We start from the raw sequence: 56069 nt of genomic DNA, 5'->3' as shown, positions 1-56069 counted from the left end.
CAAGTCGACGGTGCTCAACATCGTGGCGGGCCTGCTCAAGGCCTCGACCGGCGTCGTGCTCCTCGACGGCAAGGAGGTGTCGAGCCCCGGCCCCGAACGGGCCGTGGTCTTTCAGAACCACTCCCTCCTGCCCTGGCTCACGGTGCGCGAGAACGTGGCGCTCGCCGTCGACAAGGTGCTGGCCCGCAAGAAGTCCAAGGCCGAGCGCGGAGCGTGGATCGAGCACAATCTCGCTCTCGTGAACATGATACACGCCGCCGACAAGCGCCCGAACGAGATCTCGGGCGGCATGAAGCAGCGCGTCGGCATCGCCCGCGCGCTCGCCATGGAGCCGACGGTGCTCCTGATGGACGAGCCCTTCGGCGCCCTCGACGCGCTCACCCGTGCGCATCTCCAGGACCAGCTCATGGAGATCCAGGTGCGGCTCAAGAACACCGTCATCATGATCACGCACGACGTCGACGAGGCAGTGCTCCTGTCCGACCGCATCGTGATGATGACGAACGGCCCCTCGGCCACGATCGGCGAGGTGCTCACCGTGCCGATAGCGCGCCCGCGCAAGCGGCTCGAACTCGTCGAGGACAAGGACTACGTGCATTGCCGGACAGAGGTCCTGGAGTTCCTCTACGCCCGCCACGCGCGGCCGGCGCTCGCGGCCTGATCGCGGGCGCATCCCGCATGTCGATGCGCTCCTTCATCCGAGCCGCCGAGGTCTGGCTGCCCGACCCCGACGGCACGCAACTCGTGTTCGGCGACGGCCTCTACGGCGACCTGACCGCCTTCGCGCAGACGAGCCGTGGCCTCAGCTTCCGCAGGGGCGAGGGGCTGCCGGGAGAGGCCTGGGCCCTCCGGCACCCGGTCGTCATCAAGAGCCTGAAAGATTCGTCGTTCCGGCGCGTCGAGGCGGCGGCGGAGGCCGGACTCACCTCGGGCATCGCCATGCCGATCTTCTCGGGCGACGCCGTCAGGGCGGTCGTCGTGTTCCTCTGCGGTGACGACGCCCGCCACGTCGGCGCGATAGAGGTCTGGAAGCACGATCCCGACGCGGACGCGCAGATCGGCCTCGACGACGGCTATTACGGGGCCGCCGAGCTGTTCGAGACGGTCTCGCGCCTGAAGCGCTTCGGCCGCGGCTTCGGTCTGCCGGGCAGCGTCTGGGCCTCCGACATGCCGATGGTGTTCCGCGAGATCTACCGCTCGGAGCGCTTCCTGCGCCACGAGGAGGCGCTGCAGGTCGGCCTCAGCCTCGGGCTCGGCCTGCCCTGCAATTACGATCCCGGGCGGATCTGGGTGATGCTCTTCCTCTCGGCGCTCGGCACGCCCCTCGCCGGCCGCTTCGAGATCTGGATTCCCGACGCCGACGGCACCGGCCTCGTCTACGAAGCCGGCCTCTCGGAGGAGGACGACAGCCCGCGCCCCCGCCTGATCGGGCCGGAGGCGGGCCTCCTCGGCCGCGTGCTCGCCACGGGCCTGCCCGCGATCACCGCGAATTGCTCGGCGGACGCCCCCTGGCTCGTCGGCCCCGCCGAGCGCGGCGTCGGCCACGCGGCCATCGCGATCCCGACCCTGTCCGGGCACGGCGAATTGAAGGCGGTCACCGCCTGGCGCTTCTGAGGGACGGGCGGCCGCGGCTCCAAAATTGAAAGATCGGGCGCAAGTCACCTCTCCCGAACGGGAGAGGTGGGGGATCTCACGCGCCGAGCGCGCCGTCGAGGTCCTCGATCAGGTCAGCCGGGTCCTCCAGGCCGATCGAGAGGCGAACCACCTCGGGCCCGGCGCCAGCCGCGGTCTTCTGCGCATCGGTCAGCTGGCGGTGGGTCGTCGAGGCCGGGTGGATCACCAGCGAGCGGGTGTCGCCGATATTGGCGAGGTGCGAGAAGAGTTGCAGGTTCGAGACGAGCTTCACGCCGGCCTCGTAGCCGCCCTTCAGCCCGAAGGTGAAGACCGCTCCCGCCCCGTTCGGCGTGTAGCGGCGGGCGAGCTGGTGGTACTTGTCGCTCTCCAGGCCCGGATAGCTGACCCAGGCCACCGCCTCGTGGTTCGCGAGGTGCGTCGCCACCGTCAGCGCGTTGTCCGAGTGGCGCTGCATGCGCAGCGGCAGGGTCTCGATGCCGTTGAGGATCAGGAAGGCGTTGAACGGCGAGAGCGCCGGCCCGAGGTCGCGCAGGCCGAGCACCCGGCAGGCGATGGCGAAGCCGAAATTGCCGAAGGTCTCCGAGAGCACCATGCCGGCATATTCCGGCCGCGGCTCGCTCAACATCGGGTAGCGCGCGTCGCCCGCCCAGTTGAAGCTGCCGCCGTCGACGATGAGGCCGCCGATCGAGTTGCCGTGGCCGCCGAGGAACTTGGTGGCCGAGTGCACGACGATGTCGGCCCCGTGCTCGAAGGGCCGGATCAGGTACGGCGTCGCCATCGTGTTGTCGACGATCAGCGGGATGTTGTGGCGTTTCGCGATGGCCGCGATCGCGGCGATGTCGGTGATGACGCCGCCGGGATTCGCGATGGATTCGCAGAAGATCGCCTTGGTCCGCGGCGTGATCGCCCGCTCGAAGGAGGACGGATCGTCCGTGTCCGCCCAGACCACCGACCAGCCGAAGTTCTTGTACGAGTGGTTGAACTGGTTGATCGAGCCGCCGTAGAGCTTGTTGGCCGCGACGAACTCGTCGCCCGGCTGCATCAGGGCGTGCATGGTCAGGAACTCGGCCGCGTGGCCCGAGGCGACGGCGAGCGCAGCGGTGCCGCCTTCGAGCGCGGCGATCCGCTCCTCCAGCACCGCGTTCGTCGGATTGGTGATGCGCGAGTAGATGTTCCCGAAGGCCTGCAGCCCGAACAGCGAGGCGGCGTGATCCACGTCGTCGAAGACGAAGCTCGTCGTCTGGTAGATCGGTGTCGCCCGCGCGCCCGTCGCCGCGTCGGGGGCCGCGCCCGCGTGGATCGCCAGGGTGTTGAAGCCGGGCAGGCGGTCGGTCATCGGTCTCTCCTCGGGCGTTCGCTGCCCGGTTGCGTTTACGCCCCGGCGCGAGAGCTGCGCAAGGCGGTGACGGATCTGCGCGCGAAGCTCGGCCGCCGCGCGGCGATGCGGCGCGGCGTGCGGCACCGCGCATTCGCCCGGACAAGCTTCCGCCTGGCGGCAGCCGTCCCTAAAAAAGTCGGAACCGCGTGATGAGCCGCGCTGCAAGGCCGCCGGACCGCACGGCCACGGATCGTGATCCTCCATGCTGAAAACCGCTTTCGTTGCCGCGCGCGACCGCCAGCGCCTCTCGGAGATCGCGACGATCCTGATCGGCTTCGGCGTCAACAAGGTCGTGGACCGGCTGGGATTGCGCTACATCCCGCTCCTGCCCAAGCGCGGGCCGCGCGTCGACGTCACGCGCCTGTCGCAGCCCGAGCGGCTCCGCCGCGCCATCGAAGCCCTTGGGCCGACCTTCATCAAGTTCGGTCAGGTGCTGGCGAGCCGCCCGGACCTTCTCGCCCCCGCCTGGACCGAGGAGCTGGAGAAGCTCCATAGCCAAGTCTCGCCGATCTCCTGGGACCTGATCCGCCCCCAGCTCGAGGCCGATCTCGGGGCATCGCCCTTCGAGGTCTTCGCCGAGTTCGACGTGGAGCCCATCGCCTCCGCCTCGATCGCCCAGGTCTATCGCGCCCGCCTGCATTCGGGAGAGGACGTGGTCGTCAAGGTGCTGCGACCGGGTCTGCGCAAGATCATCGAGGCCGACCTCCGGCTGATGGCGCACGGCGCTCGGATCGTCGAGACCGAATGGCCGGACATGGCCCGCTACCAGCCGCGCGAGCAGATGCGGCACCTCGCGACCGGCCTCAACGGCGAGCTCGATCTCCTGAACGAGGCACGCAATTGCGAGCTGCTCGCGGCGATCTTCGATGATCGCGAAGACATCGTCTTCCCGAAAATCTACTGGGAATGGTGCTCCGAGCGTGTTCTCGTGCAGGAGTTCATCCACGGCATCTCGCCGAACGACGAGGCGGGCCTGCGCGCGGCCGGCGTCGACAAGAAGCTCCTCGCCCAGAAGGGCACCGACGCCTTCCTGCGCATGGCGTTGATCGAGGGCGTGTTCCACGCCGACCCGCATCCCGGCAACCTGCTGGCGCTGCCCGGCAACCGCATCGGCTTCATCGATTTCGGCATCGTCGGCCGACTCTCGCAGAAGCGCCGCGCCCAGCTCCTCGTGCTGATCGGCGCCATGCTAAAGCAGGACGCCGACGGGCTGATGGCGGTCCTCCTCGATTGGACGGGAGCCTCCAATCCCGACCTGACGAAGCTGGAAGCTTCCGCCCAGGCTTTCGTGGAGAGCCACTCCGCGATCCCGCTCAACCTCGGCCTCGTGCTGACGGACTTCATGACGATGGCGCGCGAGAACGATCTCGCCATGCCGACCGACCTCGCGATCCTGTTCAAGGGGCTCGTCACGGCCGACGGCGTGATGCGCCATCTCGACCCGAACTTCGACCTCTTCGCGGCCGCGGGGCCCACCGTCCGCTCGACGATGCAGACGCAGTTCTCGATACGGGGCATCAAGCGCAAGGCCGAGGCTCTCGGCGTCGGACTGTTCGGCGCGGCCTCCGAACTGCCGACGCTGATCCACCTGATGCTGGTGCGCCTCAAGCAGGGGCGCGTCACCGTCGAGATCGAGGTGAAGGGGCTCGACAAGGTGACCCGCGGCATCGAGCGGGCGGCCGCCCGCGTCGCGGTGGCGCTGGTGGTGGCGGCCTTCGCGACACAGCTCGCGCCGCGCCTGATCGACCTCGGCACGCCCGTCTTCATCACCATCGGCCTGATGGTCTTCACCCTCGGCGTCGGCTGGCTCGTGCTCCTCGGCCGCAACAAATGACGAATGCATTCAAAACGGGCATAGGCAAGTTTTCGTAGGGCGGATTCCAGTGGGCATTTTTATGGATACTTGCGGATTGTAACTGGGCTCGATACGCTCATTTCACCACCGAATCGCGAGACGTCGAGCTGTCGACGCGGGCGAGAAGCGGGCATACCCGCCGGTTCCCGTCGATGAAATGACGCCCAAGTCGCCACGGCTCGCCGGTCGGCGGGGAGAGACGCCGTGTCCGGCGGCTCACGGGGCGACCTGCGAGCGGCCGGTGCTCGGCGCGGACGGGGAGCGCGACGGTGTATACGAGCACCATTTCCAATTCCGCGTTGAACGAACCGCGCCTGACGGCGCTCGAGGCCGAGAACGCGCGCCTGCGCGCGCTCGTCGGCCAGTACCGTCGCCAGGCCGTGATGCTCGCGCAGCGGCATGAGCGTCTGGGACGCTTCTTCCTCGCCGAGCGCGACGCGAACCGCGCCGTGGCGAGCCGGATCGTCGCCGAGAACGCACGGATCCGCGGCGAGGCCGAGCGCGCCTCGGTCGACTACGAGCACGACCTCTCGGAGTTGCGGCAGAACGAGGCCCGCCAGACCCTGCTGATGCAGGAGCTGGCGCACCGGGTGAAGAACACCCTCGCCATGGTGCAGGCCATCGCCGCCCAGACCTTGCGCAACGCCGAGTCGCTCGACGCGGCGGCCGAGTCGCTCGGGGCGCGTCTGATCGCTCTCGCGCAGGCTCACGACATCCTGATCCAGGGTTCGTGGTCGAGCGTGGATCTCCGCAGCCTCGTCGACGGCGCGCTGGCCCTTCATGCGGACGCCGACCCGGGACGCTTCCGCGTCTCCGGACCAGACCTCACCCTCGGGCCCCGCCCCGGGCTGACCTTCGCGCTGATGTTGCACGAGTTGGCAACGAATGCGGCGAAGTACGGGGCGCTCTCCGCCACGACGGGCCATGTCGCGATCGCGTGGAGCGTCGAGGACGATGAGACCGGGAGCCATCTGAATTTCCGTTGGGAGGAAATCGGCGGCCCGCCGGTCAAACCTCCCACCCGCACGGGTTTCGGATCACGTCTGATCGAGCGCAGCCTCGTGCACAGTTTCGGCGGCTCGGTGAGCCTCGAATACCCGGTCACCGGCGCCGCGCTCACCCTTCGGGCACCGCTCTCGGCGGTGATCGCAGACGCGGGCTGAGCGGTTGCGGGCAATGGCGGGCGCTGCGAGACCGGGCGCATGCTGCGCTGCGATGCGCAGGGCCGGCCGCTTTCCCGGTTCGGTCCTTGACGCAGGAGGGCATGGGGAATAGGCCGCGGGCACCGGTTCAAGGGACAGCCCCAGGCCTGATGACTGACAACCCCGAGCAACCAGTCGTGCTTCTCGTCGAGGATGACGGACTTCTCCTGATGGAAGCCTCCGACACGCTCGCGGATGCCGGTTTCACGGTCCTTGAGGCCACGCACGCCGACAAAGCCTTGAAGGTGCTTGAGAATCGCGACGACGTCGGAGTCCTGATGACCGATGTCGACATGCCTCAGGGCTCGATGGACGGCTTCGCCCTCGCCCGCCTCGTCGCCGACCGCTGGCCCGGGATACCGGTCCTCGTGGTTTCCGGCATGGGCACGCCCGGCCCCAACGACATGCCGGACGGCGCGCGCTTCATTCCCAAGCCCTACGAGCCGACGACCCTGGTGCGGACCTTGCGCGCCTGCGTCCGCCGCGCCGCCTGACCTTCTCGCCCGAGCGAAGCGCGAGTTCCCGAGATGTCCGCCCGTCCCCGTTCTCCCCGTTTCGCCACCCAGGCGATCCATGCCGGCGCCGCGCCCGATCCGGCGACCGGCGCGCGCGCCCAGCCGATCTACTTCACGAACGGCTTCGTCTTCGATTCGACCGAGCAGGCCGCGGACATCTTCGCGATGCGCCGCACGGGCTTCTCCTACTCCCGCGGCTCGAATCCGACGGTCGCCGCGCTGGAGCGCCGGGTCGCGGCGCTGGAGGGCGCGAAGGCTGCGGTCGCCGTGTCGTCGGGCCAGTCGGCGGTGCTCCTCGTGCTGATGACGCTGATGAAGAGCGGGGATGCCTACGTCGCCTCGCCGCGTCTGTTCGGCGGCTCGCTCGGCCTGATGCGTCGCCTCGACGGGCGCTACGACCTGAAGCCGCAATTCGCCGGCGGCTTGAGCCCGGAGGATTTCGAGGCCGCCATCACGCCGGAGACGCGCGCGATCGTCTGCGAGTCGATCGTGAACCCTTGCGCCACCGTGATGGATCTCGAGGGCATCGCGGCCGTGGCGCGCCGGCACGGGCTGCCCCTCGTCGTCGACAACACGCTCGCCTCGCCGGCCCTGATCCGGCCGATCGAGCACGGCGCCGACATCGTCGTCCACTCCACCTCGAAATTCCTCGGTGGCTCAGGCCAGACCATCGGCGGCGTCATCTGCGACGCCGGATCCTTCGACTGGACGAAGGCCGGCCACTACAACCTGATCACAGAGCCCTGGCCGGACTATGACGGGCTCGTCGTCTCCGAGCGGTTCCCCGAGATCAGCTTCGCGGTGGCCTGCCGCCTGTTCGGCCTGCGCGACCTGGGGCCGGGCCTCTCGCCGATGAACGCCTTCCTGACGCTCACCGGCATCGAGACGCTGCCCCTGCGGATGCAGCGGCATTGCGCCAATGCCCGCGCGGTAGCCGCCTACCTGAAGGATCATCCGAAGGTCGCGTGGGTGAGCTATCCTGGTCTTCCGGGACAGGCCGGCGAGGAACTCGCCGCGCGCTACGTGCCGCAGGGCCCGGGCTCGATCTTCACCTTCGCCCTGAAGGCCGGAGAGCCGGCAGCGCTGACCTTCATCACGAGCTTGGAGCTGATCTCGCACCTCGTGAACATCGGCGAGATCAAATCCCTCGCGATCCATCCGGCCACGACGACGCACCGGCAACTCAGCGCGGAGGAGAAGTCCGCCGCCTGCGTCGGCCCGGAGACGGTCCGTCTCTCGGTGGGCCTGGAGAACGTCGAGGATCTGATCGCCGATATCGAGCAGGCGCTCGACCGGGTCGATTAGCCGGCGGCCGCGAGCGGCAGGGGATCATCCTCGGGCGCCGCCCGTGCCAGGATCCATGGGACGCGGCTGCCCGCCACCGGCTTGCCGTAGAGGTACCCTTGCGCGAAGGTGCAGCCGCCCGCCTGCAGGAAGGCGGCTTGCTCCGGCGTCTCGATGCCTTCGGCGGTGACGTCGAGGCCCAGGCTGCGCCCGAGCTGGAGTACGGCCGTCACGATCGCCGCATCGTTCGCGTCGTGCGTGAGGTCGTTGACGAAGCTCCGGTCGATCTTGATCTCATCGACCGGGAAGCGCTTGAGGTGGGTCAGCGAGGCGTAGCCCGTTCCGAAATCATCGAGGGCAACCCGGACTCCCGCCGCGTGCAGGCGCTCCAGCGTCTGCGCGACGCGCTCGCCCTGGCCGCCGATCAGAACCGTCTCCGTCACCTCGACGCCGAAGCGCGCCACCTCGACCTCCGCCTCGGACAGGATCGCGAGCAGGCGGCCCGCCAGATCCTCCTCCGCGAATTGAGCGGTCGACAGGTTCACGAAGATGCGGCCCGGATCGAATCCGCGGCTGACCCAGTTGCGGATGTCCCGAGCGACCTGCTCGGCGATGCTGAAGCCCAGTGCCGCGCCGATCTCGGCGTCGTCGAAGACGGATGCGAAGGCGGCGGGCGAGAGGAGGCCGCGGGTCGGGTGGCGCCAGCGGGCCAGCGCCTCGAAGCCGACGACGGCACCGGTTTTGAGGCTCACCTTCGGCTGGTAGAAGGGCACGATCCAGCCCTCGTCGAGGGCAGCGCGGATCTCGCGCGCGACGGTCACCCGCTCCTCGATGCTCGCGCGCAGGGCTGGCGCGAACACGGTCATGCGATTGCGGCCGGCGGCCTTGGCCGCGTACAGCGCGAGATCCGCGTCCGTGAGAAGGTCTGCGCTGGTGCGGGCGTGCTCGGGGAAGAGCGCGACGCCGAGGCTTGCCCGCGGCGAGACGCTGCGCCCGCCGATCGCGATCGGTAGCATCAGCCCGTCGATGATCGCCTGCGCGACCTCGTGAACGTGCCGGCTCGGCGCGCCGAGATCGTCCTCGCCGCAGGCGATCACGACGAACTCGTCGCCGCCGAGGCGTGCCACAAGGTCGCGCGGACCGACGATGTGGGACAGGCGGCGCCCGACCTCCTTCAGGAGAAGGTCGCCCGCATCGTGACCGAGGGTGTCGTTGACCTCCTTGAAGGCGTCGAGATCGAGGAGGATCAGGCCGACGCGTGATCCGTCGTCTTCGGCACGCCGCAGGGCGTCGTCGAGCGTCGTTTGGAACAAAGCGCGGTTCGGCAGCCCCGTCAGCACGTCGTGATGGGCCGCCTCGCGGATCGTTTCCTCCACAGCCTTGCGGCTGGTGATGTCGACGAGGCTCGCGATCACGCAGGCCCGGCCACCGATCTCGGCCCGGTCGGCAAAAACGAGCGCGTCGTGCGCGACGCCGCCGACCGCGCGTACGGGAACCTCGAGATCGCGGACCGTCCCGTGGCAATCGAGTTCGGCCTGCAAACGCCGCCGCTCGGGTAGACCGAGAAGGTCGCGTGTCGTGAGGGAGGCCGGCCCCCCGGCCACGTCCATGCCGAAGAAGCGCATGGCCGCGTCGTTCATGCTCACGATCTCGCCGTTCGCCAGGTCCGTCACGCTGACCGGGATCGGGACTGCCTTGAACAGGGTCTCGAAGAGCTGGCGGCTCTCGACGAGTCTCTCGTGGGCACTCCGCTCGGCCTGGACCGCCAGCCATTCGAGGCGCCGCAACCGGTTCGAGCGCACCACGACGAGGAGCAGCGCGGCGTTCGCGATCGCGGCGGCAAGGACGAGGCCGAGCGCGGTCTGCGGCAGCGGCGGCGGCAGCATGTAGCTGAGGAGCAGAAGGCCCGATGTGCCGAGGCCGACCGCCACGGTCCAGCGGAAGCTCGTCGGAACGACGAGGAGAAAGATGGCCGGAAGGAGCAGCACGACGAAGAGCGCGATGTCGGACCGCGACGAAACGAGGAGCGCGACGCTGATGGCGGCTGCGGTCTCCCAGGCCAGCATCAGGCGCTGCAGGGCGGGGAAGCTGCGGACGGAGGGTGCAATGCCCAGGCAGAGAATCGACGCGACGACGAGGCCCAGCCGGGCCGGGACAGCCACGACGAAGTGCGGGTCTCCGAAGAAGCGCCAGTCGCTTGCCAGGAAACTGAAGTTGAGAACGATCGACAGACCGAACAGAAGGCGCGCGTGCCGCAGCGTCTCCGGCAGGCGCTCGTGCTGGAATTCAGCCTCGCGCTCCGGTGAGGCGAGCTCGCCGCTGATGGTCTTGAGGGTCGGACGATCCATGATGGACGGATTGTCCGGCCTAAATCTGCAGGCCCCGTTAATGCAGGCGGATCAACCTAGGCGGGAGGCACCGTCGTCGGTCCCGCCGCGGCTGCGCGGTAATATGAGCGCGCGCAGGGCGCCTCGGAGCGTGCGCACGTCCTGCTCGGTCATCGCCATTCGGTGCAGTATGTCGCGCATGTTGCGGGCCATGATCTCCCGCTTGTCGGCGGGAAAGTAGCCCGCCCGGTCGAGCGCCGATTCCAAGCTTTCGAAGAGCGAGATCAGCGCCGCGCGGGTCGCCGGCGGTGAATGCATCTCGCCGGAGAAGGGCAGCCGGGCCCGGCCCGCAGCGCGCCGCCACTCGTAGGCCGTGAGAAGGACGCCCTGAGCGAGGTTGAGCGAGGGGAAGTCGGGCGAGACCGGGAACGTCACGATGGCGTCGGCGAGCGACACCTCGTCGTTCGTGAGGCCCACGCGCTCGCGGCCGAAAAGGATCCCGACGCGCTGATCCGCCCGGGAGGCGACCTCGGTCATGGCCTCGTCCGGTCCCATCACCCGCTTCATCTGCCCGCGCTCGCGCGCCGTGGTGGCCAGAACGTAGTTCAGGTCGGAGATCGCTTCCGGCACGCTGGCAAAGATGCGGGCCGCGTCGAGGACATGCGTTGCGCCGGAGGCCGCCTCGCGGACGCCCTTCTTCGGCCAGCCGTTCTTCGGGTTGACGAGCCTCAATTCGGACAGGCCGAAATTCGCCATTGCGCGGGCCGTCATGCCGATATTCTCGGCGAGTTGCGGCTCGACGAGGATGATGGCGGGGGCGATGCCCGACGGGATCTCTAGGCTCATCGACTTCATGTATGGATTGCGGCGCCGGCCATCGGCGCCTCGGGTGACCTTCTGCGCGTTCCGCATTGCGGAATCCACTGGCGATCAATGATGGCCTCGCCGCCGGATCGGCTGGAGCGGCATCGCTGACAACGCCCTGAGCTTGTCAGCGGAACCTGGGCGGCCGCAACCTTCCACGATGCGCTGCAGCGCGCTATGGACGGCGCCGAGCGCGGCATCCCGCTTGCGAGAGCGCCGCCCGCGGGCTCAAGGCCAGTCTCAGGACCAGGAAGGCGCAGGCGATCATGGACAAGATCAAGGTGGCGAACCCCGTCGTCGAACTCGACGGCGACGAGATGACCCGGATCATCTGGTCCGAGATCAAGAACAAGCTGATCCATCCCTATCTCGATATCGATCTCGACTATTACGACCTCGGCGTCGAGCACCGGGATGCCACCAACGATCAGGTCACGGTCGATGCCGCCAACGCCATCAAGCGCCACGGCGTCGGCGTGAAGTGCGCCACGATCACGCCCGACGAGGCCCGAGTGAAGGAATTCGGTCTCAAGGAGATGTGGAAGTCGCCGAACGGCACGATCCGCAACATCCTGGGCGGCGTCATCTTCCGCGAGCCGATCATCTGCCGGAACGTGCCGCGCCTCGTGCCCGGCTGGACCCAACCGATCGTGGTGGGGCGCCACGCCTTCGGCGACCAGTACCGCGCCACCGACTTCAAGGTACCGGGCAAGGGCCGTCTGACGATCAAGTTCGAGGGCGAGGACGGGACCGTCATCGAGAAGGAGGTCTTCAAGTTCCCCGAGGGCGGCGTCGCGATGGCGATGTACAACCTCGACGACTCGATCCGCGATTTCGCGCGCGCGTCGATGAATTACGGCCTCAACCGGAAGTACCCGGTCTATCTCTCGACCAAGAACACCATCCTCAAGGCCTATGACGGCCGCTTCAAGGACCTGTTCCAGGAAGTCTACGACAACGAGTTCAAGTCGCGCTTCGAGGCGGCCGGCATCCTCTACGAGCACCGCCTGATCGACGACATGGTAGCCTCGGCGCTCAAGTGGTCCGGCGGCTACGTCTGGGCCTGCAAGAACTACGACGGCGACGTGCAATCGGATACGGTGGCGCAAGGATTCGGCTCGCTCGGCCTGATGACCTCCGTGCTGCTCACGCCCGATGGCCAGACGGTGGAGGCGGAGGCCGCCCACGGCACCGTGACCCGCCATTACCGCGAGCACCAGAAGGGCAAGGAGACCTCGACGAACTCAATCGCCTCGATCTTCGCGTGGTCGCGGGGCCTGAGTCACCGGGCGAAGCTCGACGACAACGCCGCGCTCGCGACCTTCGCGACGACACTGGAGACGGTCTGCGTCGACACGGTCGAGGCGGGCTTCATGACGAAGGATCTTGCCCTCCTCGTCGGCCCTGAGCAGCGCTGGCTCTCGACGACGGGCTTCCTCGACAAGATCGACGAGAACCTGCGCACCGCGATGTCGAAGTGAGGCGGCGCGAGAGCGTCTGACACCCCGGACGGCCCCTCCCCCATCCGGAGTGCGGGCCGCTCCGCATCCGGTCGGTCCGCATGGCCGACCCGCCGCCCGCCGGGGTCGATCTTTTCGCCGTTTGCGCTAAACCCGCGCCAACACTCAGATCCCGGCGAGCGTTCGAACAGCGATGATCTCCTCCCCCCTCATGACCGTGATGGTCGATGCCGTGCGCAAGGCTGCGCGTGGCCTGAAGCGCGACTTCGGCGAGGTCGAGAACCTCCAGGTCTCCCGCAAGGGTCCCGGCAATTTCGTCTCGGCGGCCGACCGCAAGGCGGAGGAGGTCCTGCGCGACGCGTTGATGAGGGCTCGCCCCGGCTACGGCTTGGTGCTCGAAGAGAACGGGATCATCGAGGGCCAGGACAAGAGCCACACGTGGCACGTCGACCCTCTCGACGGCACCACCAACTTCCTGCACGGCATCCCGCATTTCGCGATCTCGGTCGGCCTTGAGCGGGACGGCCAGATCGTTGCCGGCGTCATCTACGATCCGATCAAGGACGAATTGTTCGTCGCCGAGCGCGGCAAGGGCGCCTACCTGAACAACCGGCGCCTGCGCGTCTCCGGCCGCGCAGACCTCGCCGATGCGCTGGCCGCCTACGGTACGCCCTATCTCGGGCGCGGCAACCATCCGCGCCTCCTGCGCGAGGTGGCCGCTGTGATGGCGGTGACGGGCGGCACGCGCCGCCTCGGTTCGGCCGCCCTCGACCTCGCCTACGTCGCCTGCGGCCGGCTCGACCTCTACTGGGAGCGCGACCTGCAGACCTACGACATGGCGGCGGGCGTCATCATGGTCCGGGAGGCCGGCGGCTTCGTCACCTCCGCAGACGGCGCCGCCGAACCGCTGGCCGCGCGCTCGGTCGCCAGCGGCAACGAGGTGCTGCACCGGGAACTGGTCGGCATCCTGCGCAAGTGCAGCGCCTGAACGCCCAAAACGGCACGTCCGCTGCCGGGTTGGCCCTGGACACAGGCCCGAGACCGGCGGCGTCCAGGGCCGGCGACACGGCACGGGCCCAGCAGATCCGCATCATCGAGCGCAAGGGCGGGGCGAACGCGCCCGCCGGCTTTGGAACGCATAGCCGAAACAGTCCGGAGCGCGCGGCATGGGCAACGTCCCGGCAGGAGAGCCGGGAGCACACCGAGCACACCGTCCCGGCTAGGATGGCTGGGGCCGCAGATGCACGGCCCGGCCAAGGTGAAGGGCGAGGGCCCGACATCCTCCTCGGGTGGCCTCCGGGGTCAAGCTGGCCAGCGCGCCCGGCTTCTGCCAAAACCCGCGCTGCCGACCTCTGAGAAAGCACCCCGCATGGACGCCCGCCGCCACGTCGCCCTGAAGGAATCGATCCGCTCGATTCCCGACTACCCGAAGCCCGGCATCATCTTCCGCGACATCACCACGCTGCTCAGCGACCCGCGCGCTTTCCGCCGCGCCGTCGACGCGCTGGTTCATCCTTACGCGGGCGGGCGGATCGACCAGGTTGCGGGCATCGAGGCGCGCGGCTTCATCCTCGGCGGCGCGGTGGCCCACCAGCTCTCCTCGGGCTTCGTGCCGATCCGCAAGAAGGGCAAGCTCCCGCACAAGACGGTCTCAATGGCCTATGCGTTGGAATACGGCACCGACGAGATCGAGATCCATGTCGACGCCATAAACCCGGGCGACCGTGTGGTGCTGGTCGATGATCTGATCGCCACGGGCGGCACCGCCATGGCGGCCGTGAGCCTGCTGCGGCAGGCGGGCGCCGAGGTGGTGGCCGCCTGCTTCGTGATCGACCTGCCGGAGATCGGCGGTGCGCAGCGCCTGCGCGACCTCGGCGTTCCGGTCCGCACGCTGATGGAATTCGAGGGGCATTGAGAGCCCGTTCGAGAGGCTCGGAGGGGCGTCTGCCCCCGCGGCGAGCGTTGACTCGGGAAACCCCTTCCGCCATAAGCCGCCTCGTCGCGACGTGGCGCCCCGTTTGGGCGCCCTTCGCGCTTGCAGACAATTTCAGGACGCGAAGGTCCGGCGCGGAACCTGCCGCCCGCGATCGCGCCTCGACCTTTGGAGGCCTTGAGCCATGAAGAGAACCTATCAGCCGAGCAAGCTCGTGCGGAAGCGCCGTCACGGTTTCCGCGCCCGCATGGCGACCGCCGGCGGCCGCAAGGTCATCGCGGCCCGCCGCGCGCACGGCCGCAAGCGCCTCTCGGCGTAATCTGGACCGGCGCGCCGCTCGCGGTGCGCCTGACGGTCCCGCGCCCGTGGCGACGATCGAACGGCTGCGGCGGCGGGCCGATTTCCTGGCGGCGGCGGATGGCCGCCGCTTCCATACCGAGCGAATGACGGCTCAGGGTCGTCTTCGCGAATCGGGTGAGCTGCGCGACGGTGTGCCCGCAACGGGACTGCATCTCGGTTTCACGATCACCAAGCGGGTGGGTCACGCGACCGAGCGCAACCGCATCCGCCGGCGCCTGCGGGAGGCCGTCGATGCCGTGGCCGAGGACGCGCCGGTGATCTCCGCCGACATCGTGCTGATCGCGCGCCGCCCGGCGCTCACGGCGCCTTTCGAGACCTTGAAGGCCGACTTGCGCCGTGCGCTCGCCGCGGTGACGAAGCCGCGCGGGCCGAAGCCCGATCGGGTGCAGGGCCGCGCCCCTGGCGCGGGGAGCGGTGGACCCACACCTCCACGAACGGATGGCTCGCGAACCGATACCCGGCCGCGAGCGACGGAGTCGGACGGCGCTCGCCTCCCCTCCCCCCTCAGACACGCGTGCGACGGATCCAGCGATGGGCAATGACAAGACCAACATGATCGTGGCGATTGTGCTGTCGCTCGTGGTCCTGCTCGGCTGGAACTACTTCGTCGCTGCACCCCGCGTGGACCAGCAGCGGCAGACGGCCGCGCAGAACCAGGCCGCGCAGCAGAGCCCCGGCGTCACGCCGGACGGCATCCCCTCGCCCAGCCCCAAGGAGGGCGGCCCCGCAGCGCCGGCCCCCGGCACCCTGCCGAACCAGGGCGCGCCCGAATCGCGCGAGGCGGCACTCGCCCGCTCGCCCCGCATCCGCATCGAGACCCCGGCTCTGTCCGGTTCGGTCGCCCTGAAGGGTGGACGCATCGACGACGTCTCGCTCAAGAATTACCACGAGACCGTGGACGACAAGAGCCCTCGGATCGTCCTGTTCTCGCCCGCCGGTACGGAGACGCCCTACTACGCCGAGTTCGGCTGGGTGGGACAGAACGCGGGTCCGCTGCCGACGAACGAGACGCTCTGGAAGGCGGACGGCGAGGTGCTCTCCCCGGGCAAGCCCGTGACCTTGAGCTGGGAGAACGGGGCCGGCCTGACGTTCCGCCGCATCCTCGCGGTCGACGACAAGTTCATGTTCACGGTCCGGGACGAGGTCGAGAACAAGGGCGCGAACGCGCTCACCCTCTATCCCTACAGCCTCGTCTCGCGGTGGGGTAAGCCGCACACCCAAGGGTATTACGTGCTGCACGAGGGCCTGATCGGCGTGCTCGGCGCGGACGGCCTGCAGGAATACACCTACGACCATCTCGCCAAGGAACCGGCCTACGGCGGCCCGACCACGAGGGGCAAGGCTTGGCCGAACGTGACCGGCGGCTTCGTCGGCATCACGGACAAGTACTGGGCGGCGGCGGCCATCCCGGACCAGGGATCGGCCTTCACGGGTGCCTTCACGGAGCGCTCCGAGGGCGCGACCAAGGTCTATCAGGCGAGCGTGCGCGCCGATGCGCGCAACGTTGAGCCCGGCGCCAGCGTCGTATCGACTCAGCGTCTTTTCGCAGGCGCCAAGGAGGTCAACACCATCAACGCCTACGAGCGGGACCTGAGCATCAAGCAGTTCGACCTTATGATCGACTGGGGCTGGTTCCACTTCATCACGAAGCCGATGTTCCGGGCGCTGGATTTCTTCTTCCACCTGTTCGGCAACTTCGGCGTCTCGATTCTGGTCGTGACGCTCATCCTGAAAATCTTCTTTCTGCCCATCGCCAACCGCTCCTACGTCTCCATGGCCAAGATGAAGGCCGTTCAGCCGGAGATGCAGTCGATCCGCACGCGCTACGCGGACGACAAGATGAAGCAGCAGCAGGCGATGATGGAGCTGTACAAGAAGGAGAAGATCAATCCGGTCGCGGGTTGTTGGCCCGTCCTGATCCAGATCCCGGTCTTCTTCGCGCTCTACAAAGTGCTCTTCATCACGATCGAGATGCGGCATGCGCCGTTCTTCGGCTGGATCCAGGATCTCGCCGCGCCCGATCCGACGAGCATCCTGAACCTGTTCGGCCTCCTTCCCTTCGCCGCGCCGGACTTCATCCACCTCGGCATCTGGCCCCTGATCATGGGGATCACGATGTTCGTCCAGATGAAGATGAATCCCGCGCCGCCGGACCCGGTCCAGGCGCAGATCTTCACTTTCATGCCGATCATCTTCACCTTCATGCTGGGATCGTTCCCAGCCGGTCTGGTGATCTACTGGGCCTGGAACAACCTGCTCTCGGTGATCCAGCAATACGTCATCATGCGGCGTAACGGGGTGAAGGTGGAACTCTGGGACAATCTCAAGGGCACGTTCCGCCGATCCGCGTCGGAGAAGGCGGCGGCCAAGAGCTGATCGCGAGAACATCGAGGGCTGCGGCGGCAGCCGCGGCCCGGTTCGCACCATGACAGATTCCTCCGACATCGATCCGACCCTCATCGAGGCCGGCCGCCTGCTCTTCGCGGGCTCGGCCGACTTCTTCTCGGCCGCGCCCTCCCTCGGCAGCCTACCGCCAATGAAGGGCGTCGAGATCGCTTTCGCCGGCCGCTCGAACGTCGGCAAGTCGAGCTTGGTCAACGCGCTGACAGGGCGAACCACGCTCGCCCGGACCTCGCACACGCCCGGTCGCACGCAGCAGCTCAATTTTTTCGACATTGGCGGCCGGCTGACCCTCGTCGACATGCCGGGTTACGGCTTCGCGGCGGTCGAGAAGGCCAAGGTCGCGGCGTGGACGGAGTTGATCCACGCCTATCTGCGCGGTCGCGCGAACCTCTCTCGCGTCTTCATGCTGATCGACAGCCGGCACGGCTTCAAGGCGATCGATACCGACATCCTCGACGGTCTCGACAAGGCGGCGGTCAGCTATCAGATCGTCCTGACGAAAGGTGACGAGCTCAAGAAGTCGGAAATCGAGGCCCGCACCCACAATATCGAGGCTGCGATCTCGCGACGCCCAGCCGCCTATCCCGAGGTTCTCCTCACTTCGAGCCGCGATTCCCGCGGTATCCCTGAGCTTCGAGCGAGCATCGCCCGACTGATCGCCGAGCACGGCGGCTGATTGCGCGATGGCGCCCACCCTTCCCGATCGTCTCCTCGTCGCCTTGGCCGCTCTCGCCGGCCTCCTCGGCGTCGCTGGCAGCGCGGCCGCCGCGCACAGGCCAACTGAGAGCGAGTCCCTTCGCATCGCAGCGCAGTTCCTTCTCTTTCACGCGCCAGCCATTCTCGCGATGGTCAGCCTCGGCCGAAGCGGCTTCGTCGGCCCGGTTCTCGCCAAGATCGCCGCTGCGACCCTGCTCCTCGGCCTGACCCTGTTCTGCGGGGATCTCACCCTGCGGGCGCTCGTACAGGTTCCGCTCTTCCCGATGGCGGCACCGAGCGGCGGCGTCCTGTTGATGCTCGGATGGCTCATCGCTCTCCTCGCGCCGCTCCTACCGCGGACCGCGCGCTGAGGCTCAGGCCGCCGAGATCACCTCGGCACGCCTGCCGGATCCCTGTGCCCTCGGCGCCCGGGCAAGGCCGGCCACATCGTCGGCGAGGAATCGGCTTCGATAAATGAACGTGAGCGTCCGACGAGAACGGACGCTCACGCACTAGGCTGCGGCACCTGCTGCGCGAGACTTCTTACGCCCCGCAGCGCCGATTTTAGCCGGGCATGACCGGTGGATGGTAGGTCAATGTGAAGGCGAGCGCCCAGAGCAGGAACAACACCACCGGCAGGTGAATCAGGAGCTGAAGGAAGCTGAACCCGACGATGTCTCGGGCCTTCAGGCCGAGGATCCCGACGAGGGGAAGCATCCAGAACGGGTTGATCAGATTCGGCAGCGCCTCGGCAGCGTTGTAGACCATGACTGCCCAGCCGAGATGGACCTGCAACTCGTTGGCGGCCTGCATCACGTAGGGCGCTTCCAGCAGCCATTTGCCACCGCCGGAGGGCACGAAAAACCCGAGCACCGCCGAGTAGACGCCCATCGCGAGCGGGAAGCTGCCGGTCGTGTTCAGGCTGACGAAGGCGTGCGAGATCACGTCCGAAGCCGAGACTCCGGCACCGTTCTTGGCACCCGTCAGCATGGCGCTGATCGCGGCGTAGAGGGGATATTGGATCAGAATGCCGGCGGTCGCCGGCACCGAGCGCGCCACCGCGACAAGGAAGCGCTTCGGGCGCCAGTGCAACAGGAGGCCGAGCGTCAGGAACAGCAGGTTGTACGTGTTGAGGTTCGAGATCGCGGTGATCCACGATTGGCGCGCGAATTCCTGGACGATCCAGCCCGCCGCGATGGCGACGAGCAGCACCGTGAGAATCGGCGAATGCTCCAGCCACTCGCCTGGCTGTTTCGGGCGACCGAGATCATCGCTCTCCCTGGCAACGTCGACATCGAGATCCTCCGCCGTCACCGCATTCGTCGGCCCGGGTGCCGAGATGTAGGCGATAGCGACCGAGATCACGAAGAGGATCAAGGCGACGAGCATCGACTGCCAGAGGAAGATCGTCTCGCTGAACGGGATCACGCCCGTGATGGCGAGAAGAGCCTTCGGCAGGCTCGCCGGGTTCGCCTGGAGCTGCGCGGCCGAGGAACTGAGGCCCAGGGCCCAGGTGGCGCCGAGGCCGAGATAGGCCGCAGCACCGGCCGCGCGGTAGTCCATGCGCAGGTCCGCGCGACGCGCGAGGGCACGCGCCAGGAGGCCGCCGAAAATCAGGCTCAGGCCCCAGCTGAGGAACGAGGACAGCATGGTGGCGGCGGCGACGAAGCCGACGGCACCGCGTCCGGTCGTCGGTAGGCGTGCGAGACGATCGATCAGGGCCTGGACAGGCGGTGAGGTCGCCACGACGTAGCCGCCGATCGTGACGAAGACCATCTGCATGGTGAAGGGGATCAGGCTCCAGAAGCCGTCGCCGAAACTCTTGGCGACCGCCATCGCCGGAGCGCCGTTCAGGAGGGCGCCGAGCGCCACGATCACGACTGCGATGGCGACGAAAATGAAGGCGTCCGGGAACCAGCGCTCGGCCCAGGCGGTGAAGCGGATTCCGAGTTGTGCCAAGCGGCCTTCCTGGCGCGGTGTCGCCGCCGCGCCGGGAGGCGGAGACGGGTGCTCGCCGGTCATGCGGTTGGTGTCGGTCGGCTGGTTCTGCATCGGCGCCTCGTCCGGGCGCGAGGGAAACTCGGGCCCACGGCACCAGTGTCGCGGAGGCCGGCTCGGGTCTCAAGCGCCGGGACGGCCCGTGGTGGCTGATCCCCTGACATTCCGCGCGCTCATGCGGCACAAGCAGTGCCGGAACCCGCGGCGGCGTCGGAGAATCCGTCCAGAAAGCCGGCGAGATGCTCGATCGGCATCGGCTTGGCGAAGAAGTAGCCCTGCATGGTATCGCAGCCGAGCGCACGCAGGAGCGCCACCTGGGCAGCGCTCTCGACCCCCTCCGCTACGCAGGAAAGGCCGAGGTTACGGCTCATCAAGACCATCGTGCCGACGATGTCCCGACAGACCGGCACCGTCTCCATCTCGCTCGTGAAGGACCGGTCGATCTTCAGCCGGTCGAGGGGCAGCCGATGGACGTAGCTGAGGCTTGAGAATCCGGTCCCGAAATCGTCGAGAGCGATCCGGCAGCCGATCGTCTTGAGGTCTTCGAGGTTCGCCTTGGCCTGATCGAAATCGCTGATCAGCGCGGTCTCGGTGACCTCGAAGGTGATGCGTTCCGGCGCGACCCCGCTCTCGGTGATGATGCGCGCCATCCGGCGGACGAGGTGCGGCGAGATGATGTCGCGCGCCGACAGGTTGAACGAAAGCCCGATCTCGTAGGGCCAGTCCGAGACGGGAGCGAGCGCCTTCGCGAGAAGGATCTCGGTCATCGGCTGGATCAGGTCCGCCACCTCGGCCACGGCAATGAACTCGCCCGGCGAGATCGTACCCAGATGCGGAGAGTGCCAGCGCGCGAGTGCCTCGAAGGCGACCACACGCCCCTGCGCCACGTTCACCAGAGGCTGCATCAGCACGATGAGCTCGGTATCGAGGTCGGCTTGGCGCAAGCCCTGCTCGATCAGGTCTCGGCGTTTCAGCGTCCGGTCGAGATCCTGGCTGAACAGAAGGGTCGTGCCCCGTGAATTCGCCTTGGCATGATAAAGGGCGCCGTCCGCCCTCTCGATCAGCCTGTCCGGCTCGGTTTCGTGGGGATGGGCCGCGGCGAAGCCGATCGTGGCACCGATCTGGACGGTCCCTTTGGCAAGGCGAATGGGTCGCGACAGGGCCGCAATGATGGTTGGTCCAAACTTCGCTGCCGGAATGGATCCCGGTGGACCCGATATGACGATTCCGAACTCGTCGCCGCCGAGACGCGCCAGAAACACCGTGTCGCCGCGGAAGACCCGCAGCCGCCTCCCGATCCTGCGCAGCAGGGCGTCGCCGGCGGGATGGCCGTAGGTGTCGTTGACGGGCTTGAAGCCGTCGAGGTCGATCAGACCGACCTGGACCTCGTGCCCGCGCGCCGCCGCCTTGAGCAGGTCCGCCTGCAGCCTGGCGAAGAAGCTGCGCCGGTTCGGCAGGTCGGTGAGGAGGTCGATATTCGCGAGCCGCAGGTTTTCGTCGTTCAGCCGGCGAAGCTCACTCGTCTGCTGCACGAGCGAGGTGAAGACGCGATGGTAGACGAAGATCAGGTAGGTCGTCGTGAGCGCGAGCGAGATTAAGGCAATCGCGATGGCCCGCACCGTCCCGTTTCCGGTCGCGAAGAAGTACTAGCTCGACGGCACGGCGATCGCGACAGCCATCAGCGCTGCGGACCGGACGTGCAACAGGCCGAAGACGCAGGCCATGATGCCGAAGGCGACGAAGAACATGACATGCATGCGCGTGTAGACGTCGCCGTAACCCATCAGCGCGAAGCACCAGAGCACCAGCAGGAGAAGCAGGCAGCCGACCATGCCGTTGAGGATGCGCAGGTGACGATAGGCGACGCGTGCGTCGATCTCGAGCTTCGACGGGCGATGGTAGGACAGGGATCGAACGACGCACCCGATCGTCAGCAGGCCCATCGGGACGTAGGTGAGATGAGCCGGTGCTACGGCAGCATGGGTGTAAACCAGAAGCGCGGCATTCAACGCGATGACGCCGTAAAACAATGGGGCCTGTCTGCAGACCGATTTGAGCTGCGCCACATGCAGGTCCGGACGATCCGGCGCAATCAGGAACAGGCCAAGGAGGGAGCGCAGATATTGCATGCCGTGCCGTCCTGCGCCCGATCCACCCACATGTCTCGGTGCGACGTGCCCGTATTCAGCCACGCAGATATGAAGGTGATCTTGATCAGAGCGCTGTCAATGCACAGACAATAGAGCAGAATCTGCTCATTCGAATTGACCCATCAGGACACAGCTGCACAGTTCAGAGAGGTTTTCTGGTGGAGCTCGCGGGACTGCTCTGGCATCGCAGCCTGTGGATCGTGAAGGTTGTCCGTTTCGCCGTGGTTGCGTCGTATCACCGGCTCGTGAGCGCTCTTCAGATCCTCACGATCTCGTGCGAGATGTGATCGCCGCCCGCGAGGCGCGCGGAGCCAGAGCGTCGGGGAGAGCGATGATCCGGACCGAGAAGGAGAAGATGCTCGCAGGTGAACTCTACCATGCGGGCTGCCCCGAGCTTCAGGTCGATCTCGCGGAAACGCGGGCTTGGCTCGTGCGCTACAACGCGTCGCTGGCGCTGGCGACGGCGGATCGCCGCAGATTGCTCGCCGAGCGTCTGGCCGAGGTGGGGGCGGATGCTGTGATCCGGCCGCCCTTCTTCTGCGATTACGGCTACAACATCGCGCTCGGACCCGGTGTCTTCCTCAACTTCAACTGTGTGATCCTTGACGTCGTTTCCGTGCGGATCGGCGAGGGCACGCAGATCGGGCCACTCGTGCAGATCCTGACCGCCGACCATCCGCGCGACCCGGAGGTTCGGCGGTCAGGGTTGGAGTTCGGGCGGTCCATCACGATCGGGCGCAATGTCTGGATCGGCGGCGGCGCGATGATTCTTCCCGGCGTCACCGTCGGCGATGACGCGATCATTGGAGCTGGAAGCGTCGTTGCGCGGGACGTTCCGGCGGGGATGACCGTGGTCGGCAATCCCGCTCGGTCGGTCCCGTCGCGATCCGGCTGACCTCTGGGTTCGACCGAGGTCTGGTCAGGCGTGGTCGTGGTGGCCGTGATGATGGCCGCCCCAGCTATGCTGCAGGTACAGGCTCATCGGGTCCTGGCCGGCCTCGCTCTCGGCAGCCGCCTGCTGTCCACGTCCAGAGCCGCAATGATCGCCTGAACCGCGGAACACAAAGGAATCGTCGCCGCTCGCGAGCGGGTCGTGCCCCTTTGAACCGGTCTCGTGTCCATGGTGGCGACCCGCATGCGGGTGGTCGTCGGTACCGCTCTGCGGCGCCGCCCCGCCCTGCGTGCCGGTCCCGGAATCGTCGGGATCGGTCGCGCCGGTCGTCGGCGGCGTTCCCGATGCGGGCGTGTCGGGGCTCGTGGTCGGATCGACCGGAGCGGGGGCGACCGGCTCGGCCGGAGTTGCGGGGATGCCCGCGCCGTCGCCGGGGCGCACGCCCTCATAATCGATGCCGTCTAGGTCGAGATGGGCCACGTAGCTGCCGAGCCCATCGCGATCGGCCTGCGCGTGCACGTCCGCGACCTTCTCCGAGCCGCTGACGTACTCGATCGCGATGACATCCTTTCCGGCGGCGACCATCTTGTTCATGAGGTCGAGACTATATACGGTCTCGTCCGCCGGCTGCTTCTGGCCGGAATCAGTGTAGTAGAGGTTCTCTTTGAACATCCCATCGATGGCGTTGAAATAGGTATCGTTCGTCAGAAGCTCCTCGGCATTGTTCGCCCAGATCTTGAAATTCGGATTCTGGGCATGCGCGTAGTCCGCGAGGTACTTGACGAGGTCCGCCATGGCCTGTCCCGGGTTTGCGACTTGGCCCTTCGCCCAAGCGGTCTGATACTCGTCGACCACGTCGAAATAGGCGCCGTCGTAGCCCGCCTTGATCAGGTTATCGACGTAGCGGGTCGCGACCTGCTTCCAGGCGTCGGTCCAGAAGGCGACCTCGAAGTTCCCTTCCCATTGCGGGTTCTCCGGTCCGATCGCCGCGGCCGGAATCGTTTTAAAGTAATCGCGGTAGGTCTCCGCCTCGCCGATGCTGAAATAGCCCAGCAGCAGATGCGGGTCCGCCGAACCGCCTCCCATCTGGGTCACCTGATCCCGCGTCCAGAGCGTGCCGTTCTCGTCGTAGGCGTCGATCACGCGAACGTCGAAGGGCGAGGCGGCAACCTGCGCGGGAGCGATGCCCTGCAGAAGATAGAGGCCAGTTTTCGGCATTTAATCCTCAGTTAATAACAAATGAAGGTTTGGCTTTACAAAAATCAATTGCGGCAAAAAGGCGGCACAGCAAAGATTTGTGATGTTTGGTACCCAAGCATACAATCTCAATATCTTCCAAGTTTCTGTCGAAGCAGGCGCATAAATACACGCCATTGGAGTGCGTTATCCGCTAACTCTATCATCCGACATGAGGTCGCGGCCAAGCTTGCCCGGCATTGCGAGGCCGGGACGTCAGCCCTCGTAGCGGCGCGCGGAAACACTCAGAAAGTCGATGGCCGGACCCTGTGCGTCGTTGAAGACGCCCGCCGTCAGCGCGCCGCCGTAGATGGCGGCCGTGTCGAGGTTCGTCCGGTGGCGCAGCACGTCGGGCTCGCCCGAGGTCAGCGGCGTGTGGCCGTGCACCACGTGCCGGCCGAAATCGAAATCCTCGGACAGAAACGGCTCTCGGATCCAGATCCGGTTCTGAATGTCGGGGTCGGGCGGCGTGCAGCCCGGACGGAATCCCGCGTGGACATACCAGCGCTGCGCGTCCGCGTGCACGCTGGGAAGCGTCTCGATCCAGTCGAGCACGTCGCCCGGGAAATCCTCGATCGCATCGAGGCCGAATGAGGCGAGCGTCTCGCCGCCGCCATTGCGCAGCCAATGCTCTGTGGCGCCCGGCGTGTGCAGGCAGGCGAGCAGCATCGCCTCGTGGTTTCCGATGAGGCAGGTGACGCGTTCGGGGTCGCTCCAGTGCAGACGCCGTACCATCCGGATGACGCCCGCGCTGTCGGGGCCGCGGTCGATGTAATCGCCGAGGAAGACAAGACGGTGCGGCCTGCCTGCCCGGTGCGCCTCGATCTTCGCGAGAAGGGCGTCCAGAAGATCGCAGCAGCCGTGAATGTCGCCGATGGCGTAGGTGAGAACGTCGGTCATCGTCCCGCACTGTTCCCGCGCGGGAGCGCAAAGAAAAGCCCCGGCGATCCACTTCGGATTGCCGGGGCAGGTCGCATTCAGTTCAGGGTCGCGTTCGCTGGCCGCCGCTCCGCACCGACCGTGGTGTCGCCGAGCATCAGGCCCATCGGCCCGACATGCACCGGCACTGTCTCGCCGTCATGGACCTTGCCGGACAGGATCAACTCGGCGAGCGGATCCTGCACGTTCTTCTGGATCACCCGCTTCAGGGGACGAGCCCCGTAGGCCGGGTCGTACCCTTTGTCGGCGAGCCAGGTTCGTGCCTCCTCGTCGACGTCGAGGGTGATCTTGCGGTCCTCCAGCAAGCGGCCGAGGCGCCCGAGCTGGATGTCGACGATCGCGCCCATCTCCGACCGCTTGAGGCGGTGGAACAGGATGATCTCGTCGATCCGGTTCAGGAACTCGGGGCGGAAGTGGCTGCGCACCACGCCCATCACCTCGTCCCGGACCGCGTCCGAATCCTCACCCTCGCGCTGATTGACCAGATATTCGGCCCCGAGATTCGAGGTCATGATCAGCAGCGTGTTGCGGAAATCGACCGTCCGGCCCTGCCCGTCCGTCAGCCGCCCGTCATCGAGCACTTGGAGCAGGACGTTGAAGACGTCCGGATGCGCCTTTTCGACCTCGTCGAACAGCACGACCTGATAGGGCCGGCGCCGCACGGCCTCGGTCAGGGCCCCACCCTCCTCGTAGCCGACGTAGCCCGGAGGCGCGCCGATGAGGCGAGCCACCGCGTGCTTCTCCATGTACTCGGACATGTCGATGCGCACGAGGGCGGTGTCGTCGTCGAAGAGGAACCCGGCGAGTGCCTTGGTCAGCTCCGTCTTGCCGACGCCCGTCGGGCCGAGGAACATGAACGAGCCGATCGGCCGGTTCGGGTCTTGGAGACCGGCGCGCGCCCGGCGGACGGCCGTGGCGACGGCCTCGACCGCCTCGCGCTGGCCGACAACGCGCTTGGAGAGCGCCTCCTCCATCGCCAGCAGCTTCTCGCGCTCTCCCTCCAGCATCTTGTCGACCGGCACGCCGGTCCAACGGGAGACCACGGCGGCGATGTGGGTCGGCGTCACCGCCTCCTCCATCATGCCGTCGCGCGCTACCGCACTCTCGGCCTGCGCCTCGATCTCGGCGAGCTGCTTCTCCAGACCCGGAATCACGCCGTAGGCGAGCTCGCCCGCGCGCTGGTACTGGCCCTGGCGCTGAGCATTCGCGAGGTCGGTCCGGGCCTCGTCGAGCTTGCGCTTGAGGTCGGCAGCGGCGCCGAGCTTGTCCTTCTCCGCCTTCCAGCGAGCCGTGATCGAGGCGGACTGCTCCTCCAGATCGCCGAGTTCCTTCTCGAGCCGCAGGAGACGGTCGCGGGACGCGGAATCCGCTTCCTTCTTGAGTGCCTCCCCCTCGATCTTGAGCCGCACGATCTCCCGGTCGATGTTGTCGAGTTCCTCGGGCTTCGAATCCACCTGCATGCGCAGGCGCGAGCCGGCCTCGTCGACGAGATCGATCGCCTTGTCGGGTAGGAAGCGGTCGGTGATGTAGCGGTTCGAGAGCGTCGCTGCGGCCACCAGCGCCGAATCCTGGATGCGCACGCCGTGGTGCTGCTCGTACTTCTCCTTGATGCCGCGCAGGATCGAGATCGTGTCCTCGACCGTCGGCTCGGACACGAAGACGGGCTGGAAGCGCCGCGCCAGCGCCGCGTCCTTCTCGACATGCTTGCGGTACTCGTCGAGCGTCGTCGCGCCGACGCAATGCAGCTCGCCGCGGGCGAGTGCAGGCTTCAGAAGGTTCGAGGCGTCCATCGCGCCGTCCGCCTTGCCGGCGCCGACCAGGGTGTGCATCTCGTCGATGAACAGGATGATGCCGCCCTCCGCGGCCGTCACCTCGGAGAGCACGCCCTTCAGGCGCTCCTCGAACTCGCCGCGATACTTCGCTCCCGCGATCAGCGCGCCCATGTCGAGGGCGAGCAGAGACTTCTCGCGAAGCGATTCCGGCACGTCTCCGTTCACGATGCGAAGCGCCAGACCCTCGACGATAGCCGTCTTGCCGACACCGGGCTCGCCGATCAAAACCGGGTTGTTCTTGGTGCGCCGAGACAGAACCTGGATCGTGCGGCGGATCTCCTCGTCGCGGCCGATCACCGGGTCGAGCTTGCCCTCGCGGGCTGCCTCGGTGAGGTCGCGGGCATACTTCTTCAGCGCGTCGTAGGCGTTCTCGGCGCTCGCGTTGTCGGCGGTGCGGCCCTTGCGGAGCGCATTGATCGCCGCGTTCAGCGAGGCCGCGGTGACGCCGGCGGCGGCGAGCGCGCGGCCGGCCTCGGTGTCCTTCTCCACGGCGAGTGCGAGGAGAAGGCGCTCCACGGTCACGTAGGAATCGCCCGCCTTCTCGGCGGCCTTCTCGGCGGTGTCGAACAGGCGGACGAGTTCGCGCGTCGCCTGCGGGGGCGCCGCGTTCCCCGAGACCTTGGGCTGCTTGTTCATCCAGGCCTCGACCTGGGCGAGTGCCACGCGGGACTGGCCGCCGGCGCGGTCGATCAAGCCCGCGCAAAGGCCCTCGGGATCGTCGAGCAGCACCTTGAGCAGATGGCCGGGCTGAAGCTGGGGATGTCCCTCGCGCATGGCGAGGTTCTGCGCCGCCTGGACGAAGCCGCGGGCGCGCTCGGTGTACTTCTCGAAATTCACGTGTCTGCACCTCCCCGTATCGGCGATCCGCCGCCCGCCACGCGGCACGGCCTCGCCGAAACGCCGTCCTCCGGCTCATGCCGCAGAGGATCCCGGCGCCACCAGGCCGCCAGTCTCCGGGATGTGGTGTTGCAAATCGGCACCACAAGGGCCCGGGCGAGGCTTGCGTGCCGATGAATTTCAGGGTCACGCTTCGCACATGGCTCAGCGACCGACCCTCCACCTGTCCGCCCTCTACCGCTACCCGGTGAAGGGCCTCAGTCCGGAACCGCTCGATGCGGCGAGCCTGGAAACGAGCGGCTACTTTCCCGGCGACCGGCTCTACGCCATCGAGAACGGCCCGTCCGGCTTCAATACAGTGGCGCCGCGCCACCTGCCCAAGATCAAGTACCTGATGCTGATGCGGGACGAGGCACTGGCACAGCTCCGGACGCGCTACGACGACGCGACGGCGACGCTCCATGTCGAGGGCGGCGGCGAGCGCTTCGCGGCGGAACTCGCGACCGCGGAGGGCCGCGCCGCTCTGGAGGATTTCCTACGCCGGTTCATGCCCGGGTCGCTCCGCGGTGAGCCGCGCGTGCTGACGGCTCCGGAGCAGTACCGCTTCACCGATTCCCGGACCGGTTTCGTATCGATCATCAATCTCGCCAGCGTGCGAGCGGTCGAGGCGATGCTCGATCGACCCGTCGATCCGCTGCGCTTCCGCGGCAACCTGCTCGTGGAGGGGCTGGAACCCTGGGCCGAGCTCGGCATAGTCGGCGCTCTGCTCGAAGCCCCGGACGGCGTGCGCCTCCGGGTGACGAAGCGAACCGAGCGCTGTGCCGCCACGAATGTCGATCCGGTGACCGGGCAACGCGATCTTGAGATCCCCTGGACCCTCGACCGGCATCTCGGCCATCGCGATTGCGGCGTCTACGCGGAGATCGTCGCGGGCGGCACATTGCGGGTGGGCGACGCCCTCACCGTGATCGGCTGAGGCGCCCCTCTCCTCGCTCGCTGCCGATCAGGAGCCGTGTCGCGCCGTGCGCACCGGTTCCGCTTCGACGTGGCGGCGCTCGCAGGCGATCTTGAGGTAGCGCTGATCGCCACCGGGCAACCCAGCGGCCGCGGCCACGGTCTGGGCCTGCAGCATGCATTCCATCGGCGTGCGCGCGGGCATGATGATGACGTCTAGGGCAGTTTCGCGGGAGGAATCCTGGGCCAGCAGCGTTCCGGCGCAGACGAGGGCAACAGAGAGCAGTTCAGGCATGACGGACCCCTTGATCGTGGTTCGAAAGGTCCGCGGTTGTGCTCTGGCGTTCGAGCCGCCGCGTGATTGTTGCCTTCGGCGTGTCCTCACTGTCCTTCTTGATCGAAGAAGCACGCGATGTGCCGGTTCGATCGATACCGTTTTTGGCGTGATCGGAAACCGCCAGTCACACGCTGGCGCCGATGCTCAGTCGCGGACGCTCAGCCAAGCCGGCTCCGGCTCTTCCGCAGGGACCAGCGCAGCCACGGCGTCGAGGTCGACGGTGAAGTTCTGGGTTAGCAGGTGCCAGAGTTCGGCGGAGGTGGCGGCTTTCAGGCGGATGCCGTCGAGGGCGGTGGAGAGCAGCGTCGGGCTGGTCAAGGTCGGGCGGGTCAGCAGCGGATCGGCGTTGAGCATCGGATGTGTTGTCCTGTTTGGCCCTGACAGCATTCGCTGATATGGTTAACAACACGTTTACAAATGAAAGTTCGCCAGATCAATCGCATGATTACAACTCTTAGTGGTCAATACCGACTAACTCGGAAGATACAATTGAATTTGCCTCCCGGAATTCCAGTGTAGAAATTTCGCCGCGGCGACTGGGCAGAGCTGAAGAGGACGCTCGCTCAACGTGCTTCGGCTCCCGGTGTCGCCCGCAGGCTCAGACGCGCGCTATCGACGGGTCCGGCATTTCTCGCCGGGCAGGCTTCGCAGGGGGCTCCGCGTCATGTAGAAGCCCGCGCGCATCCGAAGTCCCTCGCTCCGGTTCTCAGAGGCTGCGATGACCGATCTTCCGAACGTGCACGTGCGTGCCGAAGTCCTGGCCCAGGCCCTGCCGCACATGCAGCGCTACGATCAGGAGATCGTGGTCATCAAGTACGGCGGCCACGCCATGGGCGATCGTGCGGCGGCCGAGGACTTCGCGGAGGACGTCGTTCTCCTGGAGCAATCCGGCCTGAAGCCGATCGTCGTGCATGGCGGCGGTCCGCAGATCGGCCGGATGCTGGAGCGGCTCGGCATCCAGTCGGAGTTCCGCGGCGGCCTGCGCGTCACGGACGAACCCACCGTCGAGGTCGTCGAGATGGTTCTCGCCGGCTCGATCAACAAGCAGATCGTCGGCTGGATCTCCGCCGAGGGCGGCCGGGCCATCGGCCTGTGCGGCAAGGACGGCAACATGGTTCGCGCCAAGCGCGCGATGCGGACCGTGAAGGATCCGGAGAGTCAGGTCGAGAAAGCCCTCGATCTCGGTCTCGTGGGCGAGCCTGACCACGTCGAGCGCGGCGTCCTCGACGCGGTGCTGAAGGCGGAGCTGATCCCCGTCCTCGCCCCGGTCGCCTACGGAGCGGACGGCCAGACCTACAACGTCAACGCCGATACCTTCGCGGGCGCCATCGCGGGGGCGCTGCGGGCGAAGCGGCTGCTGCTCCTCACCGACGTGCCGGGCGTCCTCGACAAGGACAAGAACCTGATTCCCGAACTGACCGTCGAGGATTGCAGGCGCCTCATCGCCGACGGCACCATCACGGGCGGGATGATCCCCAAGGTCGAGACCTGCATCTACGCGATTGACCAGGGCGTCGAGGCGGTCGTCATCCTCGATGGCAAGGTGAACCACGCCGTGCTGCTCGAGCTGTTCACGGATTACGGCGCCGGCACCCTTATCCGCAGGCGGTGATGCGGAGCGCTCCGCGGCGGAACGGCCGGGTTTCGCCCGGCCGCTTTCCTTTTGCGGTCAAGGCGTCCATCTTAAGGAGCCCGGCCCACGCCTCACGGCGTCTCAAGCTGAAGCGCTCCGACCCTTGTTCTCTCCGGACCACAGCCACTTCACCACCACCGACGCGCGACGTTTCGATGGCGTCGACACCTGGGTGTTCGACCTCGACAACACGCTCTATCCGAGCGACGCGCGGGTCTGGCCGCAGGTGGACGAGCGCATCACCCTCTACGTCATGCGCCTCTACGGGCTCGATGGGCTCTCCGCCCGCGCCCTGCAGAAGCACTTCTACCATCGCTACGGGACGACCCTGAAGGCGCTGATGATCGAGGACGGGGTGGAACCGCACGACTTCCTCGATTTCGCCCACGACATCGACCACTCCACGATCAAGCTCGATCCGGCGCTGGGCAGCGCGATCGAGCGGCTTCCGGGGCGCAAGCTCATCCTGACGAACGGATCGCGCCGCCACGCGGAGAACGTCGCGGCCAAGCTCGGCATCCTCGACCATTTCGAGGATGTGTTCGACATCGCGGCCGCGGACTTCGTGCCGAAGCCGGAGCGCTCCACCTACGAGCGCTTCCTGGACCGTCACGGCGTCGATCCGCGCCGCTCTGCCCTGTTCGAGGACATCGCCCGCAACCTGCTGGTGCCGCACGATCTCGGCATGGCGACGGTGCTGGTGGTCCCGCCCGTCCTCGACCCGTTCCGCGAGCGGTTCGAGCAGGAGGCGGTCAAGGAGCCGCATATCGACTACATCACGAACGATCTCGCGGGGTTTCTCGCCGAGCAAGTGCTGCCCGAGAAGGGCGCGGGACAGGCCGCGTGAGCGCACTCGACGCCGCCAAGGCCCCGAGCCTCGCCGAGATCGAGGAACTCGCCGTCTCCGCCTTCGAGCGCCTGCCGGACGCATTCCGCAGGCTGAGTGCGGGCGTGCAGATTCTCGTCGACGATTTTCCCGACGAGGAGACGCTGACCGAGATGCAGTGCGAGAGCGAGTTCGACCTGCTCGGGTTGTTCCGCGGCGTGGGGCTCGCACAATCCGGCGAGGTCGCGACGGGGCAGATGCCAAACATGGTCTGGCTCTATCGGAGGCCGCTCCTCGATTACTGGGCGGAGCACGACGAGACCCTCGGCCATCTCGTCACCCATGTCCTCGTTCACGAGATCGGCCACCATTTCGGCCTCTCCGACGCCGACATGGAGGCGATCGAGGCGGCCGCCGACGCGTCCTGAGCCTCAAGCCGCGCCCGCCTCGCGATCCTCGCGGATGCGCCGCAGGAGGCTTATCTTGGGCCGGCGCGAGCGGAACTGGCCCCGCTGGATCGAGACGAAGACGAGGATCGCCACGGTCAGCGTCGTGAACCACCACATCACGGCGAGCCCGATGCCGATGCAGGCGATCGTGTAGGCGGTGGCGATGGCCGCCATCGCACCCGGCGCCAGGGCCGGGGCGTCCCGCCCGATCCGGTGGATCGAGATGTAGAGGGCGTAGGCCGCCGCCAGGGCCCCGACGATGCCGAGTTCGTACCACAGCTCGAACAGCATCGTACTCGGCGCATTCCCAGGCAGCAGGTTGTAAGCGCGCCCGCGCAGAGCCGTCTCGAAGCCGTGACCGGTGACGAGCCGGACCGGCTCGGAGGTGACCACCTTCTGCCACGCCTTGAGCGAGAGCACGCCCGGATGCCCCGATCCGAGCAGCGTCGCTCCGATCGGCCGTCCGACGAAGGGGATCAGCGGAGCGAGCGCGAGGAGCGCGGCCGTGATCCCGGCCGTGACGGCGACACCGATGCGCGGGCTGACGGTCGTCAGCAGGAACGCGGCGGCGCCGATCGTGAGGGCGATGATCTGCGTCGCCTTAGGCGAGGCGGCTATGGCCGCGGCCACGATCAGCGCGGTGACCAGCGCCTCCCGGTCTCGGTGCCGCGAGCGCAGCCAGGCGATGGCGGGCCAGACGAGCAGCGCCAGCATGATCAGGCCGCGATCGAGGATCTGGTCGTCCTCCGCGCCGCTCCGGACCAGGGCATCCCCGAACAATCCGATCATGACCGCCACGATGCCGCCCGCGGTGACGCCGAGGGGCAGCAGGTAGAGGTTTGCCGAGCGCATCCTGTCCGGCAGGGCGAGGTACCCCGCGAGCGTCAGCAGGATCGTCGCCAGAAGGTTGAGCACGCGCTCGGCGGCGGAGCCGAGGAACGGCGTCCAGGCGAGCGACAGCGCTGCCCACAGGATCACGAGGGAGCCCGCCAGGAAGGCGGGCGAGCGCACGAGCGCGGAGATCGCCGGTCTCAGCGGGCGCTGGCGCCCGTCGAGGGCGCTCGCGAGGATCAGCAGCACGATGGCGATCGGCGTCAGCACGACGGTCGCGCGGCGGCCGACCTGTGCGACGACCGGGATGATCACGAACAGGCCGAAGAACCCGACGCGGCGCAGGAGCGCCGCCGCATCGAGCGCGGGATCGACAGTGGTGTTGGACGCGCGCGACATGATGCGACTGGCAGACCGTGGGCCGGCGCGGGGGCCTCCATCCGCGCGTGCCATTCTCTCCTAGAGCAGGCGAAACCGAGCGGCTGTAGACCCTGGGCAACACATTCTGTCACAGCCGCCGCCAACTGTGCAGGCCACCCCTGCGTCGGGGACCGGACGCCGCCCGGAGGTTCAGGCGGTCGTGGCCTCGGTGCGTGGGCGCCGCCGGATTGCGCGCCCCCCGACGTCGGACAGGACGCGCCAGCCGCCCCACGCCGCCAGGAAGCCGATGAGGCCGGCCACGATGCCATCGGCCGTCGTCGGGACGGCCGGTTGATAGGCCTGATAGGTCGCCGAAGCGATCGCCATGTCGGGATCGCGGATCACGGCCGCGAGCCGGCCGAGCGGGCTCGTCGCCTCGCGAAGGGCCTGCTGCTGCGCGCTGAGTTGGGCGAGGCGGTGGATGTCGGCGCGCGCCGCCTCGCCGCGCCGGGCGACGAGGGCGTCCGAATTGGTGCGCAGGCGGTCGACCGCCCCGTCGCGGCTGTTGCCCGTGGCGCGAGCATCGGATTCGAAGCTCTCGACGCTCCGGCGCAACTCGTCCACCGCGCCGCCGAGCCTCTGGGCGTATTGCTGGGCGAATTCCGGTCCCTGCGCCGCGACGATGCCGCCGAGGAGGCCCAGGGCCAAGCCGAGCGTGCGAAGGACACGAAACACGAAGCCACCTCTCGAAGCGTGTCCGGAGAAGAGCACGGGCGGGGCGCTTGTTCCACCTGGAACCGGCTGTTTCAGCCCGGCAGCGTGAGGAGCCCCGCCTGCCCGTCCGCACAGCCGAAAGCGAGGCGGCCGCCGCGCGCGTTCCAGGCGAGCGCCGAGACGCCGCTGCCTTTCACGGCCTGCCTGACCAGAAGTTCGGACGCGTCCGTGAAGCGCACGAGCAGAATGCAGCCGTCCTCGTAACCGATGGCGAGCACCAGCGCCTTCGGATGGAACGCGACCCGCGAGACCCGGGCCGGGCGCACGCCGCACTCGCGCGGCGCCTTGCCGGTCGGCCCTTCCTTGGAGTCGAAGGGCCAGACGATCGCGGCCTCGGCCCCGCTCGTGGCGAGCCAGTTCCCGTCGGCCGACCAAGAGGTCGAACGGACCTTGGCCGGGTAGCCGGACATGCGCATGTGTCCCCGGTCCGGCTGCAGGCGCCAGCCGTGCAGGGCATTCTCCTGCATGGTGGTGACCACGAAACGCCCGTCCGGCGACCATGTCACGTCGATGTGCGAGCCTTTCCACTCGATCATCTCGGGCGGCGTCTCGTGGTTCGGATACCAGAGGCTCGCGCCGTTGTAGTGCGACACCGCGAGACGATAGCCCTTCGGCGCGAAAGCGAGGCCGCGGGCGCTGGACGGCGCAGTGAGGGTCCGCTCCCGGCCCTTGGCGTCCCGCGCCACGACCTGCCGCCCGGCGGACCAAGCGGTTCCGCCGTCGGGATGGACGGCGAGCGCGTCGATCCAGGCTCCGCCCTTCGCCGTCGCGATTTCCGTGAGACGACCGTCCGCCCGGATCTCGACGATGCGGCCGTTGTCGCCGCCCGTCACGAGGCGCCCGGAATCGCCCGCTGCGACGAGGATCGCGCCGTCCGGGTGGGCGGCGACGCGCTCGATGCCGGACTCGCGCCGAAGGACTACGCTGCCGTCGCCCAGCGCCAAGCCCAGCGTGTCCTTGAGCCAGTGGGCCGCGGTGACGTGTGCCCCCGCCTCGATCGGTGCGACGTTGCTCGTGAGGGAAGGGGCGGCTGTCGCGGACATGGTCTCGATGGGCCTTCCGGGTACGGGTAAGCGTTCAGGCGGTCTTTTCCACCGGTCTGAGCGCGCTGTGAAGGGCAGCGGAAACGGCAAATGCGCTCGTGACCGCTGCGGGCAAGATGAGGGCGAGGAGCCCGAAGGAGCCGTAGGCGACCGCACCGCCCAGCGCGCCGCAGAGAAGCGCGAGCCACACGGCGCCGTCTCCGACCCAGCCGTAGCGTGGCCCCCGTCCCGTCAGGGCCAGCGCGATCTTCTGACCGAGGCTGAACAACGCACCCGTCACGAAAGTGGTGCCGGCCCTGAAGCCCTGGACCTGCACGAGAACGGCGTTCTGTGCCCCCATGGCGAGTGCCATGAAGAGCGCGGCGAGGCCGAGGTCCGGGGTAGCGATGCCCAGCGACAGGGCGCCGAGAACGGCCAGCGCCTCGAAGGTGAGGACCACGGGCGTCGCCCAGCGGGCCGGCACCACCAGCGAGAGGCCGCTCCCGAGCACGCTCCCGATCAGGAACATGCCGACCAGCAGGCAGGGCAGGATCGCGTGGCGCCACTCGCCGTGCCCGAGCGCGACCGAGAACTGCGTGGTGTTGCCGCTCATGAACGAGGTGTAGAGGCCGCCGAGCCGGACGAAGCCGAGGGCATCGACGTAGCCCGCGGTCGCCGTCAGCACGAGCCCGTACGCCAGCTGCGAGGAACGCTTCATGGAATCACCCGCGTCGCGCCGTCCGGTAACGCCTCGTTAACCACTCGGAGCGCTCCATCGGTGACGGGACGCGCAGGGTTAAAGCTTCGCTCACCAAACCTGAGCAATTCGATGGGAACACGGCGAACGCCGGGGCGGGGCCTCCGTTGGTCTCCCGATCCGGCAGCGGGATGTTCGGCCCGTGCCGGGTGAGTTGGAGTTGCGTCATGATCCCCCACGCCTGCGCTGCCTTCTCCATGTCCGCCTTCCTCGAGGGCACCATCGAAACCATCCTCGTCGTCGAGGACGAGGCGATCGTCTGCGAACTCGCCGCCGAGGCGCTCTCGGATGAGGGCTACCGGGTATTGACCGCGGCGGACGCGCTCGAGGCCGAGGCGATCCTGGCGCGCGAGAGCGTCGACCTGCTCTTCACCGATATCGATCTGGCTCGCAACACGAACGGTCTTGCCCTCGCCCACCACGCCCGCCGGGAGCGCCCGGGCCTGCCGGTGGTGTACACGTCGGGCGGTCGCGGGAGCCTTTCGCACGGCGAAGCCGTTGCGCAATCGATCTTCGTTCCGAAGCCCTATCGTCCGAGCGACCTTGTCGCCCTGACGAAGGACATCCTTCGCCGCAGCCATCCCCACCACGCCTGAGTGGCCCCGCACCGGCCGCCAGCCGGAGCCCGATCGATGAAACGCCTCACGCTCCTTCCCCTCCTCCTGCTCGCCGTCCCGGCCGAGGCTGCCTGCGACATCAAAGGGATCGGGCTGGAGGACCAGATCGCGAAGAAGAGCGAATTGCGCGAGAGCGCGAACAAGCAGACGGTGCGCGACCTGCGCACCCTTCGCGATGCGGCGATCGTCCTCGATGCCTACAAGTACGGCGCCGAGTGCGAGCGCCTCGTCGAGATCGTGAAGGCCCTTGCGGCCAACCCCGAGAAGGCGATCGAGCAGGGCGGCGACACGGACGAGGAGAAGGCCGAGAGCGTCGAGGAGACGCGCGAGCCGAAGGGGCCGCCCGTGGCCGCGGAATCCGCCAAGGATCCTGCCAAGGCGCGCTGACGCTTCGCCGCGGCAGGGTGTGCTTCAGCTTGCCGCCAGCCTCGCTACTGCGCCACCGGTTCCTTCGTCCTGTCGCCCGCCCGCATGCGGGCGAGCGTCCGGGCGAGCTTCTGCGCCATCTGAGCGCGCAGATCCTCCGTCACCTCGATGTCGACGAGTCGCCAGACGAACCCGCGCAGGCGCAGGCGGATCTTGAATTGCCGCGCGCGCGGTGCCTCGGGCGGAACCGCGATGACGACGGTTCGGAATCCCCGCATCTCGGTGGCGAGATAGTAGGCGGCGAGTCGCCCGAGCCCCTCGATGCGCAGGCCCGAGGCAGCGCCGGCATCCGTCTCCTTCGGCACGTCGAGGCTCTCGGGCCAGCCGTCGTCGAGGAGATCGACCACCGTCTTGGCGGTCACCATGGTCTCGGCCAGCGCGAGCGCGAGCCCGACGGCCGCCTCGTTGAGCTTCTGCTGTTCCCGCGGATCGAGGTCGCCGCTCTCGTTCAGCGCCGTCCGCGCGGCGTTCGTGGTCTGCCGCACGAGCGAGAGCCGGAGCGAACGGAAATTCACATGACGGTCCACGTAGTCGACGTCGCCCGCCTCCACGGCCCGGGCGAGGCCATAGAGCGAGACGAGGGGCGTCAGCGTGAATCCGAACCAGGCCAGGGCGAGGAGGATGGGGACGTACCACCAACGCATCCCCGGCCCTCAAGCGGGTCGGCGCGGACTCAACTCCGCGCGTGCCATCTGGCGAGTCCCGAGAAGGAGGCGATCACGCTCTCGTAGACCGGGCGCTTGAACGGAATGATGAGCCCTGCGAGGTCGTCGAGCGGCGCCCAGCGCCAATCCTCGAACTCTGAGCGGTAGCGCCCGGCCCCGGGCCGCTCGACGTCGATCTCGGAATCCTGTCCGAGGAAGCCGAAGGCGAACCATTTCTGCGTCTGCCCGCGATAACGCCCCTTCCAGGCCTGCTTCATCACGTCGGGCGGCAGGTCGTAGGGCAGCCAGTCGGGCGCCTCGGCGAGGAAGCGCAGCGATCCTTCACCAACATTGGTCTCCTCGTAGAGCTCGCGGATCGCGGCAGCGCGCGGATCCTCGCCCGCATCGATCCCGCCCTGCGGCATCTGCCAGGAAAAGTCTCCGGACACGTGCTCCGGCCCGCCCTCCTTGCGACGCCGACCGATGAAGACGAGCCCGTCCCGGTTCACGAGGGTGATGCCGACGCACGGCCGGTAGGGCAGATCGATCCCGGCTTCCGCGTCGCCGGCAGGGGGCACATTCGTCATCGGTCGCGACCATAGCAGCCGTCCCCGCTCCGGCAACGCCCCTGGCGGCAGGCAACGCGTCTATTCGGCCGTCGAGACACGGGTTCCGGCGCCAGGGCCGCGCAGAGCGGCGCTCACCGGCACCAGTCGGAGGCCGCGAGCGTCGAGATCCTTCGCCCAACGGGCGATCCGCTCGATGCTGAGGGGCATTGCGGTCGCCGAGGCCAGCACGAACCCTCTGGTCCTGGCCTGTGCTTCGAGACGCGCAAGTTCCCGATCGATGGCATCCGCCCGCGGGACGGCGTCGAGGACGATATCTGCCCGTGCCACGGGTGCCTTCGCCTTTCCGGCGAGGCCATTGGCCAGCGAGCGCTGGGCGGTGCCGTCGTCGACGAAGCCGAGACCGCGGGCGGCCACCTCGCGCAGGACCGGCTCCAGCCCGGCTCCGTCGGCCATCAGCTTCGAGCCCATGAAATTCGTCAGGCCGACCGCACCGGGGACGCGGCTCATCACCCAGGCGAGGCGGTCGGCATTCTCGGCCGGCCGCGCGGCCACCAAGAGGGTCTGCGGGCCAGGATCGCTGTCGGGATAGTCGAACGGCTCCATCGGCACCTGAACCAGCACTTCGTGGCCGAAATCCCGGGCGCGGGCCGCGCTCCGCTCGACCTCGCCATAGGGGGCGAAGGCGAGGCTTACCTGCGGCGGCAGCTTGACGATCGCGGCAGCCGTCGCGGCCTGCCCTGTGCCGAGCCCCGTCAGCAAGATGGCAATGCGCGGGCCAGTGCCCGGCTCCTCGGGGCGGGCGTAGACGTCGAGGGCGCGCAGGCGCCCGTCTCCCAGTTTAGGCAGGGCGCCGTGGCGACCGCGCTCGACGAGGCGCGGATCGGGTGCGGCCGCAAGCTTGACTGCGACGGTCGGCACCCGGATCACCACGGCATCGTTCGGTGCGGCGGTCCCGGAGGGGCGGAACACGGTCACGCCCGAGGCGGTCTCCACCTCCTCGGCGCTGCTCTGCGCTGGGGCGGGGGGCAACTCGGCTTCGACCGTCCGCACGCTCTCTTCAGGTGCGGGGCGCGGCCGCTCGGACGGCATCTTGCGCAGCGCGATCACGGCCGTGGCGCGGGGTTCGCCGCCGCGCGGATCGCCGACGACGAAGAGGAGAGCGATCGATGCGAGGAGCGCGGCGCCGAGCCCGGCATGGACATGCCGCGGGCGAAGCTGCGCGCGAAGCCGCGCGAGCCGCCCCTTCAGGCAATCGTCGGCCGGCTCGGGCACGCCGAGGGGCCGGGTCAGGATATCGTCGGAGGGCAGGCTCACCGCTTCCTCGGCTGGCGGGCGGCCGCGATGGCGCCGACGAGCGCGCGGCGGTCCCCCGCCGCCATTGCGGCGCGCTATGGTTAATGTTCGCCTAACGGCGGGTGCAGGGATCGCAACCGGGCCGGCCGAGATCGCTGCACGACGCGCGGCGCCGACGTTGATCGGGCTCGTGAAACGAAAACTCCCGCCCGGTGCGCGGGCGGGAGTCTCGATGCGATTGGTACTGCGCGAGGCCGATCAGTTCGGCAGGCTCGGCTTCTGGGTGTTCGCCGCGCCCTTCTGGATGCCGCGGAGGAAGTCGAAGGCCGCGGTCAGCTGCTTGTCCTTGGCCGGATCCGGCGGGACGTAGGCCGAAGAGCCGCCACGCTCTTCCGTGTCCTTCTGCTTGAGGTGGCCCTTCAGGCCGGCCTCACCCTTCGTCTCGTCCTTGCCCTTCAGCTCGTCGGGCACCTCCTGCAGGACCTCGACGTCGGGCTCGATGCCCTTCGCCTGGATCGAGCGGCCGGACGGCGTGTAGTAGCGGGCGGTGGTGAGCCGGAGCGCCCCGCTGCCGCCGAGCGGGATGATCGACTGCACCGAGCCCTTGCCGAACGAGCGTGTCCCGAGGATCGTCGCGCGCTTGTGATCCTGCAGGGCGCCGGCCACGATCTCAGAGGCCGAGGCGGAGCCGCCGTTGACGAGCACCACGACCGGCTTGCCCTTGGTGATGTCGCCGGACTTCGCCGAGAAGCGCTGCGTCTCGTCCGGATTGCGGCCGCGGGTCGAGACGATCTCGCCGCGATCGAGGAAGGCGTCGGAGACCATCACAGCCTGGTCGAGCAGGCCGCCGGGATTGTTGCGCAGGTCGAGGACGTAGCCCTTGATCTTGTCCTGGCCGATCTCGGTCGTGAGCTTGTCGACCGCGTTGCGCAGGCCGTCGAAGGTCTGCTCGTTGAACTGGGTGAGCCGGACGTAGCCGATATCGCCACCCTCGGTACGCGAGCGCACCGGCTTGATCTTGATGACGTCGCGGGTCAGCGAGACCTCGATCGGGTCCTTCGCCTCCTTGCGGCTGATCTTCAGCTTCACCGAGGAATTCACCGGCCCGCGCATCTTGTCGACCGCCTGGTTCAGGGTGAGGCCCTGAACCTGCTCCTCGTCGATCTGCGTGATGATGTCGTTGGCCAGGAGCCCCGCCTTGGAGGCCGGCGTGTCGTCGATCGGCGTGACGACCTTGATCAGGCCGTCCTCCATGGTGACCTCAATGCCGAGACCGCCGAACTCGCCGCGGGTCGTGGTCTGCATGTCGCGGAAGGCCTTCGCGTCCATGTAGCTCGAATGCGGGTCGAGGGAGGTGAGCATGCCGTTGACGGCCGCCTCGATCAGCTTCGACTCCTCGGGCTTCTCGACGTAGTCGGTCCGCACCTTCTCGAAGACGTCACCGAACAGGCTGAGTTGGCGATAGGTCTCCGCGGAGGCCGCGACCGCGCTCGGACCCGAGAGGAACTGGGTCTGCGTCGCCAGCATCGACGTGCCGGCGCCGAGGAGCGCGCCGAGCATGACCAGGGACATCTTGCGCATTATCCGCGAACCTTCTCGCTGGGGCCTCTCGCCCACCAAGGCTCCGGGTCAATGGAGCCGCCGTCTTTCTTGAACTCGACGTACAGGACGGGATCGCCGCGGTCACCATCACCGGCCGCCGGGCCTGATGCCCCCTCGCCCATGCTCGCCACCGGCTCCCCGGCGAGCACGAACTGGCCGACCTCGACGTTGATCTGATCCATTCCTGCCAACAACAGATAGTAGCCATCGCCCGCATTGATGATCAAGAGACGGCCGTACGAACGGAACGGTCCGGCGAAGGACACCCACCCGTCCGCCGGTGATGACACGACGGCCTTCGGACGGGTCGAGAGCGAAATGCCGCGCGTCATCCCGCCGTTGCCGTCCGGCTGGTTGAAGCCGCGCGAGAGGCGCCCGCTGACGGGCTTAGGCAGATCGCCGCGGGCCTCCACGAAACGCACCTTCGGTGCCAGGCGGGCCGGATCCTTGAAGCCCGCCGCTGCGAAACGCTCCTGAGTCTGGCGCACCTCGCGCAATTCAGCGTTCCGCGCCTCCTCCGCCGCCCGGCGGGCGGCCGTGACCTCGCCCTGCATCCGGTCAACGAGATCCTTCAGAGACCTTGCCTGCACGCCGAGCTCGGCCGCGCGCAGGCGCTCGGCGGCGAGCCCGCTCTCGACTTCGGCGAGGCGAGCCCGGCGCGTCGTGATCAGTGCGTTGAGGCGCTGCTGTTCCTTCGCCCATCCGGCGAGGTCGGTCCTCAGCCCTTCCTTGTCGGCAGCGATGAGCCCGCGCAGGCGCACGAGTTCGGCGAGGTCGCTTGCGAGCGTCTCGGCCTCGCCGCGGAGCTCCGGCACGACAGCCCCCAGAAGCATCGAGGTGCGGATGACCGCGAGCACGTCCTCGGGCTGAACGAGCACGGCCGGCGGCGGACGCCGTCCCATGCGCTGCAGGGCCGCGAGGATCTCGGCGATGACACCGCGTCGCGCGTCGAGCGACCGGCGGATCGCCGACTCGCTGGCGCCGAGGGTACGCAAGCGCTCCTCCAGCCGGCTCATCCGATCCTCGGTGGCCTGGGCTTGGCGCGTGGCGTCGAGAAGCGCGGCGTTCAGCTTCGCCCGGTCCCCGCCGATCGCCGCGATCTCGGACTCGAATTGCGCGCGCGCGTTGCCAGAGGCCGCCAACGCCGCCTCGATGCGCTTGAGGTTCTCGGCGCGCCGGTCCCGTTCCTCCGTGGCCTGTCGGATCTTGTCCTGGTCGGGCGCCTCGGGCTGTTGCGAGCGCGCGTGGAGCGGAGCCGCGAGGAGCGCGAGCCCGATGCATCCTGAAAGCCTGAGCCGCCTCTCGCGCGCCATGACGTCTCTATGCCGCCTCATGCCCGTCCGGACCACCGCGATGATAGGGATGTCCGGCTAGGATCGTGAGCGAGCGATAAAGCTGTTCTAAGGCAAGAACGCGCACGAGACCGTGCGGCAGCGTCGCCGCGCCGAAAGAGAGTATGAGGTCGGCGCGGTTGCGTACGCTCCCGTCGAGTCCGTCGGCACCGCCGATCACGACGGTGAATGTCGGCTTGCCCGAATCGCGCCAACCACCGATGCGCGACGCGAGAGCCTCGCTCGCGAGATCCGAGCGCCCGCGCTCGTCGTACGCGAGCACGATGCCCCCGGCCTGGCATTGGGCGAGGATCTGGGCGCCCTCCTCCGCGCAACGGTCAGGTGCGCGACGCGCCCGGCTCTCGGGGATTTCGACGATGTCGCAGGCGGAGAAGCCGAGTGCTCGGCCAATCTGGCCGCCGCGCTCCCGGTAGCGCGCGGCAAGCTCGCGCTCGGGGCCGGCCTTCAGCCGCCCGACGGCGGCGACGAGGAGCCTCAAGACGGCATCGTCAGCCGGCCATGCGGCCGACCGGACGGTCGGCGCCCCACATCTTCTCAAGGTTGTAGAAGCCGCGGACCTCGGGCCGGAAGATGTGCACGAGCACGTCGCCCGCATCGATCAGCACCCAGTCGCAGGCCGGCATACCCTCGACACGGGCCGTGCCGAAGCCCTGATCCTTCATATCCTGGATGATCTTGTCAGCGATGGCACCGACGTGGCGCTGGGAGCGGCCCGAGGTGATGATCATCGTGTCGGCCAGCGAGGTCTTGCCGACGAGATCGATCTCGATGGTCTCTTCGGCCTTCATCTCGTCGAGGCAACCGAGGGCGAGCGCTCTCAGATTCTCTGCCCTGGCGAGGGCGGTGGTCTCGGAACCGTTGGTTCCCATGTCGGTCGTCTCGGACAGCGTCCTGGTTCCTCAGGTGAATACGGAGACGCGACAGATGTCGCGCGCCATCAGGAGATTGGAGGGTTCGCGGCCGGTTTTCAATACGCGTCGCCCGCCCGTCCCGGCGATTCAGGGCGGTGTTGCACTGCGCTCACGGGGCGTTCACGCCCGCAGTCCGCCGGATCGCGGTCGAGGACAGGTCGGAACGCGGCCCGTGCAGGTAGATCCAGGCTGGGGGGATCATGCTCGCGAGTCTCGGTGCGTCCCTCTCGGGCACCCGGTATCGCCCGAGGACCGACGCGGCTCTGGCGCACGGAGCGGCGAGGGTGAAGCCCGGCCGATCGATGACGGCGATCGGAACCAGTGCCGCGATGTCGCCGAAACCCTTCCAGCGATGAAATGTCGCGAGGCTGTCGGCGCCCATGATCCAGACGAAGCGGATTCCGGGGCGGCGTCCGACGAGGAACCGCAGCGTGTCGCGCGTGAAGCGGGATCCGATCTCTGCCTCGACCGTGGTCACGGTGATCCGCGGATCGCGCGCCACAGCCCGCGCCCGCGCAGCCCTCTCATCGAGCGGCGCGAGGTCGCCCCGATCCTTCAATGGGTTTCCCGGGGTGACCAGCCACCAGATCCGGTCGAGCCGGAGCCGTCGTAGAGCTGTGAGACAGACGTGGCGGTGACCCTCGTGCGCCGGGTTGAAGGAACCGCCGTAGAGCCCGATCCGCAGGCCCGGCGCGGTCGGCGGCACTCGCGGCAGCACCGCCGCGTCAGGCCGTTCTCGCCCCGCTCACGGACGCGTCTGACCGTTGCCGTGCACCCGGTATTTGAAGGTCGTCAGCTGCTCGATGCCGACCGGTCCACGAGCGTGCATGCGACCCGTTGCGATGCCGATCTCGGCGCCGAAGCCGAACTCGCCGCCATCGGCGAATTGCGTCGAGGCGTTGTGCGTGACGATCGCCGAATCGACCTCCGCGAGGAAGCGCATGGCCTCCACCTGATCCTCTGTGATGATCGCATCGGTGTGGTGCGATCCGTTCGCCTCGATGTGCTCGATCGCGGCGTCGAGCCCGTCCACGACACGAGCGGAGATGATCGCGTCGAGGTACTCGGTCCGCCAATCCTCGTCGCTCGCCGGGCTCACGCGCGGATCGACCGCTCGCACCGCCTCGTCGCCCCGTACGCCACAGCCGGCGTCGAGCAGCGCCGTCACGAGCGGCGTGAGATGGGTGCCAGCACAGGCGCGGTCGACGAGGAGCGTCTCGGCGGCCCCACAGATGCCGGTGCGGCGCATCTTGCTGTTGAGGAGAATCGTGCGGGCCATTCCGAGATCGGCGCCGGCGGCGACGTAGACGTGGCAGATTCCGTCGAGATGGGCGAAGACCGGGACCCGCGCCTCCGCTTGCACGCGCTCGACAAGGCTGCGCCCGCCGCGGGGCACGATCACGTCGATGCAGCCGGCGAGGCCGGTCAGCATCGCCCCCACCGCTGCCCGGTCGCGCGTCGGCACGATCTGGATGGCGTCCGCCGGAAGGCCGGCCGCAGTGAGTCCTTCGCTCATCGCCCGGGCAATCGCCATCGCGCTGCGGTGGCTGTCCGAGCCCGCCCGCAGGATCGCGGCATTGCCGGCCTTGAGACAGAGTGCGCCGGCATCGGCGGTGACGTTCGGGCGGCTCTCGAAGATGACGCCGATCACGCCGAGCGGCACCGCGATGCGCTCGATCAGGAGACCGTTCGGCCGCTCGAAGGCGGCGAGCTGGCGACCGACCGGATCGGGCAGAGCACCGATCTTCTCGACCGCGTCGGCGATCCCGGCAAGGCGCGCCTCATCGAGCGTGAGCCGATCGATCAGCGCCGCCGACTGCCCCGATGCCTTCGCCGCGGCGACGTCGCGCGCATTCTCGCGCAGGATCTCGCGGCTGGTCTGGCGGATGCGTTCCGCGATGGTGCGCAGGGCGACATCCTTCGTCTGCGCGGTGGCGAGCGCCATCTGGCGGGCGGCAGCGCGCGCGCGACGGCCGATCGCGGCCATCTGGGTCTCGAGATCGTCGGCGTCCGCGAATTCAGATTTCAGGTTCAGAGCGGGCACGGTCGCCGATCCTTGCACAAGTCTCGCGGCCCAGCAGGTCTGTGGCCACCTAAACAACGGTTCGTCTATGCACGGGGGGAGCCCGCGAAACAACCCGCGGGGTCGGCGCCCCTGCCCTACTCGGAGAACATCGCCATATCGTCGCGATGCACCATCTCGGCGCGGCCGGGATGGGTCAGAAGCTCCGCGATGTGGCTGCTCGGGCGGCCGATGATGAGGGCCGCCTCCGAGCTGTCGTAGGCGACGAGGCCGCGGCCGAGGGCGCGCCCCTTGAGATCGCGGATCAGCACCGCGTCGCCGCGGCCGAAGGTGCCCTCGATGGCGCGCACGCCGACCGGCAGAAGGCTGGCGCCGCCCTGCAGAGCGCGGGCGGCACCGTCGTCGATGACGAGGCTGCCACGGGGCTCCAGCGAACCCGCGATCCACGTCTTCCGGGCCGCGGTCGGCGTCGAGCCCGACAGGAACCACGTGCAGCGACCGCCCCCGACGATCGAGCGCAGAGGGTTCTTCTCACGCCCATCGGCGATGATCATGTGGGTGCCGCCGCCGACCGCGATCTTGGCGGCCTCGACCTTGGTGCGCATGCCGCCGCGGGACAGGTCGGAGGCAGGCCCCCCCGCCATCGCCTCGATTTCAGGCGTGATGCGCTCGACGACGGGCAGGTGCCGCGCATCGGGATCGAACGTCGGCGGACCGGTGTAGAGCCCGTCGATGTCGGAGAACAGCACCAGCACGTCGGCACCGATCATCGTGGCGACGCGGGCGGCGAGGCGATCATTGTCGCCGTAGCGGATCTCGCTCGTGGCCACCGTGTCGTTCTCGTTCACGACCGGCACGGCGCGGACTTCGAGGAGCTTCATCGTGGTGGCGCGGGCGTTGAGATAGCGGCGCCGCTCCTCAGTGTCGCGAGGGGTGACCAAGATCTGGCCCGCCACGATGCCGTGATGGCCGAGCGCCTCGGCCCAGTGACGGGCGAGCGCAATCTGGCCGACCGAGGCCGCGGCCTGACTCTCCTCCAGACGCAGGGCCCCGGCGGGAAGCCCAGCACCGTGCGCCCGAGCGCAATGCTACCGGAGGAGACCACGAGCACGTCGACGCCGCGGGCGTGAAGATCGGCGATGTCCTCGGCGAGCGCCGCGAGCCAGGCATGGCGCAGGCGACCGCGGGCGCGGTCCACGAGGAGGGCCGACCCGACCTTGATCACGACACGGCGGAAATCTTCGAGACTCGGAATCATGCGCGGGTTTCGTGTTCGGGCTCTAAGTCCGTGTGCACGAAGTCGTCGCCCTTGAACAGCAGTGGCACCGACAGGATTCGCCTCTCCGCGAGGTGTGATGGACGTCGGTGGCGTGGCCTACCACATCACGGCTGCCAAGCCGTAGCCGGAGCGGCCGCTTCGGCTTCCGCGGCACCCGCCGCCTCGATCTCCGCCATCACTGCCCGCAACGCCTCCTGCACGCCCTGGCCCGTGGCCGAAGACAGGATCAGCGGCTTGCGCTTGGCCGCCCGTTTCAGGCGCGCCACCTGCTCCTTGAGCGTGTCGGGATCGAGGGCGTCGGCCTTCGAGAGGGCGACGATCTCGGGCTTCTCCGCTAGCTCATGCCCGTAGGCCTCGATCTCGCCGCGGACGAGCTTGTAGGCCTTGCCGGCGTGCTCGCTCGTGCCCTCGACGAGATGCAGCAGCACCCGGCAGCGCTCCACATGCGCGAGGAATTTGTCGCCGAGGCCGACGCCCTCGTGTGCGCCCTCGATGAGGCCCGGGATGTCGGCGAGCACGAACTCGCGCCCGTCAGCCCGCACGACGCCGAGGCCGGGATGCAGGGTGGTGAAGGGGTAATCCGCGATCTTCGGTTTGGCTGCCGTCACGGTGGCGAGGAAGGTCGACTTGCCGGCATTGGGCAGCCCGACGAGGCCGGCATCGGCGATCAGCTTGAGCCGCAGCCAGATCCACTGCTCGTGGCCCTCCAGGCCCGGATTGGCGTGCTTCGGTGCCCGGTTCGTGGATGTCGTGAAGTAGGCGTTGCCGAAGCCGCCGTTGCCGCCCTTGGCGAGGCGCACCCGCTGGCCGATCTCGGTCATGTCCGCGATCAGCGTCTCGCCGTCCTCCGCGAGGATCTCGGTGCCCGCCGGGACCTTCAGCACCACGTCCGCACCCTTGGCGCCGTGGCGGTTCGAGCCCATGCCGTGCTCGCCCTTCCGGGCCTTGAAATGCTGCTGGTAGCGGTAGTCGATCAGCGTGTTGAGCCCCTCGACGCACTCCACCCAGACGTCGCCGCCGCGTCCGCCGTCGCCGCCGTTCGGGCCGCCGAACTCGATGAACTTCTCCCGCCGGAACGAGACACAGCCCGCACCCCCGTCGCCGGAGCGGACATAGACCTTGGCTTCATCGAGGAATTTCACGGCGTCTGGCTCGTCATCGGGGCTTCGACCGCGATGCATGCCCGCGGCCGGAACTCTGCAAGGTGTGGGTCGGACGGTCCCGATGCCAGGAACGTCCGACCGGGATCAGGCGTGCACCGCGAGGAGCACCGATCTCTGCGTGAATGCTGCGCCGACGCCGACGTTCCGGCGTTGCCAAGTCCGCCGGTCGAGGCGGAACCTGTCGACGGGGAGGTCGCCGCCCCGCGCCGGGAAGGGCGCGAGCGCGGAGCCCTCGTGCGCGAACCCGCATTTCTGCAGGACGCGCCGGGAGGCCACGTTCTCGACGCGGACCGCGGAGGTCAGCACCTGCCCGGGCGTGTAGGCGAAGAACGCCTCCACCATCGCGCCCACGGCCTCCGTGACGAGGCCGTTGTTCCAGTGCGCGGCGCCGAGCCAGTAGCCGAGATGGGGACCGGCCGCCCCGGGATCGGGCTCGATCGCGACGATTCCGATCAGGCTCTGTGGACGGCCGCGCGGCGCGATCGCCATGACGAGCGAGCGGCCCTCCGTATTGCCCCAGCGCGACTTCACGACGAACCCATCCACCGTCGTTCGGTCGAGCGGATGCGGGATCCGGGCCGTCATCTCGGACACGGCCCGGTCGCCGGCCAGATCCACGATCGCCTCGGCATCGGCGGCGCAGGGCCAGCGCAGCCAGAGCCGCCGGGTCTCCAGGCGGAAGACGTCGTCGCGGGTGAGATCGGGGAACATCGTCGCGGGCTCCGGGCGCGGGCGGAAGAACCGCCTCAGACCTTCGGACGAAGAAAGGGGAAGATGGCATCCCATCCTCCCCTGCGTTCCGTTCGCAACCCGGGCCTTCTGTCAGGCCCTCGAGGAAGCTTCGGATCCGCCGGTTCGGTGTGGGACACCGGCGGGAAGCTCCCTCGTCCGTCGAGCTTGTCCGCTGCTTACTCGGCCGCCTCTTGCACCGGTACGACCGCCACGAAGGCGCGGCCGCGCCTCGTCTCGAAGCGCACCCGGCCCTCGGTGAGGGCGAACAGGGTGTGATCCTTGCCCATGCCGACGTTGTTCCCGGGGTGCCACTTCGTGCCGCGCTGCCGGACGATGATGTTGCCCGGAATTACGGCCTCAGAGCCGAACTTCTTGACGCCGAGGCGCCGGCCTTCCGAGTCGCGGCCGTTGCGAGACGAACCGCCTGCTTTCTTGTGTGCCATGGGAATCTACTCCGGATACGAGTGGGGTCGGGGCGAGCCGGGCTCAGCCCTTGGCGCTCTTCGAGCCGGCATCGATGCCGGTGATGCGCACGACCGTGTGATGCTGCCGGTGGCCGCGCTTGCGGCGCGAGTTCTGCCGACGGCGCTTCTTGAAAGCGATCACCTTCTTGTCGCGGCCGTGGGACACGATCTCGCCGGTGACGCTGATGCCCGACAGGAGCGGTGCGCCGACCTGGGTGGCGTCCCCGTCCGTGAACAGCAGCACCTCGCCGAAGGTGACGCTGGAACCCGCCTCGCCCTCGAGGCTGGCGATGGTGATGGTGTCGTTGGCGGCGACGCGGTACTGCTTGCCGCCGGTCTTGATGACTGCGAACATCGTTCTCTCTCGTGTTCCGATCGGCCTCCGGGGTCACCCCCTGGACCGGCTTTTTATCAGTTCGTCCCGACCGGCAGGATGGCCCGCGGCGAAACGCGAAACGCGCGGACTTCTGCGAGGAAGCCGCGCGTGGTGGCCGGTGGATAGGCCGGAGCGGCCGCGATTGTCAATCTTTTGCGCCCTGCCGACGCTCTACTTCTTCATCAGGCCGCCGAGCACATTCCGGAGGATGGCGTTGCCGACCTGCGTGCCGACCGAACGCGCCATGGAGCGCGCGGCGTTCGTCATCACCTGCTCGGCGAGGCTCGGGGGTGGGCGGCGGCCGCCCTTGCCTTGCGGCGCCGGCTTCGAGCCGAGGACGCCGCCCAGCATCCCGCCGAGGCTGCCGAGCAGCCCGCCGAGGCCGCCTTCCGAGCCCTGCGCGGCCTCGGCCGGCGCCGAATCGAGGCCCTTCCGCTTGGCGAGCATCTCGTACGCGCTCTCGTTGTCGACGGTCTCGTCGTACTTGCCTCGCAGCGGGCTCTTGGCGATGAGGTCGGTGCGCTCGGCCGCCGTCAGCGGGCCGACACGACCCTGCGGCGGCGCGATCAGCGCGCGCTCGACCACCGAGGGCGTGCCCTTCGCCTCCAGGAAGCTCACCAGCGCCTCGCCGACGCCGAGTTCGGTGATCGCCTTGGCGACGTCGAAGCCGGGGTTCTGCCGGAAGGTCTCGGCGGCGGCCCTGACGGCGCGCTGGTCGCGGGGGGTGAAGGCGCGCAAGGCGTGCTGAACCCGGTTGCCGAGCTGGCCCAGCACCGTCTCCGGCACGTCGAGGGGATTCTGGGTCACGAAGTAGACGCCGACGCCCTTCGAACGGATGAGGCGGACCACCTGCTCGACCGCGTCGAGCAGGGATTTGGGCGCGTCGTTGAAGAGGAGATGCGCCTCGTCGAAGAAGAAGACCAGCTTCGGCTTGTCGAGATCGCCGACCTCGGGCAGCTCCTCGAACAGTTCGGACAGCATCCAGAGCAGGAATGAGGCGTAGAGTCGCGGCTTCTGCATCAGCTTGTCGGCAGCGAGGATGTTGACCACCCCGCGGCCCTCGCGGTCCGTGCGCATGAAGTCGGCGAGGTTCAGCGCAGGCTCGCCGAAAAATTTGTCGGCTCCCTGATTTTCCAGCATCAGGAGCTGGCGCTGGATCGCGCCGACGCTCGCGGCCGAGACGTTGCCGTAGGTGCCCGAGATCTCCTTCAGGTTCTCGGTGAGGAAAGTCAGGAGCGCGCGCAGGTCCTTGAGGTCGAGGACCGGCCATTGGTTCTGGTCGGCGACCCGGAAGGCGATGTTGAGGACGCCTTCCTGCGTGTCGTTGAGCTCGAGAAGCCGCGCCAGCAGGAGCGGACCCATCTCCATCACGGTGCAGCGGATCGGGTGCCCCTGCTCTCCGAACAGGTCCCAGAACACGGTCGGGAAGCGGTCCGGCTCGTAGGCGATGCCGAGTTCCTCGGCCCGCTTCACGAAGACGGGCTTCGCCTCGCCGGCGGCCGCGAGACCCGAGAGATCGCCCTTGATGTCGGCGGCGAAGACGGGGACGCCGGCATTCGAGAAGCCCTCCGCCATGACTTGGAGGGTGACGGTCTTGCCGGTGCCCGTGGCGCCCGCGACCAGCCCGTGACGGTTGGCGAGCCGGAGCGTCAGGCGCTCGGGCTTGCCGGTGTCGCCGCTGCTCTTGCCGATGAGAATCGTGCCATCGTCCGCCATCGCGCCCTCGCCCGATCGATCGTGCTCAAGGTTATGCCGCTGCGACGCCGCGTTTTCCAGATCTTGACGCCGGGGCGGCTTGATTTCGCGGGGCACAGGCCCGAAGGACGGAGGATACCGTACCCTCAGGAGCCCGCCCCGATGGAAGAACTGATTGCCCGCGTCACCGCTCGCACGGGACTCGATGCCGCGACGGCGCAGACCGCGATCGGCCACATCCTGGCCTTCCTGCAAAAGGAGGGGCCGGCGGCCGAGGTGAACCAGCTGATCGCCGCGATGCCGGGCTCGGAGAGCCTGATCGCCGAGTCGAACGGCGCGGAGGGAGGCGGCGGCCTGATGGGCATGCTCGGCGGCATGATGGGCGGCGGCGTGATGGCGCTGGGCCAGAAGCTGATGTCGGCGGGCGTGCCGATGGGTCAGATGCAGCCTCTCGGCCACGAACTCTTCGCCTACGGCCGCGAGAAGGCGGGCGAAGACGTGATGGGACCGATTGTCGGATCGATCCCGGGCCTCAATCAATTCGTCTGAGACGACCGGCGCGCCCGCCACCCTTCGGCGGCTACGCATCCGCGGCCGGTTCCGGACCGAATCTCGTCGGCCGCCAAGTCCTTGATGCGCAAGGCGCGCGGCTGTCATAAAAGCGTGCGCGCTTCGTGGTGTTGTCGCATCCGCGAGGCCGGGACCGGCCATCCCGAGGGGATGGGTCCCGCCAACGCCCGAGGGCAGGCTGAACCATGGTCGCGAACTTCGCGCGAGGCGCTTCCGCGGTGTGGCTTAACAGCGGGGAGAAGGGCGTCAGCGGACCGATCACCCGTCTCAAGCAGCGGAGCGCCGAGGCGGGCCTGCCCGGCTTCGGCGGCCGCAGCCTCATCCCGCCCGGCGCGACGCCGATCCGCTTCGGCGAGCGTTTCAAGGCGCCGCTCGCGACCCCCGGCCTCGACCCGAGCCTCGGCCGGATCGGAAGCCTGGAAGTTCGGCTCGCCACCAAGAAATCCGAGATCCGCCGCGCCCAGCGCCTGCGCTTCAGCGTCTTCTACGAGGAGATGGCGGCGATGCCGAGCGGGATGGCGATGCTCTCGCGCCGGGACGTCGACGATTACGACGCCGTCTGCGATCACCTCCTCGTCATCGACCATGCGGCAACCGAGGCGAAACCGTTCCGCAAGCCGCGGCCGAAGGTGGTGGGCACCTATCGCCTGCTCCGGCAGGACATCGCAGATCGGCATTTCGGCTTCTACACGGCCGGCGAATACGACATCGCACCGCTTCTGGCGTCTAATCCCGGCAAGCGGCTGCTTGAACTCGGCCGCTCATGCGTGCTCAAGCCCTACCGCACCAAGCGCACCGTCGAACTTCTCTGGCACGGGATCTACGCCTACGTGCTGCACCACCGGATCGACGCGCTGATCGGCTGCGCGAGCCTGGAGGGCACCGATCCGGAGCGCCTCGCGCTGCCCTTGAGCTTCCTGCATCACCACGCCCGAGCGCCGGAGAGTTGGTGCGCGCAGGCGCTGCCCGGTCGCTACGTGCGGATGGACCGGCTCGCCCGTGAAGCCGTCGACCCGAAGGCGGCGCTGCAGGCCCTGCCGCCTCTGATCAAGGGCTATCTCCGGGTCGGCGCCACCTTCGGCGACGGTGCCGTGGTCGACTACCAATTCGGCACCACCGACGTGTTCGTCGTGCTTCCCGTCACCGCGATCGCGGCACGCTATCTCGGTCATTTCGGGCCGGCCGCGAACCGGCGCGCGGCCTGACCGTCACGCGGCCGCGTCGTCCCTCAGCGCAGCGAGACCTTCGCGGTAGGTCGGGTATCGCAGGGCGACGCCGAGTTCGTCCCGCAACAGGCGGTTTCGGACGCGCTTGTTCTCCCCATAGAAGCTGCGGGCCATTGGGCTCAAATCCGCCGTCTCGAAATCGATCGCCGGCGGCAGCGGCAGGCCGGCGAGCTCCGCCGCGTGCTCGGTCACGACCTGCGGGGGCGCCGGTTCATCGTCCGTCACATTGTAGATTGCACCGTGGCGCGGCCTGTCGAGCGAGGCAGCGAGCGCCGAGGCGATGTCATCGACGTGGATGCGGTTGAAGACCTGGCCAGCCTTGATGATTCGCTGCGCCTTGCCTTCGCGCAGCTTCACGAACGGGTTCCGGCCCGGCCCGTAGATCCCCGAGAGCCGGAAGACCTGCACGGGCTTGCCCGTCTCGGCTCCGAGGGCGAGCCAAGCCCGTTCCACGGCGAGGCGTTCTTTCGAGCGTGCACTCCTCGGGTCGGCCTGCGTCGATTCATCTATCCAGGCCCCAGCCTGATCGCCGTAGACGCCGATCGTCGAGAGATAGCCGATCCAGCCGATCCGGCTCGCCCGGATGGCACCGGCGTAGCGCGCGAGCACCGTGTCGCCCCCAGGCCCAGGCGGGGCCGAGATCAGCAGGACGTCGGTGTCGGCGAGATCGCCCGCGATGCGCGGATCGTCCGCGTCCGGCCCGAATGCCCTCACCGAGAAGCCCGTCTCGGCTTCGATCGCGTGTGCCTTGTCAGGATCCGTCACCGTGGCGCGGATCGCAGCGAAGCGGGCCCGCTCGCGCTGCGCGAAATGGCGGGCGCTGAAGCCGAGGCCGAACACGAACAGGTTCATGGAAGTGGGATCTCCCCGTCAGGCATCGCGAGCGCGGCGCGCCACTCCGCGCGGACATGCGCATCCGGCTCGCCCGTCCCTGACCGGGCGAAGAGTTCCGCGCAAGCCTCCGATCCGAGCAGCCTCCCGCAGGCCCAGACCGCCATGCCGCGGACGATCGGCGCCGGGTCGTCGAGGCAGCGCACGGCCTCGTCGGAGAGAGCCGGATCGCCTGAATTTCCGATCGCAATGAGCACGTTGCGCAGGAAGCGGTCGCGGCCCGTGCGCTTGACGGGCGTGTTCGCGAAGAGCCTCCGGAAGGCCGCCTCGTCGAGGCGGGCGAGGTCGTGCAGGGCGGGTGCCTCGAGATCGTTCCGGGCAGCGAGCCGCCCCTCGCGCGAAGTCTCGGCAAACTTGTTCCAGGGACAGATCGCGAGACAATCGTCGCAGCCGAAGACACGGTTGCCCATGGGGACGCGGAATTCGACCGGGATCGGGCCCGCGTGCTCGATCGTCAGGTAGGAGAGGCAGCGGCGGGCATCGAGCCGGAAGGGCGCCGGGAAAGCCGCGGTCGGGCAGATGTCGAGGCAGCGGCGGCAGGTGCCGCAATGCTCCGCCTCCGGTGCGTCGGGTTCCAGATCGGCCGCGCTGTAGAGGGCACCGAGAAGCAGCCAATTGCCGAACTCTCGCGAGATCAGCACCGTGTGCTTGCCCTGCCAGCCGAGGCCCGCGGCCTGAGCCAGCGGCTTCTCCATCACCGGCGCGGTATCGACGAAGACCTTGACCGGACGGCCGGATTTCGCGGAGAGCAGGCCGCCGAGTTCCTTCAGCTTGCCCTTCATCACCTCGTGATAGTCGCGCCGCTGGGCGTAGGCCGCGATGGCGCCCCGGTCGCGCCGCGCGAGAAGGTCGAGCGGGTTCCTCTCGGGCGCATAACTCATCCCGAGCATCACGACGCTGCGTACCTCCGGCCACAGGCCCGCGGGCTCGGCGCGGGCGCCTGCCCGCTCCTCCATCCAGACCATCTCGCCATGCGCGCCCGAGTCGAGCCACGCCGCCAGCCGGTCCGGCAGTTCGGGCGCGGAATCGGGACGAGCGACCCGCAGGATGTCGAAGCCGAGCGCGCGGGCGCGCACCTCGATGAGGCGGCGCAGGTCGCTCCCGTCGAGGACGCGTCGCGGGTTCAGAAATCCAGGTCCGCGTAATGGTCGGCCGGCGCCATGCCCGGCACCCGGTCGGCCAGAAGCGCGCGGAAGGACGGGCGCGACTTCAGCCGCGCGTACCAGTCCCTCGCGATCTCGCTCTCGTCCCATGGCACGTCGCCGAGATAATCCACGCAGCTCAAGTGGGCGGCTGCCGCGAGATCCGCATAGGTCAGATGGTCGCCCGCGATCCAGCGGCGGCGCTCCATCAGGTAGCCGATATACTGGAGGTGATAGCGCACGTTGATGCGCGCGGCGCGGATCGCGTTCATGTCCGGCGGCCCACCGCCGTCCGCGCTCGTCATGAAGCGCTTCGAGATCTTCTCCAGGACGAGGTAGCCGGTAACCTCGGCATGGAACTTCACGAGGAACCAGTCGAGCAGACGGCGCACCTCCACGCGGTCCGGCGTCGCTTCGGGGAGAAGGCGCCGCCCGCTGAGGCCTAGGCCGCGCGTCTCGTCGAGATACTCGGCGATGATGCCGGCGCCCGGCACCGCGAGCCCGGTCTGCTCCACGAGGACCGGCGTTGTGCCGGCCGGGTTGATGAGGAGGAAGGCGTCGCGCCGCTCCCAGGCCCGCTCCTCTACGAGGCTCGGCTCCATGCCCATCTCGGCGAGCACGAGGCGGATGAAGCGGGAGTTGGGACAGAAGGGAGAGTGGTGAAGCGTCGCCATCGAGGCCGAGATCGGACGGGGAATGAGCCGGCGGGACGCGCCCAGCGCATGGCCCGGACGGACCGCGCGCGGGATGAGAGTTATTGCTCGATCGTTGCCGCCTCATTAACACGCTCAAGTCGCGGCGGTAACCGCCGATCAACCCTGATCGGCGAACGCTGCCGGCTGGTGCGGTCCCGCGCCGTGAATCCGTCCGCCGAGGCCCGCGGGCCGGCCCCATCCGAGAAGTCGAGGCGCGAGATGATGGATGCGATGAGCATCACGAAGGCGGTCGTGCTCGCCGTCGTGGAAGGCGCCACGGAGTTCATCCCGGTTTCCTCGACGGGCCACCAACTCCTCGTCGGGCACTTCATCGGCTTCCAATCACCGAACAACACCTTCGAGGTGCTGATCCAGCTCGGCGCGATCCTGGCGATCCTCGCGGTGTATTTCCGCCGCCTCCTCGGCGTGGCGACGGCGCTGCCGAGCGATCCCAAGGCGCGCCGCTTCGTCGTCGGGATCCTGATCGCGTTCCTCCCCGCGGCCATCGTCGGCGGCATCTTCTCGAAGGCGATCAAGTACTACCTGTTCAATCCCTGGATCGTCTGCGCCACGCTGGTCGCCGGCGGCCTCGTGCTCCTCGTCCTCGACGACATGGAGCTGGAGGTGAAGAAAACCGACGTCTACGACTTCACCCTGCCG

56 protein-coding genes and 1 pseudogene (2 of these 57 running past the window's edge) are annotated in these 56069 nt (G+C 68.2%); 24 read left to right on the top strand and 33 right to left on the bottom strand.

All coding sequences use genetic code 11. The annotated features are described in order from the left end of the window. Together DK389_RS18555 and DK389_RS18550 are read left to right on the top strand one after the other, a co-directional pair. On the top strand, window positions 1-661 hold the 3' portion of the coding sequence (locus DK389_RS18555; RefSeq protein WP_109891723.1) for an ABC transporter ATP-binding protein. 134 nt of this gene lie to the left of the window's left edge; 661 of the gene's 795 nt are visible here — the last part of the coding sequence; the start codon falls outside the window, past its left edge; the stop codon is at window positions 659-661. Window positions 662-678: 17 nt separating this feature from the next. Beyond that, window positions 679-1614 carry a GAF domain-containing protein gene (locus DK389_RS18550; protein WP_109891721.1) on the top strand — a complete coding sequence of 312 codons (936 nt, stop codon included), beginning with the start codon at window positions 679-681 and terminating at the stop codon, window positions 1612-1614. Window positions 1615-1690: 76 nt separating this feature from the next. On the opposite strand, the gene DK389_RS18545 is transcribed toward DK389_RS18550, so the two are convergent. Next, complete coding sequence (locus DK389_RS18545; RefSeq protein ID WP_109891719.1) at window positions 1691-2971, bottom strand: O-acetylhomoserine aminocarboxypropyltransferase; 1281 nt, start codon at window positions 2969-2971, stop codon at window positions 1691-1693. A gap of 244 nt (window positions 2972-3215) precedes the next feature. Between DK389_RS18545 and DK389_RS18540 the strand changes: the two genes are divergently transcribed. From DK389_RS18540 to DK389_RS18525, 4 genes are all read left to right on the top strand, one after another. Further along, on the top strand, window positions 3216-4847 hold the full coding sequence (locus DK389_RS18540) for an ABC1 kinase family protein (RefSeq protein WP_109891717.1): 1632 nt from the start codon (window positions 3216-3218) through the stop codon (window positions 4845-4847). Between the two features lie 320 nt (window positions 4848-5167). After that, window positions 5168-6031, top strand: coding sequence for a sensor histidine kinase (locus tag DK389_RS18535; RefSeq protein ID WP_236960163.1), 864 nt, complete (start codon window positions 5168-5170; stop codon window positions 6029-6031). A 149-nt stretch (window positions 6032-6180) separates the two neighbouring features. Further along, window positions 6181-6564, top strand: coding sequence for a response regulator (locus DK389_RS18530; RefSeq protein ID WP_109891715.1), 384 nt, complete (start codon window positions 6181-6183; stop codon window positions 6562-6564). Window positions 6565-6597: 33 nt separating this feature from the next. Continuing rightward, a complete protein-coding gene (locus DK389_RS18525) occupies window positions 6598-7890 on the top strand; it encodes an O-acetylhomoserine aminocarboxypropyltransferase/cysteine synthase family protein (RefSeq protein WP_109891713.1) in 1293 nt (430 codons plus the stop codon). Here the strand turns inward: DK389_RS18525 and DK389_RS18520 are convergent. Both DK389_RS18520 and DK389_RS18515 read right to left on the bottom strand, forming a co-directional pair. Next, complete coding sequence (locus DK389_RS18520; protein WP_109891711.1) at window positions 7887-10217, bottom strand: putative bifunctional diguanylate cyclase/phosphodiesterase; 2331 nt, start codon at window positions 10215-10217, stop codon at window positions 7887-7889. The genes DK389_RS18525 and DK389_RS18520 overlap by 4 nt on opposite strands. Before the next feature lie 51 nt (window positions 10218-10268). After that, entirely contained in the window at window positions 10269-11042 is a 774-nt protein-coding gene (locus DK389_RS18515) for an RNA methyltransferase (protein ID WP_109896554.1), read from the bottom strand. A 284-nt stretch (window positions 11043-11326) separates the two neighbouring features. On the opposite strand from DK389_RS18515, the gene DK389_RS18510 reads away from it, so the two are divergent. The 8 genes from DK389_RS18510 to DK389_RS18475 all read left to right on the top strand — a co-directional run bounded on the left by DK389_RS18510 (window position 11327) and on the right by DK389_RS18475 (window position 18283). Next, complete coding sequence (locus DK389_RS18510; protein WP_109891709.1) at window positions 11327-12541, top strand: NADP-dependent isocitrate dehydrogenase; 1215 nt, start codon at window positions 11327-11329, stop codon at window positions 12539-12541. A 172-nt stretch (window positions 12542-12713) separates the two neighbouring features. Continuing rightward, complete coding sequence (locus tag DK389_RS18505) at window positions 12714-13508, top strand: inositol monophosphatase family protein (protein WP_109891707.1); 795 nt, start codon at window positions 12714-12716, stop codon at window positions 13506-13508. A 381-nt stretch (window positions 13509-13889) separates the two neighbouring features. Then, window positions 13890-14435, top strand: a complete 546-nt coding sequence (locus DK389_RS18500) for an adenine phosphoribosyltransferase (protein ID WP_109891705.1) — start codon at window positions 13890-13892, stop codon at window positions 14433-14435. Window positions 14436-14637: 202 nt separating this feature from the next. Continuing rightward, the gene (gene rpmH, locus DK389_RS18495; RefSeq protein WP_012253788.1) at window positions 14638-14772 is read left to right on the top strand and encodes a 50S ribosomal protein L34; all 135 of its coding nucleotides are present in this window, start codon (window positions 14638-14640) and stop codon (window positions 14770-14772) included. Window positions 14773-14818: 46 nt separating this feature from the next. After that, window positions 14819-15355, top strand: coding sequence for a ribonuclease P protein component (gene rnpA / locus DK389_RS18490; RefSeq protein ID WP_109891703.1), 537 nt, complete (start codon window positions 14819-14821; stop codon window positions 15353-15355). Continuing rightward, window positions 15345-17189, top strand: coding sequence for a membrane protein insertase YidC (gene yidC, locus DK389_RS18485; protein ID WP_109891701.1), 1845 nt, complete (start codon window positions 15345-15347; stop codon window positions 17187-17189). The genes rnpA and yidC overlap by 11 nt, the downstream gene beginning before the upstream one ends. 49 nt (window positions 17190-17238) lie before the next feature. Beyond that, window positions 17239-17892, top strand: a complete 654-nt coding sequence (yihA, locus tag DK389_RS18480; RefSeq protein WP_109891699.1) for a ribosome biogenesis GTP-binding protein YihA/YsxC — start codon at window positions 17239-17241, stop codon at window positions 17890-17892. A 7-nt stretch (window positions 17893-17899) separates the two neighbouring features. After that, window positions 17900-18283, top strand: coding sequence for a DUF423 domain-containing protein (locus DK389_RS18475; RefSeq protein WP_109891697.1), 384 nt, complete (start codon window positions 17900-17902; stop codon window positions 18281-18283). Between the two features lie 193 nt (window positions 18284-18476). On the opposite strand, the gene DK389_RS18470 is transcribed toward DK389_RS18475, so the two are convergent. The 3 genes from DK389_RS18470 to DK389_RS18460 form a co-directional block, all read right to left on the bottom strand. After that, a complete protein-coding gene (locus tag DK389_RS18470) occupies window positions 18477-19934 on the bottom strand; it encodes a short-chain fatty acid transporter (protein ID WP_109896552.1) in 1458 nt (485 codons plus the stop codon). 149 nt (window positions 19935-20083) lie between these two features. Next, entirely contained in the window at window positions 20084-21529 is a 1446-nt protein-coding gene (locus DK389_RS18465; RefSeq protein WP_109891695.1) for a putative bifunctional diguanylate cyclase/phosphodiesterase, read from the bottom strand. Between the two features lie 27 nt (window positions 21530-21556). After that, window positions 21557-22039: a hypothetical protein gene (locus tag DK389_RS18460; RefSeq protein ID WP_109891693.1), complete on the bottom strand. Its 483-nt coding sequence runs from the start codon at window positions 22037-22039 to the stop codon at window positions 21557-21559. Window positions 22040-22391: 352 nt separating this feature from the next. Between DK389_RS18460 and DK389_RS18455 the strand changes: the two genes are divergently transcribed. Next, window positions 22392-22955, top strand: a complete 564-nt coding sequence (locus DK389_RS18455; protein ID WP_109891691.1) for a sugar O-acetyltransferase — start codon at window positions 22392-22394, stop codon at window positions 22953-22955. 24 nt (window positions 22956-22979) lie between these two features. Here the strand turns inward: DK389_RS18455 and DK389_RS18450 are convergent, their stop codons facing one another. From DK389_RS18450 to clpB, 3 genes are all read right to left on the bottom strand, one after another. After that, complete coding sequence (locus DK389_RS18450; protein WP_109891689.1) at window positions 22980-24170, bottom strand: glycoside hydrolase family 191 protein; 1191 nt, start codon at window positions 24168-24170, stop codon at window positions 22980-22982. 234 nt (window positions 24171-24404) lie between these two features. Further along, the gene (locus tag DK389_RS18445; RefSeq protein WP_109891687.1) at window positions 24405-25088 is read right to left on the bottom strand and encodes a metallophosphoesterase family protein; all 684 of its coding nucleotides are present in this window, start codon (window positions 25086-25088) and stop codon (window positions 24405-24407) included. A gap of 77 nt (window positions 25089-25165) precedes the next feature. Next, complete coding sequence (gene clpB / locus DK389_RS18440; RefSeq protein ID WP_109891685.1) at window positions 25166-27796, bottom strand: ATP-dependent chaperone ClpB; 2631 nt, start codon at window positions 27794-27796, stop codon at window positions 25166-25168. 199 nt (window positions 27797-27995) lie between these two features. Between clpB and DK389_RS18435 the strand changes: the two genes are divergently transcribed. Then, the gene (locus DK389_RS18435) at window positions 27996-28772 is read left to right on the top strand and encodes an MOSC domain-containing protein (protein ID WP_109891683.1); all 777 of its coding nucleotides are present in this window, start codon (window positions 27996-27998) and stop codon (window positions 28770-28772) included. Window positions 28773-28799: 27 nt separating this feature from the next. Here the strand turns inward: DK389_RS18435 and DK389_RS18430 are convergent, their stop codons facing one another. Beyond that, window positions 28800-29045: a hypothetical protein gene (locus tag DK389_RS18430; RefSeq protein ID WP_109891681.1), complete on the bottom strand. Its 246-nt coding sequence runs from the start codon at window positions 29043-29045 to the stop codon at window positions 28800-28802. Window positions 29046-29231: 186 nt separating this feature from the next. Next, window positions 29232-29441 (bottom strand): hypothetical protein, encoded by a 210-nt coding sequence (locus tag DK389_RS18425; RefSeq protein WP_109891679.1) that lies wholly within the window; start codon window positions 29439-29441, stop codon window positions 29232-29234. Window positions 29442-29805: 364 nt separating this feature from the next. On the opposite strand from DK389_RS18425, the gene argB reads away from it, so the two are divergent. From argB to DK389_RS18410, 3 genes are all read left to right on the top strand, one after another. After that, on the top strand, window positions 29806-30699 hold the full coding sequence (gene argB / locus DK389_RS18420) for an acetylglutamate kinase (protein ID WP_109891677.1): 894 nt from the start codon (window positions 29806-29808) through the stop codon (window positions 30697-30699). A 124-nt stretch (window positions 30700-30823) separates the two neighbouring features. Continuing rightward, a complete protein-coding gene (locus DK389_RS18415) occupies window positions 30824-31567 on the top strand; it encodes a pyrimidine 5'-nucleotidase (RefSeq protein ID WP_109891675.1) in 744 nt (247 codons plus the stop codon). Next, window positions 31564-31974 (top strand): metallopeptidase family protein, encoded by a 411-nt coding sequence (locus DK389_RS18410; protein ID WP_109891673.1) that lies wholly within the window; start codon window positions 31564-31566, stop codon window positions 31972-31974. Before DK389_RS18415 ends, DK389_RS18410 begins: the two co-directional genes overlap by 4 nt. A gap of 3 nt (window positions 31975-31977) precedes the next feature. Here DK389_RS18410 and DK389_RS18405 read toward each other — a convergent pair whose 3' ends face one another. The 4 genes from DK389_RS18405 to DK389_RS18390 form a co-directional block, all read right to left on the bottom strand. Then, on the bottom strand, window positions 31978-33225 hold the full coding sequence (locus tag DK389_RS18405; RefSeq protein ID WP_109891671.1) for a peptide ABC transporter permease: 1248 nt from the start codon (window positions 33223-33225) through the stop codon (window positions 31978-31980). 171 nt (window positions 33226-33396) lie between these two features. Continuing rightward, a complete protein-coding gene (locus tag DK389_RS18400; RefSeq protein ID WP_109891669.1) occupies window positions 33397-33921 on the bottom strand; it encodes a DUF2937 family protein in 525 nt (174 codons plus the stop codon). Between the two features lie 71 nt (window positions 33922-33992). Further along, window positions 33993-35003 carry a WD40 repeat domain-containing protein gene (locus DK389_RS18395; protein ID WP_109891667.1) on the bottom strand — a complete coding sequence of 337 codons (1011 nt, stop codon included), beginning with the start codon at window positions 35001-35003 and terminating at the stop codon, window positions 33993-33995. Window positions 35004-35037: 34 nt separating this feature from the next. Further along, entirely contained in the window at window positions 35038-35700 is a 663-nt protein-coding gene (locus DK389_RS18390) for a YoaK family protein (protein ID WP_109891665.1), read from the bottom strand. A 206-nt stretch (window positions 35701-35906) separates the two neighbouring features. On the opposite strand from DK389_RS18390, the gene DK389_RS18385 reads away from it, so the two are divergent. Both DK389_RS18385 and DK389_RS18380 read left to right on the top strand, forming a co-directional pair. Then, entirely contained in the window at window positions 35907-36335 is a 429-nt protein-coding gene (locus DK389_RS18385; RefSeq protein ID WP_109891663.1) for a response regulator, read from the top strand. Between the two features lie 36 nt (window positions 36336-36371). Then, a complete protein-coding gene (locus DK389_RS18380; RefSeq protein WP_109891661.1) occupies window positions 36372-36743 on the top strand; it encodes a photosystem reaction center subunit H in 372 nt (123 codons plus the stop codon). Window positions 36744-36787: 44 nt separating this feature from the next. On the opposite strand, the gene DK389_RS18375 is transcribed toward DK389_RS18380, so the two are convergent. The 15 genes and pseudogenes from DK389_RS18375 to DK389_RS18305 form a co-directional block, all read right to left on the bottom strand. Further along, window positions 36788-37426 (bottom strand): DUF2939 domain-containing protein, encoded by a 639-nt coding sequence (locus tag DK389_RS18375; protein WP_109891659.1) that lies wholly within the window; start codon window positions 37424-37426, stop codon window positions 36788-36790. Between the two features lie 29 nt (window positions 37427-37455). Next, the gene (locus DK389_RS18370) at window positions 37456-38013 is read right to left on the bottom strand and encodes an RNA pyrophosphohydrolase (protein ID WP_109891657.1); all 558 of its coding nucleotides are present in this window, start codon (window positions 38011-38013) and stop codon (window positions 37456-37458) included. A gap of 60 nt (window positions 38014-38073) precedes the next feature. After that, window positions 38074-39309 carry a divergent polysaccharide deacetylase family protein gene (locus tag DK389_RS18365; protein WP_109891655.1) on the bottom strand — a complete coding sequence of 412 codons (1236 nt, stop codon included), beginning with the start codon at window positions 39307-39309 and terminating at the stop codon, window positions 38074-38076. 237 nt (window positions 39310-39546) lie between these two features. Continuing rightward, entirely contained in the window at window positions 39547-40869 is a 1323-nt protein-coding gene (locus DK389_RS18360) for a S41 family peptidase (RefSeq protein WP_109891653.1), read from the bottom strand. Next, window positions 40869-42203 carry a murein hydrolase activator EnvC family protein gene (locus DK389_RS18355; RefSeq protein WP_236960162.1) on the bottom strand — a complete coding sequence of 445 codons (1335 nt, stop codon included), beginning with the start codon at window positions 42201-42203 and terminating at the stop codon, window positions 40869-40871. The genes DK389_RS18360 and DK389_RS18355 overlap by 1 nt, the downstream gene beginning before the upstream one ends. Window positions 42204-42210: 7 nt before the next feature. Then, a complete protein-coding gene (gene rlmH, locus DK389_RS18350) occupies window positions 42211-42720 on the bottom strand; it encodes a 23S rRNA (pseudouridine(1915)-N(3))-methyltransferase RlmH (protein ID WP_109891649.1) in 510 nt (169 codons plus the stop codon). 10 nt (window positions 42721-42730) lie between these two features. After that, window positions 42731-43111, bottom strand: coding sequence for a ribosome silencing factor (gene rsfS, locus DK389_RS18345; RefSeq protein ID WP_109891647.1), 381 nt, complete (start codon window positions 43109-43111; stop codon window positions 42731-42733). Window positions 43112-43262: 151 nt separating this feature from the next. Further along, window positions 43263-43838 carry a nicotinate-nucleotide adenylyltransferase gene (locus tag DK389_RS18340; protein ID WP_109896550.1) on the bottom strand — a complete coding sequence of 192 codons (576 nt, stop codon included), beginning with the start codon at window positions 43836-43838 and terminating at the stop codon, window positions 43263-43265. A 60-nt stretch (window positions 43839-43898) separates the two neighbouring features. Next, window positions 43899-45197 (bottom strand): glutamate-5-semialdehyde dehydrogenase, encoded by a 1299-nt coding sequence (locus DK389_RS18335; protein WP_109891645.1) that lies wholly within the window; start codon window positions 45195-45197, stop codon window positions 43899-43901. Window positions 45198-45313: 116 nt separating this feature from the next. Further along, a pseudogene (proB, locus tag DK389_RS18330) lies at window positions 45314-46434 on the bottom strand (glutamate 5-kinase). 125 nt (window positions 46435-46559) lie between these two features. Beyond that, window positions 46560-47597, bottom strand: a complete 1038-nt coding sequence (obgE, locus tag DK389_RS18325) for a GTPase ObgE (RefSeq protein ID WP_109891643.1) — start codon at window positions 47595-47597, stop codon at window positions 46560-46562. A 105-nt stretch (window positions 47598-47702) separates the two neighbouring features. Continuing rightward, on the bottom strand, window positions 47703-48329 hold the full coding sequence (locus DK389_RS18320; protein ID WP_109891641.1) for a GNAT family N-acetyltransferase: 627 nt from the start codon (window positions 48327-48329) through the stop codon (window positions 47703-47705). A gap of 197 nt (window positions 48330-48526) precedes the next feature. Then, on the bottom strand, window positions 48527-48793 hold the full coding sequence (gene rpmA / locus DK389_RS18315) for a 50S ribosomal protein L27 (protein WP_109891639.1): 267 nt from the start codon (window positions 48791-48793) through the stop codon (window positions 48527-48529). A gap of 43 nt (window positions 48794-48836) precedes the next feature. Beyond that, entirely contained in the window at window positions 48837-49169 is a 333-nt protein-coding gene (rplU, locus tag DK389_RS18310; protein ID WP_109891637.1) for a 50S ribosomal protein L21, read from the bottom strand. 192 nt (window positions 49170-49361) lie between these two features. Next, window positions 49362-50906 (bottom strand): helicase HerA-like domain-containing protein, encoded by a 1545-nt coding sequence (locus DK389_RS18305; protein WP_109891635.1) that lies wholly within the window; start codon window positions 50904-50906, stop codon window positions 49362-49364. A gap of 141 nt (window positions 50907-51047) precedes the next feature. On the opposite strand from DK389_RS18305, the gene DK389_RS18300 reads away from it, so the two are divergent. Then, complete coding sequence (locus DK389_RS18300; RefSeq protein ID WP_109891633.1) at window positions 51048-51434, top strand: DUF2267 domain-containing protein; 387 nt, start codon at window positions 51048-51050, stop codon at window positions 51432-51434. A 206-nt stretch (window positions 51435-51640) separates the two neighbouring features. Continuing rightward, window positions 51641-52660 carry a l-ornithine N(alpha)-acyltransferase gene (olsB, locus tag DK389_RS18295; RefSeq protein ID WP_109891631.1) on the top strand — a complete coding sequence of 340 codons (1020 nt, stop codon included), beginning with the start codon at window positions 51641-51643 and terminating at the stop codon, window positions 52658-52660. Window positions 52661-52663: 3 nt separating this feature from the next. Here the strand turns inward: olsB and DK389_RS18290 are convergent, their stop codons facing one another. Genes DK389_RS18290 through DK389_RS18280 form a run of 3 tightly spaced genes read right to left on the bottom strand, consistent with a single transcriptional unit; the run spans window position 52664 to window position 55388 of the window. Further along, on the bottom strand, window positions 52664-53533 hold the full coding sequence (locus DK389_RS18290; protein WP_109891629.1) for an SDR family oxidoreductase: 870 nt from the start codon (window positions 53531-53533) through the stop codon (window positions 52664-52666). Next, entirely contained in the window at window positions 53530-54648 is a 1119-nt protein-coding gene (queG, locus tag DK389_RS18285; RefSeq protein WP_236960161.1) for a tRNA epoxyqueuosine(34) reductase QueG, read from the bottom strand. Before queG ends, DK389_RS18290 begins: the two co-directional genes overlap by 4 nt. A gap of 47 nt (window positions 54649-54695) precedes the next feature. Then, window positions 54696-55388: a glutathione S-transferase family protein gene (locus tag DK389_RS18280; protein WP_109891627.1), complete on the bottom strand. Its 693-nt coding sequence runs from the start codon at window positions 55386-55388 to the stop codon at window positions 54696-54698. 243 nt (window positions 55389-55631) lie between these two features. On the opposite strand from DK389_RS18280, the gene DK389_RS18275 reads away from it, so the two are divergent. After that, window positions 55632-56069: the 5' portion of an undecaprenyl-diphosphate phosphatase gene (locus tag DK389_RS18275; RefSeq protein ID WP_109896546.1), read on the top strand. 366 nt of this gene lie beyond the right edge of the window; 438 of the gene's 804 nt are visible here — the first part of the coding sequence; the start codon lies at window positions 55632-55634; the stop codon falls past the right edge of the window.

This window comes from Methylobacterium durans, from assembly GCF_003173715.1.
In the GTDB taxonomy this organism is placed as follows: Bacteria; Pseudomonadota; Alphaproteobacteria; order Rhizobiales; family Beijerinckiaceae; genus Methylobacterium; species Methylobacterium durans.
This window is presented reverse-complemented; position numbering and strand designations above follow the sequence as displayed.

Bases quoted from the DNA above. Each gene is read 5' to 3' on its own strand.
- DK389_RS18305 (WP_109891635.1), bottom strand. From the start codon at position 50,906: ATGGCGGACGATGGCACGATTCTCATCGGCAAGAGCAGCGGCGACACC.
- DK389_RS18370 (WP_109891657.1), bottom strand. From the start codon at position 38,013: ATGACGAATGTGCCCCCTGCCGGCGACGCGGAAGCCGGGATCGATCTG.
- DK389_RS18355 (WP_236960162.1), bottom strand. From the start codon at position 42,203: ATGGCGCGCGAGAGGCGGCTCAGGCTTTCAGGATGCATCGGGCTCGCG.
- DK389_RS18530 (WP_109891715.1), top strand. From the start codon at position 6,181: ATGACTGACAACCCCGAGCAACCAGTCGTGCTTCTCGTCGAGGATGAC.
- DK389_RS18435 (WP_109891683.1), top strand. From the start codon at position 27,996: ATGGCTCAGCGACCGACCCTCCACCTGTCCGCCCTCTACCGCTACCCG.
- DK389_RS18320 (WP_109891641.1), bottom strand. From the start codon at position 48,329: ATGTTCCCCGATCTCACCCGCGACGACGTCTTCCGCCTGGAGACCCGG.
- argB (WP_109891677.1), top strand. From the start codon at position 29,806: ATGACCGATCTTCCGAACGTGCACGTGCGTGCCGAAGTCCTGGCCCAG.
- DK389_RS18510 (WP_109891709.1), top strand. From the start codon at position 11,327: ATGGACAAGATCAAGGTGGCGAACCCCGTCGTCGAACTCGACGGCGAC.
- rsfS (WP_109891647.1), bottom strand. From the start codon at position 43,111: ATGGGAACCAACGGTTCCGAGACCACCGCCCTCGCCAGGGCAGAGAAT.
- rpmA (WP_109891639.1), bottom strand. From the start codon at position 48,793: ATGGCACACAAGAAAGCAGGCGGTTCGTCTCGCAACGGCCGCGACTCG.
- DK389_RS18385 (WP_109891663.1), top strand. From the start codon at position 35,907: ATGATCCCCCACGCCTGCGCTGCCTTCTCCATGTCCGCCTTCCTCGAG.
- DK389_RS18290 (WP_109891629.1), bottom strand. From the start codon at position 53,533: ATGAACCTGTTCGTGTTCGGCCTCGGCTTCAGCGCCCGCCATTTCGCG.
- DK389_RS18505 (WP_109891707.1), top strand. From the start codon at position 12,714: ATGATCTCCTCCCCCCTCATGACCGTGATGGTCGATGCCGTGCGCAAG.
- DK389_RS18515 (WP_109896554.1), bottom strand. From the start codon at position 11,042: ATGAGCCTAGAGATCCCGTCGGGCATCGCCCCCGCCATCATCCTCGTC.
- DK389_RS18540 (WP_109891717.1), top strand. From the start codon at position 3,216: ATGCTGAAAACCGCTTTCGTTGCCGCGCGCGACCGCCAGCGCCTCTCG.
- DK389_RS18300 (WP_109891633.1), top strand. From the start codon at position 51,048: ATGGAAGAACTGATTGCCCGCGTCACCGCTCGCACGGGACTCGATGCC.
- yidC (WP_109891701.1), top strand. From the start codon at position 15,345: ATGGGCAATGACAAGACCAACATGATCGTGGCGATTGTGCTGTCGCTC.
- DK389_RS18550 (WP_109891721.1), top strand. From the start codon at position 679: ATGTCGATGCGCTCCTTCATCCGAGCCGCCGAGGTCTGGCTGCCCGAC.
- DK389_RS18360 (WP_109891653.1), bottom strand. From the start codon at position 40,869: ATGCGCAAGATGTCCCTGGTCATGCTCGGCGCGCTCCTCGGCGCCGGC.
- DK389_RS18445 (WP_109891687.1), bottom strand. From the start codon at position 25,088: ATGACCGACGTTCTCACCTACGCCATCGGCGACATTCACGGCTGCTGC.
- DK389_RS18280 (WP_109891627.1), bottom strand. From the start codon at position 55,388: ATGGCGACGCTTCACCACTCTCCCTTCTGTCCCAACTCCCGCTTCATC.
- DK389_RS18520 (WP_109891711.1), bottom strand. From the start codon at position 10,217: ATGGATCGTCCGACCCTCAAGACCATCAGCGGCGAGCTCGCCTCACCG.
- olsB (WP_109891631.1), top strand. From the start codon at position 51,641: ATGGTCGCGAACTTCGCGCGAGGCGCTTCCGCGGTGTGGCTTAACAGC.
- DK389_RS18425 (WP_109891679.1), bottom strand. From the start codon at position 29,441: ATGCTCAACGCCGATCCGCTGCTGACCCGCCCGACCTTGACCAGCCCG.
- DK389_RS18500 (WP_109891705.1), top strand. From the start codon at position 13,890: ATGGACGCCCGCCGCCACGTCGCCCTGAAGGAATCGATCCGCTCGATT.
- DK389_RS18455 (WP_109891691.1), top strand. From the start codon at position 22,392: ATGATCCGGACCGAGAAGGAGAAGATGCTCGCAGGTGAACTCTACCAT.
- DK389_RS18395 (WP_109891667.1), bottom strand. From the start codon at position 35,003: ATGTCCGCGACAGCCGCCCCTTCCCTCACGAGCAACGTCGCACCGATC.
- DK389_RS18430 (WP_109891681.1), bottom strand. From the start codon at position 29,045: ATGCCTGAACTGCTCTCTGTTGCCCTCGTCTGCGCCGGAACGCTGCTG.
- DK389_RS18470 (WP_109896552.1), bottom strand. From the start codon at position 19,934: ATGACCGGCGAGCACCCGTCTCCGCCTCCCGGCGCGGCGGCGACACCG.
- yihA (WP_109891699.1), top strand. From the start codon at position 17,239: ATGACAGATTCCTCCGACATCGATCCGACCCTCATCGAGGCCGGCCGC.
- rpmH (WP_012253788.1), top strand. From the start codon at position 14,638: ATGAAGAGAACCTATCAGCCGAGCAAGCTCGTGCGGAAGCGCCGTCAC.
- DK389_RS18545 (WP_109891719.1), bottom strand. From the start codon at position 2,971: ATGACCGACCGCCTGCCCGGCTTCAACACCCTGGCGATCCACGCGGGC.
- DK389_RS18525 (WP_109891713.1), top strand. From the start codon at position 6,598: ATGTCCGCCCGTCCCCGTTCTCCCCGTTTCGCCACCCAGGCGATCCAT.
- rplU (WP_109891637.1), bottom strand. From the start codon at position 49,169: ATGTTCGCAGTCATCAAGACCGGCGGCAAGCAGTACCGCGTCGCCGCC.
- DK389_RS18475 (WP_109891697.1), top strand. From the start codon at position 17,900: ATGGCGCCCACCCTTCCCGATCGTCTCCTCGTCGCCTTGGCCGCTCTC.
- DK389_RS18380 (WP_109891661.1), top strand. From the start codon at position 36,372: ATGAAACGCCTCACGCTCCTTCCCCTCCTCCTGCTCGCCGTCCCGGCC.
- DK389_RS18460 (WP_109891693.1), bottom strand. From the start codon at position 22,039: ATGCAATATCTGCGCTCCCTCCTTGGCCTGTTCCTGATTGCGCCGGAT.
- DK389_RS18405 (WP_109891671.1), bottom strand. From the start codon at position 33,225: ATGTCGCGCGCGTCCAACACCACTGTCGATCCCGCGCTCGATGCGGCG.
- DK389_RS18375 (WP_109891659.1), bottom strand. From the start codon at position 37,426: ATGCGTTGGTGGTACGTCCCCATCCTCCTCGCCCTGGCCTGGTTCGGA.
- DK389_RS18390 (WP_109891665.1), bottom strand. From the start codon at position 35,700: ATGAAGCGTTCCTCGCAGCTGGCGTACGGGCTCGTGCTGACGGCGACC.
- DK389_RS18450 (WP_109891689.1), bottom strand. From the start codon at position 24,170: ATGCCGAAAACTGGCCTCTATCTTCTGCAGGGCATCGCTCCCGCGCAG.